A 55,566-nucleotide genomic window follows, 5' to 3' on the forward strand; every position below is an offset into this window, starting at 1 on the left:
CTTCCGTACCTTTCTGATCGAACCGATCCGTCGCCGGGCGGGTGTAAAGGATGTACTGACAGCATGACCGCGCGTGTTGCAAGTGGCACCTACATTGTAACAAATGGGAAGAGCTGACGCAACTAGGAACAGCTTTTCTCGGGACTCGCTCCTGGGGGCTCTCTCCTGGCCGGGCTGTGCCGCTGGACGGCGTGGCGGTCCCAATCAGAAGCATGGGTAGGGTCGATGGGGTGGGTGGACGCTCCCCCACGGGTCTGGTTCGCGCTCTGCGGACCGTTGCTCTCGCAGGCAGGGGGCGTTGTCCTCCCTTCCTGAGATGGGGTACAGAGAGAGGACTGGCCGGAGCGGGCAGGGCGGGCGAGGGGAGATGGCCGCCCTGTCGTCTTCTCCTCAGCCCTCACGCCCCAGACGCAGGGCCAACAGCAGAGCGAAGGAGACGGCTAAGACCAGCACCGAGAGGGCTACCGCAGCGTCAAGATTGGTTTCTGCCGCGATATAGATGGCGATCGGCATGGTCTGGGTGGTTCCTGGGAAGTTGCCCGCGAAGGTGATCGTGGCCCCGAACTCACCCAAGGCCCGCGCCCAGGTCAGGCCAATGCCGCTCAACAGGGCCGGACGGATCAGAGGCAGTACCACACGGCGAAAGGTGTAGAACGGCGAAGCCCGCAGCGTGTAGGCCGCCTGCTCGTAGCGCGAGTCGAGTTGTTCCAGGCCGGCGCGCGCGCTGTTGACGAAGAAGGGCGCCGAGACGAAGGTCTGGGCCATGACCACAGCTACCGTTGTAAAGGGTAGGCTGATCCCCAGGGCGCTCAAATAGCGACCCAGCAGGCCAAAGCGACCGAAGGTCAACAGCAGAGCCACGCCGGCCACTACCGGTGGTAGGACCGTCGGCATGGTTACCAGGGTCTCCAAGAGGCGGCGTCCTGGCAGCGGCTGGCGCGCCAGCACCCAGGCCACAGGCAGGCCAAAGAGCACGCTGAGGGCTGTGCTGGCCGTAGTGGTGACCAGGCTCAGCTGGAGGGCCGTAAAGGTGTCGGGCTGGGTCAAGGCGCTCCAGAGCTGCTGCGGTGGCTCGTGCAGCAGGAGGGCCGCCAGCGGGATACCCAGGAAGAGCAGGAAGCTGGCGGCCAGCAACCCGACAAGGAGCGCTAGCAAAGCGCGGCCCTGCCTGGGCGAAAGCAGAAAGCGCCGGCCTCGCGGCCTGGTCGTCCTGGGAGCCGGCGCCTGCTGAACATCAACCATTCTTCGCGATGAACTGATACTTCTCCAGAGTTGCCTGCCCCTGTGGTCCAAGCACGTAGTCGACGAAGCCCTGAGCCTCGGTGGCATGCGCCGAAGACTTGACCACCGCGATCGGGTACTGGGCAATGACGTTGAACTCGTCTGGAATAGGAATCACTTTGACCTTGCCCTGAGCGCTGGCGGCATCCGTCTGGTAGACGCAGCCAGCGTCGGCCTCGCCCAGCTCAACCTTCTGCAGAACCGCTGTCACATTGTCTTCTTGAGAAATGACGTTGCTCAACAGGGCCTTCTCAAACTGAGGACCATACGTTGAAGACCTGGCCATCTTATCAAAAGCCTGACGGCAGTATTTGCCCGCCGGCACCGTCGAGGCGGCGATGTCAAACTTCAGGCCCTTCTTAGCCAGGTCCTGCAGCGAATTGACACCGCCAGGATTGGATGAAGGCACAATAATCACCAGGCGATTTTTGGCGAAGACCTGCGGATTGCTGACCAGTCCGGCCTGGCTGGCTTTGTTCATGTTGTCCAGGTCGGCTGAGGCAAAGACATCTGCGGGGGCGCCGTTGGCGAGCTGCTGCTCGAGTACCTGGGAGCCGGCGAAGTTGAACTTGAAGCTGACGTTGGCGTGGGCCTTGTGATACTGGTTGGCGATGTCCTGAAAGGCGTTCTTGAGGGAGGCGGCGGCGAAGACGTTGAGGGTGACCGCCGGCGCACTGGCCCCGCTGGTCCCTCCACTGCTTCCGCTGCTGCCACAGGCGGCCAGCAGAAGCAACAAGCTCAGGGTCAGGACCAGGGCGGAGAGCCGCCGCGCCGAACGGCGCAGCCAAAAGGGAAAACAGGCTATCTGCGCGGGCACGCTGGGCATAGTTGGAGTCCTCCTTCTTCTTCTCCCTGCTCTCTAGCTATGAGCGCCATTGAAATAGGGTTGAAAACTCTATCTTTGAGTATTCACAAATTGAGTATAGAGAACGAATTGCCGAGATGTCAAGCCAGGAGAGGAGTCAGCCGAAACGGGGAAGAGAGAGAAAGAGGAACAGGGGCGGGTCGCCAGGCCAGAGCCACGAGCGAGAGCAACGGGGGCGCGTGCGACCCGCCTTCCCTGGAGTCTCGAATCAGCCCGTATAGAGCGGGCCTGTCAGCAAGGGCAGCGTGATGCCCAGAAAGGCGCAGACGCTCAGGACCGCAATCAGAGGGTCCAGCAGAGGTGCATTGAGCAAACTACCGCGCAGGTGGAGGCGGTAGAAGAAGGTGGGCAGGACCAGGCCCAGAACGGCGGCCAGCAAGAGCGTCAGGCCCAGACCCAGGCCCATTGCCAGCGCCAGCCAGGGGGAGCCGAAGAGGACCCAGCTCAGGGCGGCCACGCAGATACTGGCCAGTACCCCGCCAGCGGTGCCCAGCTGCAGCTCGCGGAAGAAGCCGCGCCAGAAGTCGCGCCCACGCTGTGAACGCAGCTGCCAGCCAGTCACTCCCAGGGCCTGTGAACCCACACTGCCGCTCGTGAGCAGGAGCATAGGCAGCAGGGAGACCATGCCGCTCAAAGTGGTCGGCGAATGCAGGGCGCGCCAGAGACCGCCGGAGGTTGCCGGATCCTGAGCCAGGTGGGCGCTGGCGCGCAGCACTGGCCCCAGCAGACCATTCAAGAGCAGGGCCAGCAGCAGCCCGGCAGCCACATTCACCGCCAGCCAGGTCACGCGCCCGAGCACGGCGCGCCAGGAGAGCGCTTCCTCTTCAGTGGTGAACTCCTCGACGCTTGTGCCGGCAATCTCCGAGAGATCCTCGGCCTGCTCCTCGCGGATCACGTCGATCACATCGTCCACCGTGATCAGGCCGACCAGCCGGCCATTCTCATCGAGAACGGGCAGGGCCAGCAAATCGTAGTGAGAGATCAGGCGGGCCACCTCTTCCTGATCGGTATCAGTGTGGACATGGATCACGTCGGGATTGAGCAGGTCCTTCAGGCGAGCCTGAGGATCGGCGGTCACCAGGCTTCGCAGCGACACCACGCCGACCAGGCGCTGCTCGTCATCGACCACATAGAGGTAGTAGATCGTTTCCAGATGGTCGGCATGACGGCGCAGATAGGCCAGCGTCTCCTCGACCGTCAGGTGCTGGGGCAGTCCCAGCACGCGAGTGGTCATGAGGCCGCCCGCGGTCTGTTTGCCGTAGTGCAGCAGATCGCGCACCTGGCGAGCGGCTTCTGCGGGCAGCAGATTCAGCAAGCGCTCGGCTTCCTCGCGAGGAAGCTCGGCCAGCACATCGGCCACGTCGTCGGGAGCCAGGGCCGCCAGCAAGCTGGCGGCACGTTGGGAATCGAGGCCGCTGATAATCTCGGCCTGTAGCGGCAGCTCGACCTCGCTCAAGGTATCGGCAGCCGTTTCGGTATCGAGACGCTCCAGCATGGCGCCGGCCTCTTGCGCATCGAGCTGCTCCAGGATGTCGGCGATATCTGCCGGGTGCAGATCCGCCAGCTTGGTGCGGCTGACGCTCAACTGGACCTGGGGAACAACGCCGCCCGCGCTCACCGTGCCAGCGCTGCCCACACCGGCCCCGGCCAGGACCGGAGCAAGCTGCTCGCTGGTGCTGCTATGAACCACCTGGATCGGCTCCACGTAGTTCCAGGTAATGGTCCGATCTGCCAGCTGCAGCGGCAGGACATGGCTCAGCAGCTCGATGGGAGCCAGCAGCCCAAGTCGGCGCAGCAAGCCACTGGCCCCAATATCTACGCCGATCAGGCGCGCCGTCCCTTTGATCTGGGCCAGCTTCAGATCGTTGACCTTCACCACGCGCACGCCCTGGGTATCGACGATCTGCTTATCCAGGATGTCGCGCTTGAGCAGCAACTCATCGGGCTGCGGCGTGTAGGGAGTAATTTCGGCCTGACGGACCTTTAGGGTAATAGGGGTCTCTTCAATGCTATGCACCTGAGACCAGGGAATCACCAGCGTATTGCTATTCAGCGGCGGGCGCACCACGAGCGCCGTCACGCAGGGAAAGGTCTCGCGCGGCGAGACGTAAAGGTCGAAAAGTGTTCCCAGGCGCCGTCCCTCGCTATCATGGACACTCTGACGCAGCAGCGTGCTCAAGTAGATCAAGGGTATCACCACCTTTCCTCGTCTGCTCGATAGACAATACAGGCCGGTCGCTCGGCCACAGCAGCGTGGTTGAGCGAGAGGAGATAGCAACTTATCTTGCTTGCTTGACAGACAGAGCGCGTGTGGCCTGATCGGATGCGAAGCCGGGCACTGGCGGCAGATCACAGTCCGGCCCGTGGGCGCCGTAAGCGTGCTGCCTGCGTGGAGCAGGCGAGCCGGGAGCGGCCAGAGGCAGACAGCGCCGGCATAGGGGTGTCAGCCCGATCAGAGCCGAAGTCTTGGCGGGAAACCCTGCTGGGGCACCCTTGAACAAAGGGCACGTAGGACAGACTGGCAGGCGGGAAGTGTTTACTCGATAGCGGCTGACCGCTGGCAGAGGATCACGCTCATCGAGTAAGGTGGTGATACAGAGGGGACGGTGACTGACAGACTACTTGCTCTTCGGAACCAGAGAATGAGCGATAAGACCGTGAGTCAGCATACGTCGCGTCGGGTGAAAGCTAGATCCCCCCTACTCGATGAGGCGACACACACTTACCCGCGAGCAGGCATGTAAGAAAAGCTACACGCCTACTACTACTTGGGCCAGCGTCCATGTCCCTCACCTCCTTGACCCGTTGAGCCGCGGTGCTCCAGGTGAGCGGCGTAGCGCTGCCAGCGCGGCGTCCGGCACTGGAGCTGGAGAATAAGCGCGGTCACGGGGATCACACAAACAGAACAAAGCATCATGTCTTGTCAGAGTATAGCACGCTGATGGCCGAATCGGCAAGCTGGGGCGGCGGAGATTGAAGAAAGCGCCGCCCAGCGATCACCCGTTTCTCCTAGCCAGGCCTTGACCTGGCCCCAGCGGAGCCAGAGGAGGGCGTGGTAGAGCTGCACCTCCCAGACGTGCCAGGAATGATAGCCCTTTTCGATATCGAGCGTATAGGGCACGTGCAGTTTCTTGAGGACCTGGGCGAATTGCAGCGTATCGCCATAGTAAGGCTGATCCTTGGTGGCCGCTCCCAGGAAGAAGGCCAGCCGCTGGCTATGGCGATTGCTCGCGATAGTGTAGAGTGGACTGTTCGCCCGTCGATAAGCGGGATTGCTCCCCCAGATTGAACCCTCGGCGCGGTAGTAGCCGCCCAGCGAGATGACGAAGCCAAAAACATCGGGATGGTGGATCGCAATATTGGCCGCGCCGAAGCCCCCCATCGAATTGCCGCCAATGGCGCGCTCTGCTGGCGAAGGAAGGGTTCGGTAGTGGCTGTCAATATAGTGAACCAGGTCGAAGGCCACGTAGTTTTCCAGTAGCTGTCGTCCATCGCCGCTGTTGCCCCATTCGCTGGTCGCCCCGGGACGACCGTTGCCATCAGGAAAAACCATGATCAGCTCAGGAATCTTCCCCAGATCGATCAGGGTATCGGCGGACTGCGCCGCCTTGCCACCAGTGACCCAGTCGACGATCTTGCCGGGGGAGCCATGCAGCAGGTACAGGACCGGATAGTGCCGCTGCTGGCCGGCAGGTGTGTTATAAGACGGTGGCAGGTAGACCAGGAACGAGCGGCGCTGGCCGTGCAGGGAGGGGCTGGCAAAGCTGTCCTTGACGATCGTGCCTTTGCTGGGTTCTCCGCCAGTGGTGTGGATGACCGGAGGCGTGTGGATGCCGGTATCGGGGGCAAAGAGAAAAAGGTCGCCCGAGCCGGCAGCCAAGACCAGCGAGGCGAGCAGCAGGAGGGCCAGAAGCCAGGACCCTGCCAGAGAGAGAGGCCGTGGCTGAGCGGCGAAGCATGGCCTCAGATCCGGCTGCGGCAGCGGGACGGTCTCCTCTAGAGCGGCCAGCCGCTGGCGAGAGCGCAGAAACTGCCAGAGCTGGACTACGGGGTCGAACAAGACCCGGGCCAGGGCTTCGCCGATAGCGCAGCCAGCAAAGGCCGCCAGCAGGGCCAGGGCCAGCAGCATCAGAACAGTGTGGATCAAGGCCCCCACGTTCAGCGGCTCCAGTTGGCCGCCGGGATCACGCACTGGCTGCAACTGGGTCCCGATGAAATCCTGCAGGTAGGCCGACCAAAAGAGCAAGAGGCTGGCGGGCAAGGCGCCCAGAAGGCGACGCCCAACCAGTCCCCCACAGAAACCAGCACCCGCACAACAGAAAAGGGCCGTCAGCATCTGGGAGCGCTGCATATCCAGGCCCAGGGCAATGAGCAACGCGCTCAGCCCTGACGTCAAGCCAATCGTAAGCAGCGCGCCGCCGAGCAGAGCCCCTACAAAGGAGAGCAGCGGCGGCACGAACGTCCACCGCGGGCGAGGCGGACGTTTTTCTGCGACAAGGCCCGTAGGCTGCCATCTATTCTTCATGGATGTAGCGTAAGCAGACTCTGATCTTGCTGGCCGGACGAGAGCCTCCCAGCCGCTGAGGGCTGCTGATGCGCATTGAGCAGAGCCAGGGCGATGCGTGGCAGGGCCAGCGTGTGGCTGGCTACCACGTAGCGGCTCTCCCAGCGCGGCTGAAACTTCTGCTTGAAGCGGAGGAGTGTGCGATGCTCCTCCAGCACGTGGACGTGCTCCAGCAGAAAGTTGGCAATGGCGCGCTGGCCGGCTGAAAGCTCCTGGTTCGTGTCACAGGCGGCGATAAGACCCAGGCTGACGAGCCAGGCACCGGCCTCACGAAAACGCTCGATGGCGCGCACCAGCAGCAGCTCCATGACGCCGTAGGGGGCATCGGGCGCCCGCCGCATCAAATCGAGAGCCCAACCCCACCCGCGGCGCTGACCATCCCTGGCGTCGTAGAGGCCGTAGATTGGAGTGAAAGAAACGAAAGCACAAAGCCTGTCCGCGCGATCGAAGGCCAGTCCAAGGACCAGGCGCGGCAAGGGCTGCTGACTGCCCTCAGCGCGCTCGCTCTCTTCGGCAGCCGCGGCGATCAGGTGCGCTCGCTGAGCCAAAGCCGGCAACTCGCTGAGGCGCCCCATGCTGAAACCCATCTCCGCCGTTTCGCGGGCCCCTTTCTGCCGCAGCCAGGCGCGCGAGAGCTGGACCATCTGCTCATACAGCTCGGGCGGAGGCGCCTCCTCGAGCCAACGCAGCCTCACCCCCTCGCGCTCGGCTCGGCGGCTGCTTGTTCGTACGTTAGCCATCGCCGAGCCACTCAGGCTAAAGGTGCGTGGGTCGATCAGGGCTTCCTCGCCAATTTTAAAGATGCTCAGGCCGCAGGCGCGATAGTACGGTAGGAAATCAGGGTGAGCCTGGTAGATAGCTACCTGCCAGCCATTACGCTGGCAGAGTTCCAGAAAGGCGCGGCTAACCTGCTCGCGCACCTCCGGTGGACAGATGGGATCGCCGGGAACCACAGCGACCGTGTTGACCAGCCGGTAGGCCACCAGTCCCTCGCCCCTGGGGGCCAGGTAGCGCAGGTTCCCAGGATCCAGGGCGAAGAAGGCCAGCGTCTCCTGTCCATAGCGCCAGAGCAAGTCGATGGCCTGACGCTCGACCTGGGCCAGGCGCTCCCGTTGCTGGGCGAGCCACCAGCGTGCGCTCACAGGACGAAGCAGGGCCACCATTCCGGTCAGCAGGGCGGTGGCCGCCAAGATGGGCAGCGAATCCAAAAACCAGCGGGCATGCCGGGTCAACGGCAGCAATTCCTGAGTGGGCAGATTGACCATCCGGCGCAGCAGAGCCAGTACCGTGCCGCTCGGGCCACTGATCGTCAGAAATTGCCCTTCGATCAGATAGTAACCACCGATACCATACAGGAGGAGCAAAGCGGCTCCGATGGCCAAGAGAACAAAACCCTGGCGAGCCCGCCAGGGATCGCTGGCGACCTGGAAGCACGGGCGAGCCAGGAGCAGCGCGCCCCAGAGGGCAAACGAGAGAAGGGCCTCTTCAAAGGCCAGACCTCGGATGACATGTAACAGAGCTGATAGCGGTAGGAGAAGCAGAGTTACCTGCCAGGCGCGCTCTTTGCCGCGAGCCAGGCCGAGCGCCAGCAGGATCAGGAAGAAGCCGATCAGGAGCGCGATAATGTGGCTGGTCTGAACAAAAGGCCAGAAAGCAGGCCCGAAAGGAGCCAGCACGTCAATAGTGGTCAAAAGATCGCGCAGCAGTTCCAGGCGTCCCGGGTGAGGTGGTGGAAGCAGGACCACCAGCCCGTTGATCCCGCCCAACAAGGCTACCGTCAGCGCCAGCAAGCCCCTGATCAAGCGGCGCGACGGGGAGGCGACCAGCCTCTGGCCTGGGCGCAGTGTTGCCACAAGGCGCGAAAAGAAGGCACTCATAGCCCATCCTCCCCAGCCTCCGGCCCTGGCCTGCTCTGCTGGCTGTAGCTTATCAGTATTCCGCGCGGCGCGGGCGAACCCGGGACGGCTCCAGCGCCGCGGAGTAACTCCGGCGGTGTCATACCCTTCTGCTTGTTCTGTGAGCAACCATCCTTTCAAGGCAAGAACTCGATCCTATTATGGATACACCTTTCAAGAGCTGTCAATAAATGCCCTGGTGCGTCCCAAGCCGCCCTCCCGAGCGCTCCGAGCCTGACTGGTGCCAGGGGGGGAGAGCAGGCTGTAACCCCGTCGAGGTTAGGCGTTGAAACCCCGCTCTCTAATCTCACGTGTTTCTACCAGGACCGTAACTTCACAAGGGTGCTCATGAAGGAAGCGGAGGCTTCTCCGCAGCAGAGCCAGCTATTACGGTTTCACAAGCAGAGAGAGTAACAGGCTACTCCGGTCGCTAACGGGTCAGCAGAGAAAGCGAGTGCATTATGGAAGATGTTCAACAATCTCGCTCAACGGCGCCAGGAGCAGGCCGGCCGGCAGAGCAGGCTGAGGCTCCGCGCGGGGAAGCCTCGCTCCCCGGGTCGGAAAGCGCGCGCGTGGTGCCGATGCCATCGGCGCCGAAGGCGGGTGTGCAGAGGCAGGAGACCGTTTCGGTACGAGAGCCGGCGCGCCTGCCCGAGCGGGGGACGCGCTATGCTCTCATCAGCGGCCTGATTATGGGCGTACTCGTCGCCCTGGTCACCATTGTGCTGGTTCTGGTCAATGCCGGCCTCTTCAACGAGGCCCATCGCCAGGTCGTACGTGATGCGCTCACCGTACGAGTAGCGTTGCTGCTAGCCGCCATCTACGGGATCACCTGGCTGGTGGCACTCATTGTCGCATTTATCGGTGGTCTCATCCTTGGGCGGATCGCTGTGCGACGACGCTTGGGCTTTCTGGCTGGTGCTGTGGGAGGCATCGTCTACTCGCTGCTTCTCTGGCCAACCAGCTTTATTCCAGCCTATCCGGGTAATCTGACCGGTACCGCCACGCTGGACGCCGGCAGCGCTGTTCTAGAGCTGCTCTGGTGCCTCCTGTGGGGCCTGGGGGGAGCGCTGGTCTGCCTCGCTGGCACCTGGGTGGCCTCAGCGCGCCACCCCCATTATCGGGATCGCTGAAGAGACGGCTGTGGCAACCAGGGCGCGCGCTCAGCTTCCAGGATGAGATCGATAAAGAAAGTAAGATAGGCAAGAAAGGAAGGAAACACTAGCATGAATAAAGACGAACTCGAGGGCAAGGCGAAAGAGGCTCAGGGCGGCCTGAAGGAGTCGCTCGGGAACCTGACTGGCAATGAGCAGCTGCAGGCTGAGGGCAAGGCCGATAAGGTTGAGGGCAAGGCTCAGGGCCTGCTCGGGAAAGCCGGAGAGAAACTTCACGAAGCGGCCGAGCACGTCAAAGAGGCCGCTCAGCAGGCCGGTGATAAAGCCAAGGAGGCCGCTCAGCAGGCCGGCGATAAAGCCAAGGAGGCCGCTCAGCAGGCCGGCGACAAGGCCAAAGAGGCCCGCGAAGAGCATCGGCCCTAACTCCACCAATCCTTTCCGATCGTCTTAGCCCCTGGCCCGTGAAGGGACCGTGGCTGAGTCAAGCGACTGTCAGCGAGGTTCGCCTTCCTCATCGCTTGTCAGAGGAGGGCGAACCTCGCCTTTTCTGCTCAAGCTCGGGTCGGGACCAGCTCCGCAGCCTGGCTCGTTCCGACCACCCTGCCGACCTCCCCTCTCATCCTGGTATTCTATCAGTTAACAGAGCTTTTAGCAGAGCATCATCGGCTATTTACAAATTCGTCCTATACTCCTGAAAATACAATTAGCTGGGATAATGATGCCAGCTCAGTATCGGGAAGTGAGGGACAAGCCATGCAAGTAATTCGCTGGAAAGGATCAAATCCTCCTGAAGAAGGAGAACTGCGTCAAAAGATGCAAGAACAAGGTCTCGCCCCTTACAGCTGGTCCAACGGCTCGGGCGACACCTATGCCGTGCACAGCCACAGCTACGACAAGGTCCTCTACTGTGTGCGCGGCTCCATTCGCTTTGTCCTGCCTGACACGCCTGGGCCGGAGGGGATCATTGACCTCGAGCCGGGGGACTGCATGGTTCTGCCAGCGGGCACGCGCCACAGCGCCTTTGTCGGTCCAAAGGGAGTAACCTGCCTGGAGGCCCAACGTGCGCCTGCCAGACGTCCTACAGGCCAGGGTCAGAATCAGGAGCAGGTTGGGCTCTAGCCAGAGCGGCTGGCCTGATGCGACCTGCGCGGCTGTCCCTCGCGGGGCCGAACCGGGAGAGAGCCGGCACCGGCGCAAAACCGGCGAAGAAAGCGAGCCGTCCCTTTGCGAAGCTGATCGCCAAAGATATACTATACTTAACGTAACCTGTACCAACGTCGCCTTCACCACATTGCCAAAAGGAGCATACGATGGGACGACTTGATGGACGAGTAGCCTTTGTGACCGGAGCCGGACGCGGCATCGGCGCAGCGACAGCCTTGCGCATGGCCGAGGAAGGGGCACGTGTCGCCCTGGTCGACATCGACGTAGAGGGCTGCCAGCAGGTCGCACAGGAGCTGGAGCGTCTGGGCGCCCAGAGTCTGGTGCTGCCTTGTGACGTCTCCAATAACGCTATGGTTGAGGAGGCCGTAGAAAAGACCGTCAGCCAGTTCGGGCGGCTCGATATCCTCGTCAATAACGCGGGGATCATTCGCGACAACCTCCTCTTCAAGATGAGCGAAGAGGACTGGGACGCCGTAATGGCCGTCCACCTGAAAGGGGCCTTTCTCTGCAGTCGGGCTGCCCAGAAGCACATGGTGCAGCAGCGGTACGGGCGTATTATTTCGCTCTCATCGACCTCGGCCCTCGGCAATCGCGGGCAGGCCAACTACTCGACGGCCAAAGCGGGCCTGCAGGGTTTCACGCGCACCCTGGCCATCGAACTGGGTCCCTTTGGGATCACGACCAACGCCGTCGCGCCTGGCTTCATCGACACCGAAATGACTCGTTCGTCTGCTCGTCGGCAGGGACTTGATCCCGAGGAGGTCATAGCCGAGGCTTCCAAGCGTATTCCCGTGCGGCGCGTTGGGCAGCCGCGCGATGTCGCCAACGTCATCTGTTTCCTCGCCTCAGAGGAAGCCGGTTTCGTCAACGGGCAGATCATCTACGTCTCAGGCGGACCGGCGCCGCGCTCCTGAGAGCCACTGCCTTCAAGAAAGCCGTTCGCGCGGCCAGTCAGGCCCAGTCAGCACTGAGCCGGCTCGCTTTTTCCTGACAGATAAGCAAGCAGTCAAATAGACAGACTGGCTGGCCGCGCTTGCAGGCCAGCGCCTTGCAGGAGGCTTCCGCCCGTTCATGCTCTGGTGAGCCTCTCCACCTCCACTCCACAGCTTTCCGCGTCTTGTCTCCTCTGCTGGAGCCGGCCCTCTCTGCCTGGCAGGCTGCCAGACAGGGAAGCCAGGGAGGGGGGATAGCGGGAACGTTGTGTGAAGGGGTAAAATAGAAACACGTATTACTTCATAAAGTGGGGAGAGTCTCATTGATTCAGGCCATGAAAGGGGAGGAAGGCAGCCTCGTGTCGAATCACGCGCGCCGTCAGGCCATCATCGTTCTTGACTTCGGCTCCCAGTACAGTCGCCTTATTGCGCGGCGCATTCGCGAGAACCAGGTCTACAGTGAGCTGGTTCCCGCCGAGACCACGCTGGAGGAGCTGCAGCGTGAGAAAGCCCACCTTGAAATCAAAGGGTTTATCCTCTCGGGTGGGCCAGCCAGCGTCTACGATGACCAGGCGCCGCGCTGCGATCCGGCTATTCTCAAGAGTGGTCTGCCCGTGCTGGGCATCTGCTACGGCATGCAGCTGCTAGCCCACCAGCTTGGCGGGCACGTCGCTCCAGCTCACGGGCGGCGCGAATACGGACCGGCCACCATCGATCTGTTGCCTGCGGCCAGCGAGCAGGGTCGGGCGGCTGAGATCTTTGCCGGCCTGGCGGGGGCCAGCGTGGCTACAGCGAGCGCCAGCCTCAAGGTATGGATGAGCCATGGTGACAGCGTCGACCAGTTACCACCCGGCTTCAGCGTACTTGCCCGCAGCGAAAGCAATCCCTGTGCGGCTATGGCTGGGCCAGGCGGTCTCATCGGCCTCCAGTTTCATCCCGAAGTGACACATACCCCCCAGGGACGGGAGATCCTGCGCAATTTTCTTTTCCGCGTCTGCGATTGCCGGGCAGACTGGACCCCCGGTTCGGTCATCGACGAGACCGTGGCCCAGATTCGCAGCCAGGTGGGCGAAGCGCGGGCCATCTGCGCCCTCTCCGGCGGCGTCGACTCCGCCGTAGCGGCCCTGCTTGTGCACCGGGCCATCGGCGAGCGCCTGACCTGCGTCTTCGTCGATACCGGCTGCATGCGAGCTGGAGAGCCTGAGCAGGTCGTGGAGACCTTTAGCCGCCATCTGCACATTCCCCTGATCGCCGTCGACGCACGCCGGCGCTTTCTGGCTCGCCTGGAAGGAGTCACCGATCCCGAGCAGAAGCGCAAGATCATCGGCGAAGAGTTTATCCGCGTCTTCGAAGAGGAGGCTCTGCGCCTGGCCGAGGAACAAGGGCCGATCAGCTTCCTGGTTCAGGGAACCCTCTACCCCGATGTGATCGAAAGCGCAGGGCGCGAGACCGCCAGTACCGCCACGCGCATCAAGACTCATCACAACGTCGGCGGCCTGCCGGAAGAAATGACTCTCCAGCTTGTGGAGCCGCTACGCTGGCTCTTCAAAGACGAGGTACGCGAGATTGGCCTGGCGCTTGGACTCCCCGAAGAGTGGGTCTGGCGGCATCCTTTCCCTGGTCCCGGCCTGGCCATCCGCATCATCGGGGCTGTCGACGAGCAACGTCTGCATACCCTACGTGCCGCTGACGCTATCTTTATCGAGGAGCTTCGCCGCGCCGGCCTCTATCGCCAGGTCAGCCAGGCTTTCGCCGTCCTCACTCCCGTGCGCAGCGTCGGAGTGATGGGCGATGGCCGCACCTACGCCCAGGTCGTGGCGCTGCGCGCTGTTACCAGCGAGGACTTCATGACGGCGGACTGGGCCCGCCTTCCCTACGATCTGCTGGCCCGCGTCGCCAATCGCATCGTCAACGAGGTGCCTGGCGTCAACCGCGTCGTCTACGACATCACCTCCAAGCCACCCGCGACTATCGAATGGGAGTAGTCACCTCGCTCTGCCGGGGACGCTCGGCCTGCACGGCCAGTCTGGACCAGCTCGCCCGCGGCCGATCAAATCGGCCAGGGGCCTGGGCCAGGCAAGGCTGCGGCCGGTGATGCCAGCGACGAAAGGAGTAGATCGTATGGGAGTTGACATCGCAGGATGGATCGAATGTCGTCAATCTTTTGTCCTGGAGGGTGAGGACACGCCCTGGCAGGCGGCTATTGATCTGCAACTCCTCTTTCCTGGCCGCAGCTACGATGCCTTTGCCTGCCTCTTTGGCATCCAGAACTACGCCAACTTCCGCCCAGTTGCTGCCGAGCGTGGCTTGCCGCCAGACGCCTCGCCTCAGGTGAGGGAAGAGTATCAGCGCTGGGGAGAGGCTTTTGGGACGAGCTGGATCAGCTGGGCCGAGATCAAAGCTATCGACTGGGAGGAGCCGGCGGAGCAGCCCGACGCGCGTATCCATTGGTATGAGCAAGCCGAAGATGGCAGCCTGGTCTATAAAGGGAAGGCCGCCTGGGATAGGGATTTTGCCGAGGCGGTCGGCCACTCCCTGATCGAGGGGGTTTTTGGTGCCCGCACCTGGCCAGAGGGGCAGGAGTGGAAAATCAAGGGCAAAATCTATCGCTCCGAGCGCCTGAGGCGCAAAGATGTTCTTTCCTCCTGGAAGGCAGCCTTTCAGGTTATGGAGGCACTGGCCTCTAACTACGGCGACGATGGTGTCAGAATGATCGTCTGGTTCTACTGGTGAAACTCGGTAGAGCAAGGCAAGGCAAAAGAGCAGGGCGAGCCATGCGTGAATTCCAGATTCTGGTGCGTGGCTGCTTCGACGCCGAGCGGCTCGTCGTCAGCTACGATGAGAGCCTGCGCATGCCACGCACCCCCTCGGATGAGGATTGCATTGAAGCATGTTGGCGTCAGAAAACCCAGGAGATGGAGCAGCGGAGAGCTGTCCTCTACGATAGCCCTCTCTACCGCCTGGCGGACTGGGAGGTACGCCTTGATGGGCGCCTCTACCTGACGCTGGGCCTGACCAGCTATAAGGAGTACGTAGCTAGCCGCGAGGCCAGCTTTGCCCAAGGGCGTGGGCGACGCGAGCTAAGCAATCCGCTGGCAGTTTGCTCTGTGATCGAGACCGCCGATGGTCAGCTCCTGCTGGACCGACGGCGCGGCGTCGATGTCTACGAAGGACGCTATCACGTCATCGGCGGCTTTTGTGAGAGCGAGCGCGACCGGGATAACGCGGGACGGCCCGACCTCTTTGGGGCCATCCGACGTGAGATCGGCGAGGAAACCGGCTTGCGTCGAGACGATATTGCCCGTCAGCTCTGTCTGGGTCTGGTCTACGATCTGGTCACGCCCCATCCCGAACTCTGCTTCCTCACCTGTCTGCACATTCCCCTGGCCGAGGTCAGGCAACGCCAGCCGGCGGACCGCGAGGTAGAGCGCCTGCTCTCGCTGCCGGCGCGCGCCGAGAGCCTGCGCTCCTTTCTCTTTACCCACCACGGCCAGATCTCGGCGACCGGTGAGCCGGCTCTCCTCTTCTACGGCGGCTGGCGCTTTGGAGAAGCCTGGTATGCCGAGACCCTCTGGCGGCTGACATGACAGGTTGACTGGTTGACTGACTGACGGTCAGTCGGGCTGCTTGTGGGGGATGAGCGAGCGAGGGAGCGGGCTGGCGGCCTCGCTGCTTGCGGTTCGCAGGCAGATAGGATATGATAGAGACAACAGATAGCACGTCCAGACAGAGAGCGCGGCCTCTCTGTGGGCAGCCTGGCCAGCGGAAAGCTGGTGCCGGGGCCTGTGCATGGAAGAAAGGCCGAGCCTGGGGGCGGCGCGGATAGCGTCGGCTGTGCCAGGACAGAGCTGGTTTGGAGGGAGGCAGCGCGCTTGAGCGATTGGTTTGGCACGTCATCACCGAATCCGTTGCACAATAGAGTTGGAAGCGCAGAGGCTCAGACCAGGAGCTGCTTCTACTCATGTCTGTATTATTCAGTCACTAGCGAGAACTGAACGAGATCACAAGGAGCGAACATGGGAGCGGTATTCAATCCCCGTGACCCCAAGTGGATTAAAGAGTCCAGGGAATTTCTAGAGCCGCGGGGGATTATCCCCGGCGTAGTCGAGTCGACCCCGCGCGGCGAACGCATGTGGGATATCTATTCGCGCCTGCTCAAGGAGCGCATCATTTTTGTTGGGACGCCCATTAACGACCAGGTGGCCAATGTCACGGTGGCCCAGTTGCTCTACCTGCAGAGTGAGGACGCGACCAAGGACATCTACCTTTATATCAACTCTCCGGGTGGCAGCATCTACGCTGGCCTGGCGATTTACGACACCATGCAGTGGGTCAAGCCGGATGTGTCGACGGTCTGCGTGGGGATGGCCATGAGCATGGGAGCGGTCTTGTTGGCCGCGGGAACCAAGGGTAAGCGCTTCTGCCTGCCCAATTCGACGGTGCTCATTCATCAGCCCCTGGGTGGTGCCGAAGGCCAGGCTGCCGATATCGAGATCACGGCCCGCGAGATCTTGCGCCTGCGCCGCATCATCTATGAGATCCTCTCGCGCCACACCGGTCAGACGGTGGAGCGCATCATGCAGGACTCCGACCGCAACTACTACCTCTCTGCCCAGCAGGCGGTAGAGTACGGTCTCGCTGATGATGTCCTCTCCAAAGCTGAAGAGAGCGAGCGCTAGCTGAGAGGGAGCCGCCAAGGGCGGGTCGTCCCCTTTTGCCCCTATCCGTTGATCGTTCCTATTCGTAGGTAGTCTTGGGCCTCTTGCTTGCTCTTCGAGTGTTTGCTAGCTAACACTCAGGGGTGGCGGGCCAGGCCGGGGAGGGTCAAGCCAGGGATTGCTCCTGGTGGGCAGCCGCCAACGTCAGGCCGGTGGCCATAAGAGAAAGGGGGACGGCCCATATCCTCGCTTAAGGGAAGGGCAACTTGCAGCGATTGCTGGTCGTGGACCCTACGGCCAAAGTCGGAAACGTGCGGGGAGGCGCGCCAGTCCGGCTTTGGCCCAGCCTCGCTGACCGGGCCGAAGCACGGGGCGAAGCAGCCGTCAGGTCGTCGGCAGACCAGACTGAAGACCCTCTTCGGCCTGCTCTCCCTGTCTCGGACCCTGGGTGCTCCCTCTGTTGCAGGCCACCGGTGAGGTTTGGGCGAAAGGGGCCTGGGCAGAGAGCCGGCGAGCAACATAGGCGAGGGGGGAGCGGTCTGGCGTCCGGGAATGTCCGCCTGGACCCGTCACCGACTCCGTCAAGGGGGCCGGAGAGGAAGAGAAGAATCAAGGTTTTTGCTGGACAGGAGAAAGAAGCCGCTCATGCCTTTTCTTGAAATCAAGGCGCTGGGTCGCGGACAGCGGTGCCGGATGAACGTGGAGGCCCGGGCTTTCCCGTGCGGATCCAGGATGCGCTCCACAGCCATGCGCGGATGGCGTACAGGGGATCTGCTGCTTGTGAAAGTCCCGCCGGGCACGCGTACCGAAGTCTCTGTTGGTCCTGTGGCCGTGCGCGCCTCCGGATCGTTCCGGGTGGGAAATACGGGTGGGATGGTAGGGGGAGGTTGTCGCCTGCTTCAGCGGGCAGATGGATACGGGTATACGAAAGGAGGGCGCGGCGCCTCTGCCCCAGGCTCGAAGGCTGGGGCTGCCGGCGCTGCATGATTTGGTGAAGGGACGCATCATACGCTGCGTGCTCTTTGATCTTGGCGATACGCTCTGGTACCGGAAGGACCAAGAGACCTGGCGTCGCCTGGAGTTCGCGGCTAATTGCCAGGCGATTGCCCTCCTGCGGACGCACCTGGAGTCGTGCCACCTCCCAGATCAGGATGATCTGACTCTGGGTCGCTCGCTGCGCGTCGCCTTTGACGCTCAGACGCGCGCTCGTATTCGGCATGATCCCAGCCATGAGCCAGATGGGGCTGAGGTGGCCATCGAGACCCTGGCCCGCTTGGGCTGGGGCCACATCGATCGGGAGCTTGGAGAGGCCCTCTTTGAGGCCCTGCGCGTGCGCATTATCGATTCGCGCCTGCTCTACGATGATGCCCTGTCGACGCTGGCAGAGCTGCGCCGACGCGGCTTCCTGCTTGGAGTGGTAACTAATCGCCTCTGGGGTGGCCCTCCGTTTCAGGAGGATCTACGGGCCTTTGGCCTCTTCGAGTACTTTGATCCCGCGACAATCGCTATTTCCGCCGATCTGGGTGTGCGTAAGCCTGATCCCGCGATCTTCTTGCATACGCTCCGCGCGCTCAAGGTCTCTCCCTCCGAGGCGGCAATGGTCGGCGATTCGCTGCGCTCCGATATCGTTGGGGCCAAACGTCTGGGCCTGCTGGCAATCTGGAAGCCGAAGCCGCGCGTGCTCGAGGCGCTGCAGGCTCGGCTGGTAGCGCCTGGCGCGGCCAGCGCCAGCCCCGCTTTCAACCTGCAAGAGCCTCTTTCTCCTCCTTCCATCCCCGGCACTGCCAGTGACCTCCCGCCCGATTTGCCTCCGGGACTGCATGTGACCGACGATGATTATGTGCTCTCGACAGTTCAGGAACCAGGTAGTGATCCGCTGGCCTTGCTGACGAGCGGGGTGGAGGAGTACAGGCCCGATCTGATGATCGAGCATTTAAGCGATCTGCTGGAGATTTTTCCAAAGGCAGGTGAGCCGTGAGGAGAGAGCGTCTGCGGCAACTGCTCTTTGAGACGCTCTATCGTAATCGTTATCTCTATCGTTTTGCCAGCACGGTGCCGTTTGCCGGACAGTGGCGCGTCTGGCAGCGGCTGGTCTTGCCGCGCGTGGTAGGGCATGATGTGCTGGAGCTGGGCTGTGGCCTGGGCGATCTGCTGGCCGATCTGTGTGAGCGTGGCTATCGCTGTGCGGCGGTTGAGCGCTCGCCTGAGATGGTGGCGGCGGCGCGCACTACTTTGCAGCGGCGCCGGGTTGGTCAGCCTGGTCAGGTGTTGCTCGGCGAGGCCCAGCATCTCCCTTTTGCCGATGCCTCCTTTGATACGGTGGTCAGTACCTTCCCCTCTGACTATATCTTTGACCCCGATACGATTGCCGAGGTGGCGCGCGTGCTGCGGCCTGGTGGGCGTCTCGTGGTGGTTGAGGGGGCCAATCTGCTCCCGGTTGGCCTCTTGCAGCCCGTGCTACTGCTGATTCATCTGCTGGTCTATGGTTTCTATCCCCGCCCTTCCGCCGATGACGGGCGGAGCCGCATTGTGCGGGTGGAGCGTGATGCGGCGACTGGGCTGACGACGGAAGAGCTGCCGGCGACACCTTTTGGACGACGTATTCCTCTGGAGCGCTATGGCTTGCGCCGCCGCTCGGAACGGGTGCGCAGTCGCCGTTGGGAGGCCTATCTGACGATCGGCGAGAAGCCAGCGGCCTGACCTGATCGGTAGCGGCAAGGTTCACCTGGCGTGGTGAACGGGTCGGTCCGCTTGAGGGCCAGGCGTCGCAGAGGTAGAGGTGTCTGGCCGGTTGTGGTCAAGAACGACCCTGCTCTGCCGCGACCCGCGCGGCGGTTGCTCTTCCTACTCGCCTGATGATCGCCATGCCAGTCTGGAATCCAGAAGATAGGTCAGGAGCCAGGGCATGCGCTCTGGAATTCCTCGGCGGCCTGGCCGGGCCGTGGGCGGTCAGTCAAGAGCATGCTCGATTTCGAGGCTGTCGCAATGAAGGTGGGTGCGCTGAGCAGGAGGACAGGCCGTGCCTGCTCCGGGCACTCGCGCTAGCCTGCCGACGGTCGCTGCCCAGCAGGAAGACCCTATCATGCCAGGCGTCGCCCCAGCCCCTTGAGCGCAGCCCGATTGTCCCTTGCCTGGACGTAGAAGAGCATCACTTCGACGGACGCACGCTGGTTCCTGCACAGGAAACTTGTGAGCGGCTGGCTGCGAGCTAGCCGACGATCGCTGGGCCAGCATGAAGCCTGGCCCTCAACGTGGTTAGGGGGCCATCGAAGGTCGCATCTCCAGTCTGCTGGCTCGAGAGGAGCCGGCTCCAGGCGGCAGTCCGCTCACCGATCGCGAGAGAGGGGTCAGAGAAGGGGCAGTGGGGCCAGCCGCTCGCCGTACCAGTCCAGAGCAGGGCTGGTGCGGCGAGCGGGGCGAGAGGAGAGGAGAAAGGAGAGAGAAGAAGAGCCTGGGATCAGGAGCCGGTACAGCTCAGCTCCTTCCTTTCTGCTCCCCGCTCAGAGCCTGGTCGTAGCAGACTGGTCAGGCGGCTGATTGGACTCAGCCTGGCTCTGGAGTTGGGTCTGACCGAGGTGCTGTCCTGGACGTGACCCGGCTGTCCTCTCGCCAGGTGTCCCTGGTCCTGAAGCGGACGACTCGAGCAAGGAGCGCACAAAGAGTAACAGCTCAGTGGGATACTCCTGCCAGGGAGCCTGACCGCTCTCGTACCTGCTGCGCAGCTCCTCGAGGTGCCGCAGGGCATCAGCCGCGCCTGGCTGGTGGCCGCTCATGAGCTGCAGGTTCCGGACCAGAAGGCTGCGCAACTGCTCGGCCTTCAGTACGGGCGTCCGGCTCTTTTTAAGCAGGGTTGCCAGACGCGGAAAACTCAGGCGGTGCAACTCCAGGCCGGTCAGCGAAGGTTTACCGTCGGCGGCGTCCAGGCTGTTCCTGCTGCCATAGCGTATGCCCATGTTCTCCTCGGCAACCAGGCCGCGGGGGCGCTCGAGCAGCTCATCCAGGCTGCGGCAATCCAGCGCGCGGCGAATGATGCGGGCCGTCAGCCCCAGCGCCTCTATGGCTCTCACGAAGCGCGGCGCTGCCTCATCGGGCAGCAGGGCGGCGTAGAGCGCCTCGAGCCGCTCCACGCGAGCAAAAAACGTCCGGTGCAGACCGTACCCCTGGAGCAGGCAATCGGCGGCCCGGCGGGCAAGGCCCTCAAGCTGCGCCCTCTCGCTGGCGGCCAGCAAGGTACTGACCTCGACACCATGACGAGCACAGAAATCCAGGGTCTCCTTAAGTGCCTGCTCTAGCTCCTGCACGAGCTGCCGCTTCTCTTGAATAGCGCCCGCCCCGGCGCCCGGCAATTCGGGCTGGTCCTGCCGCCGCAGGGTCCTCGACTGTGGGAGCAGGCGCTCCGCGGCCCGCCTGTAGCGTTGCTGCAGCGTAGAGAGCAGCGGCCAATGGCCGATATAGTCGACGACCAGCCCACAAATCTTGGCCTCGTCCTGTGGGCGATTGACGGAGGTCAGGGCTGCCAGCAGTGTAGGACCCTGCAATGGCCGATCGAGGTAGAGGGTTGCTAGCGCCGGGGTAGCCAGGCTCGCCATCCAGGGATCGCAGGTAAAGATCATACGGAGCGGGTCGTTGGCGGTGCAGAAGCGAGCAACCAGGTCCTCATTGCACAGGCGCTCGTGATGGGGACGGATCTCGACCGTCTCACAGTAGACGCGGCCCGGGGTATCATTAAAGGTGGCAAAACGACGATAATCGTCGGGCGACGGAGAGAAGAAGACCGCCATCTCCATGGGCCGGTAGTAGGCCAGGTGCTCATCGAGCGCGGCGCGGCGCCGCCAGTCGAAGGTTTCGTCGCGCTCCCGCTGCAGCCGGCGCAGCATGCGCTCCCACAAGGAGCGTACCCGATTATAGAGGCGTACAGCGGTGACCTTATCGATCGTCAATATCACGGCCTTCGAGCGGTAGCCCCGGGCAAACCAGTGCTCGACCAGATCGCGTGCCACCAGATCCAGGCGCTCGGGACGGGTCAGCAGGGCATAGGGAGTAGGCAGGCGCTGCGCCAGCTCCTCCTGATACTCGCTACAGGGACCAGCGACCTCGGCAAGCTGGCGCATGGCCTCAGCGAATCCCGGCGGGGCCTGCGCGCTCAAGAATGCGCTGCGGTCCTCGTAATAGACCGGCAGAATCGTGCCATCGGCCAGTCCCTGAGAGCAGGAATAGCAACTGAGATAGGGACCGAAGAGGCTGCGCAGAGCCGGCTCCTCATCCTCGCTGCAGGGTGTGGCCGTCAGTCCAAGGAAAGCCGCCGCTGGCAGGGCCTGGCGCATTCGCTGTAGTTGCTCCGGCCTGCAAGCCTGCAGCTCATCGACGAACACCAGCAGATCCGGGCGCAGCGAGAGCGGTTCTGCGCTCTCAAAGGCTGAGGGCAGAGCGAAATAGAGAGCAGGAATAGTCTGGCCCCGCTGCGGGCGCTCTAGCAGGCCCTGCAGCTCACCAGCCGTTGTCAGCGGCATCTGAAGCCCGGCGCCTGATCCTGAGCGTGCTCCCTCTGGAAGGAGACCCCAGTCTGTCAGCGAGCGCGCCAGCCCACGCCAGAGATCTTCATGACCGGTTACCAGCAGACATAGTGGCCGCTGCTCCTCAATCTGACGGAGGACCTTCTGCAGCAGAAAGGCCAGGGTGCAGCTTTTGCCGCTGCCATGCGTTTGCCAGAGCATTCCAAGCCGACCCCGCAAGGCTCCACTCTCGCGCAGGCGGGCGTAGACCGCATTGACCGCCAGGTACTGATGATTATGGGCGATGATCTTGCTGGGACGCGGCCTCGTGCCGAAAAGGATGAAGTGCTCAACAAGGTCAAGCAGGCGCTCGGGCTGGCAGGTAGCGTAGAGGGCCGTCTCCAGCGAGCAATCCGCTGGCTCATCTTCGCTCGAGGTACGCTGCCAGGGGGTCAGGTGGGGCCAGGGACTATCGAGGCCACCCACGCGGTTCAAGGGGCCGTTTGAGAGGAGGACAAGAGCGTTATACCACAAGAGCTGCGGCAGCTCGCCGCGGTAGCGACACACCTGGTCCCGATAGAGCTGCTCCAGCGGCTCGAGGCCGATGACGAAGAGCAGCAGCGGCAGGCCGTTGACGAAACCGACCAGCGGGAGGCAGTGGTAGCCGCAGCGTCCCTGAACCCAGTAATTCGAGATCAGCCGCCAGTCGTTGGCCTCGGGCTGTCGCCAATCGATCAGGCGCAGGACCGGCGTACTGCTCTCCCTCTTCGGCGCGGAGGCTCGGGTAGCGGAACTGGCGAGCCGCCGGCGGCCTGGAGTTGCTTTCGAGAGCGCTAGCGGCTCTCCTCCATTGCTCAGCGGTATCCCCTCGCGCAGCAGACGATAGATTTCTCGATTGGCCGCCATCGGGTGCAGGGCGCTCCGATCGCGCGTCAACTGCAGGCAGGCGTGAGCGATCTGCTCCGCGCTGGCCTCGGGATTCAGCCGCTGCAGGGCTGCGCGAAGCGTCTCAGGCAGCACCACCTCCTCCCCGCTGGCGCGTCCGGTAGTCTCATAATGGCCTTCTCCCTCACCCGAAGCATCTTGATAACGATATCCCATCTGCTCTAAGGCGTAAATAGCCCGAGAGACCACGAGATTTTTGATAGCTTGTGGAAACTCCATAGCACAACCTTCTTCCGCCAGCGCCTCCTCGCTCTGAGCGCCTCACTGGGAGCGAGGCCGCCGGTAGCCGACGGCTGCCAGCCAAATCCTCTCAGACCCTAAGCCGGCGCGAGCGAGAGATGGTCTATCAGCGTAATCAATGCAAAAAATTGCGTTCATAAACGAGATGACCCGGATCCGCCTGCGGAGGGAGACCAGGGAAAAGCATGAGCGCAGAACCTGGGGATGAACCAGACGCTGACCCTGGTTAAAGCCGTCTGCGCCGCCGTCTTGCCCCGGCCAGCTTGCAGCGGCCCATCATGACCTGTTAAACCGGAGTGCCAGGACCCTGGCCGGTCCTGGTATAGCGCAGGCCATCTCGGCAAGCATCAGGGGTCATTTCCCTCCGAGCCATATACCACATCCTTCCTTTCCCGCTGCCAGCGCCGTCGCTCCTTTCCACCTTTGCTCTGGTGGCAGGCAGGCCGCCCAGCGGCTCAGCGAGCGGCTCAGGCTGCGACCTTCGCCTCGCTCTCGGTCGATGCTGACCTTCTGTACAGAAGCAACAGGCGACCAGGTTGAGGCGGTTGCGGCAAGCAGGCACTTAGCAGAGGAAACGAGCCGCCCCAGCCTGGCCTGCCGCCATGTTGCTACTATATAGACGGACCTGGCAAGATCCTATCAAACAAAAGTAGGGTCTCTAGAAAACAAAAGGGCTGTTTCCCCGATCCTCTATCCAGCTTGTGTAAAGATACACAAGACAAGCAGCAGCACACTCGAATCAAGCCAGGCGGCAGAGGCACACAGCCAAAATAACAAACAGAACTGTTCGCCTGGCCAGTGTCGGCGGCCTGGCCCTATGCTATACTCCCTCACTACGGGTGTAGTAGCCTGTCCCGTCCCGTCCCGTCCCGCCCATCACCCGGCATTAGCAAGCGGCGACCTGGCTTATCCTATCCCAGGCGAGCGGCGGAGAAAGAAAAGAAAAAAGAACAGAGGAGCAGCGACAACGATGGCAGCCTACGGTCACGACATTGGCGGAAGACCAGGTACCTACCTGGAAGAGCAGCGGCGCAAGGGGCGCAAGACCGACCGGAGAACGCTCAGGAGGGTCATCGCGGCCTTTCGGCCCTATCGGGGGCGAGTCATTCTCATGCTTCTGGCCATCCTCCTGACGACCAGCCTTGGGCTGATCAACCCCCTGATGATCCGCTTCATCTTCGACGACGCCATTGGCAAGCGTGACCTGACACTGCTCATCATCTTTGTCAGCATCATGCTTATCACTCCAGTGATTAGCGGTGTCATCGGCGTTGGGCAGAGCTACCTCAGCAATCTGGTAGGGCAGCGAGTCATGCGCGACTTCCGCAACCGTCTTTACGCCCATCTGCAGCAAATGTCCCTGCGCTTCTTCACCGCCACCCGCACTGGAGAGATTCAGTCGCGGCTCGCCAACGACGTCGGGGGCATAGAAAACGTCGTCACGGGCACGGCTACCAGCATTGTGGCCAATATCTCCACTGCCCTTTCGACCATCATTGCAATGGCCATCATCAGTCCCTTGCTGACCCTCATCTCCCTTGGTCTCCTGCCGCTCTTCCTCTGGATCACCTACAAAGTAGGCAACGTACGCCGCCTGACGAGCCAGGAGACCCAGAAGAGCATGGCCTCCCTCTCCGCCCTCATGCAGGAGACCCTTTCCGTCAGCGGCATCCTCTTGATCAAGACCTTTGGGCGGCAGGCACTAGCTCAGCAACGTTTCGCTCAAGAGAATCAGCGCCTCTCTGACCTGGAGATCCGACAGCAGATGATCGGACGCTGGTTCTTCATGTTCGTCGGTACCTTTTTCTCCATCACCCCGGCGATCGTCTACCTTGTTGCGGGATTGCAGGCCATTTTCGACCCGCACCAGGCCATTACTCTGGGCGCCATCGTGGCCTTTACCACCCTGCAAAGCCGACTCTTCTTCCCTGTTGGGCAACTCCTCAACATCCAGGTCGACATCCAGGGCGCCCTGGCTCTCTTCGATCGAATATTCGAATATCTCGATATGCCGATCGAGATCGCAGACCGGCCTGGCGCCCTCCATCTCAGGCCCGAAGAGGTACGCGGAGCCATCAGCTTTGAGGACGTTTCCTTCAGCTATCGGCGCGATCCCGGCGGCGAAGGAGAGAAAAGCGGAGACAGCCACGCTGGCGAGGTTTCGCGCCTCGAAGCGGGGTCGTTAGCCGAGCAGGCGCCCGAAGAGCGTCCGGCCTTGAGCAATATCTCCTTCACTATCGAACCGGGCCAGCTTGTGGCTCTGGTCGGGCCGAGTGGGGCCGGCAAGACCACCATCACCTATCTACTCGCGCGCCTCTATGACGTTGACGAAGGCTGCATCCGCATCGACGGGCACGATATCCGTACCATTGCCCTGCAGTCTTTAAGCGAGCTGATTGGCATGGTGACCCAGGAAACCTACCTCTTCAACGCTACTATTCGTGAAAATCTCCTCTATGCGCGGCCTGAAGCCAGCGAGGAGGAGATGATTGCCGCCGCCAAGGCGGCAGCCATTCACGAGCGCATTCTCGAGCTAGAAGCCGGTTACGACACCCTGGTTGGAGAGCGGGGCTACAAGCTCTCCGGTGGTGAGAAGCAGCGCATCGCCATCGCCCGCGTTATTCTCAAAGACCCGCGCATTCTTATTCTGGACGAAGCCACCAGCGCCCTGGATACCCACTCTGAGCGCCTCATTCAGGCAGCTCTGGAGCCGCTCATTCAGAAGCGTACCACCCTGGCCATTGCCCATCGGCTCTCGACCATCCTGGCCGCGGACACCATTCTTGTCCTGGATCAGGGGAGGATTGTTGAGCGTGGGACCCATGAGGAGCTGCTGCGGCAGCGCGGCCTCTACGCCCGCCTCTACGCCGAGCAATTTCAGCGACCCGCCCTGGAACAGGCCAGTTGAGGCGGGCTGGGCTGCCGGCTGTCTGTTCCGCTGCCTCTGATCCGGCCCGGCCCGCGTCGGCCCGCTCTGGCTGTCAGGCCATAAAAATAAAAAAAGCGGGCTAGCAGTCAATGCTAGCCCGCCGCGGAGAACTTCGGCGCCTCTGTCTGCCGAAGCAAGGAGACGAAGAGCAAGAGGCTTGTTAGACCGTAGGGCGCTTCCCACCGATTCCCCGTCCGCCAGTCACGGCCTTCACGATTACCAGCAGGATAATAGCGCCAAGCAGGGCGGTCACAAAGGTCCAGAAGATGCCGCTGACCGTGATACCGAGGGCGCCCAAGATAGCGCCACCCAGAAGGCCGCCAATGATGCCGACAATGATATTCCCCAGGATGCCAAGCTGGTCGCCCTGCACCAGGCGGTCAGCGATCGCTCCGGCCAGGCCGCCGATAATGATCCAGACAATCCAGGCCCACAGAGTGCCCAGCACGCTTGCAAGAACAAAACCCGTTACCATATGGACTTTCTCCTCCTCTCGCTAGAGCTATCTCGTAGACAGTAGCGCTGATGCTTACCTATGTTGTCGTGAGATACTCCGGTCGCTGTTGGGTCGCTATCGATGTCATTTCCTACACGGATCAGACCCCCGGAGAGTGTCAATCTCATTCAGGGGGGAGGCCCAGCGAGAGCAGAGGCCGCGCGCGGCCTGGCAAGCGGATTCTCGCCCTCTGAGCGTGAGACAGCTACAGAGCGCGAGGAGGTGGACAGAGAGTGGCTTCAGTAGAAATACTGGTCTCCCAGAGAGCACTGGGCCATCGTCCTGACCGCCCCGTGTGCTGCTCCTTCGCAGGCGAAGCCTGCGAAGGAAGAGGACGTGTGGGCGACTCGGTCTCGGGAAGCCCTGTCTGGGAGACCAGATCACCGACCAGCCGTCTCACGGACCAGAGCAGCTAGAGAGTTAACGGCTCGACGATCAAGAGGCCAGTCTCTGGCTCACGACTGGAGACAGCCGGGACCAGCGTGCTCCGGTCGATCTCCATACAGAAGGGTGGATCATCCACCAGGCCGGCCTGCAGCACAGTCAGGGAGGACTCGCTGTACTCCAGCACGCGCGGTGGCTTATATGCCTCATAGATCGCCATCGCTGCCAGAGCACTCTCGTGGGGGATCAAGGCCGACGAGCGAGGATCTGCCTCGTGAGAGCTGGACAGGCGGAGCAGCTCGGCCGCCAGGTAGCCGGCGCAGACCGTATCATCCAGGGCGAAATAACGAAACTCGCCCGCGCAGACCAGCGCAATATCGCGTTCGCGCTCATGCGCCAGCCTCAGAGCCGCCGAGACCACAGCATGCGCGTTGCGAAAGCAGCCGGCCAGGCGCGTCGTCTCCGGCGGGCAGGCGTGGAAGGCGCGAGTGCCGTTTGTCGTCGTTAAAATCAGCTCTCGGCCCTGCAGGTCCAACTGGGCGAACTCGCGCGGAGAATTCCCGTAATCGAAGCCGGGGATGCGGCGCACGTTGCGTTCGCCGCAGAGGGCGCGCCCGGGATGAGAGGCGGCGCCGGCTCGCGCCTGCTCGATCGACTCAGCCACCAGGACGCGCCTGGCCCCGCGCTCCAGCATCACCGTCATCGTCGTCGTCGCGCGGATCAGATCGATCACGATATAGACATCGCCTGCCTGGGCCCGCTCGGGCAAAATCGACTCAGGAGTAAAAAAGACGTACAGTCGCAAAGTGCCTCCTGGTTAGGACTACTAACTGATGAGCCAGATTGCTGGACCGAGAGAGCGCGGTCCAAACACGAAAGATCAGGTTTTCATTATATCCTCTCGCCAGGCTTATGGTATCATAGGGAAAGAGAGCCCAGGCATAAGAAGCAGATAGCCGGTAGCCCACACCTCTGACAGTGCCGTCAGAGGGGCGCTCTACAGCACAAAGGAGGCTTCACAATGACCGTCTCGCGAACCCCCAATATGGTCGACTACGAAGTCGAGCGGCGCACCTTCCACATCGATGTCCCCGAGTATTTCAACTTCGCCGTCGACATCATCGGCAAATGGGCGCAAGACCCCAAGAAAATCGCCGTTCACTGGCTCGGGCAGCAGGGAGAAGAGCGGCAGATCACCTTTGCCGAATTCGCCGAACGCTCCAGCCGGGCTGCCAACGCCTTTGCCGCCCTTGGCCTCAAGAAAGGCGATCGCGTGCTGGTCATGCTGCCGCGCCTTCCCGAATGGTGGGAAAGCGTGCTCGGCCTGATGAAGCTGGGCGTCATCTTTATTCCCTGTACCACCCTGCTCACCAGCAAAGACCTGCAATATCGCGCCGAAGTAGCCGAGGCCCAGGGCCTGATTACCGATCGCGAAGGGGCAGAAAAATTTGACCAGGTGCGTGAGCAGTGTCCCACCGTCAAGCAGGCCATTCTGGTCGACGGGGAGGCCCGCCCAGGCTGGACCAGCTACCACGAGATCCTGGCGGCGGCCTCCCCCGACTTCACTGGTCCCAAGACGCGCAGCGATGACCCCTGTCTGGTCTACTTCACCTCGGGCACCGTCGGCTACCCCAAGATGGTACTCCACACTCAGGCCAGCTATCCCCTGGGGCACACCATCACCGGCAAATACTGGCTCGACCTGCACGAGGACGACCTGCTCTGGAATCTCAGTGAAACCGGCTGGGCCAAGTGGGCCTGGAGCAACTTCTTTGGTCCCTGGGTCATGGGCACCGCTATCTTTGTCCAGGACGCCCGCGGCAAATTCAACCCCCTGGAGACGCTGGAACTGCTCCACCGCTATCCCATCACCGTCCTCTGCGCCCCGCCCACGGCCTACCGCATGCTCGTCCTGGAGGAGCCGCTCACCTATCTCAAGGAGCACCCACCGCGCGCCCTGCGGCACTGTGTTGGCGCCGGCGAGCCGCTGAACCCCGAAGTCATTCGTCAATGGCAGGAGGCGACCGGCATGACCATCCGCGACGGCTACGGACAGACCGAGACTGTGCTGCTCTGTGGCAACTTCCCGCCCCTGGAGGTCAAGCCTGGCTCGATGGGCAAGCCCTCGCCAGGTTTCGAGGTAGCCGTCATCGATCACGAAGGGAAGGAACTGCCGCCTGGCGCTGAGGGTGACATAGCCGTGCGCATCAAGCCTGAGCGCCCACGCTGGCTCTTCCAGGAGTACTGGCGCAACCCCGAAGCGAGCGCGGCCTGTATCCGCGGCGACTGGTACATCACCGGCGACCGCGCCTATCGCGACGAAGACGGCTATCTCTGGTTTGTCGGCAGAGCGGACGACGTCATCATCAGCGCCGGATATCGTATTGGTCCCTTCGAAGTCGAAAGCGCCCTCAAGGAGCATCCCGCCGTCGCCGAGTCGGCGGTCGTTGGCAGTCCCGACGAGGTTCGCGGCCAGATCGTCAAAGCCTTCGTGATTCTCGCTCCTGGCTATAGCCCCTCGCCCGAGCTGGCCAGAGAACTCCAGGAGCATGTCCGCCGGGTCACCGCCCCCTACAAGTACCCGCGCGAGATCGAGTTTGTCGAGACCCTGCCCAAGACCATTTCGGGCAAGATCCGCCGTGTCGAGCTGAGAGAGCTAGAGCGTCGGCGCAAGCTCGGCCAAAGCGGCCAGGCAGGGGCATAGCCAGAGCAGAGAGCTGTTGCCGCGCCCAAGATGATCGACCGAACGGGCCAGCGCTGAGCAGCCAGCCAAAAAGGGGTCGGGCGCAGTTGGCTAAACCGGCTGACCCGACCCCTTGTACGTGCTGACTGAGAGCAGCACCATGAGACAGGAAAGGAGCTAGAGCGTACCAGACTTAAAGTGGCGGTTGACCAGGCGTGTGATCACCGCCGGGTGCTTCTGCAGGTACTGCTTGATCGCGCTATCCTGCTGCTGTGTAATAGCCCCGGCCTGAGCGGCGCGGTCCACCTCATGCTCAATGGCCGTCAGCACGATCGTGTGAAGCTGGCTGGCCGAAATGTGCTGGGCGTCGGCGATCTGCTTGAGCGTCTTGCCAGCCTGCAACTGGGCCTTGAGCTGATCAATGCTCAAATGCAGGCCCTGAGCGATCTGGCTCTCCAGGTCGGGCAGGTAGGGCTTGAGCTGCTGGCGAATCGCCACCCGCTGAGCCCCCCGGAGCAGGGCGCTGCAGCCCGGGTGAGCCGCCAGACGCTGCTTAATAACGTTGGCCTCGCTCTGAGTCAGCTTCCCGTCCTTGACCATCTGCGCCAGCACGTCGCTGAGCGCTGCGTTGCTATCCTGACGCAGGGTAGCAACCGAGACATGCAGGCGATTCGCCAGGTCCTGAAGCCACTGCTGACAATAGGCGCCAGCCTTGTTGCCCGTGCCCGGCGTCGCCGTCGCCTGCGGGCTGCCGCTCTGGCTCATGGCGCTCGCCAGCAGGGGCTGAACGAAAAAGGCTCCAAGGGCAACACATAGCAGCAAGAGCAGTGCGCCGCCGCCGATCAAGAACACTTTTTTCATATTTTTCATAGAGACATCGCTCCTTCTTTTTCTAACTCTTTCAATAGCAGATCCTTGAGCATAGCTCTTGTCATACCAAGCAAGGCGAACGTCCCAGGTTCTGGGAGGGAGCGACGGCCATCCACCTGGCTCCGGCCTTTTCTCTCCCTGGCCTTGAGTATCATAGCGTCCAGAGATAAAGAAGTCCTCAATGGGAAGCTCAAGATTTGCTCAAGATTGACGGCCAGGGAGAGCGGGGGGCGGCCAGCCGGCGATCTCTGTGATAGTATTATCTAACGGACAGGAGGTCGCGCGTTCCGGAGCGTCGTCGACCCGGGCGCTCTCACTCTCTGCCCTTTTGGTGCAGAATGGAACAAGCCAGATAGATGGGAGCGAGACGGCGCAGCCAGGGACGCGCAGCAGCTAGCAATGGCCCAGAAAATCCTCATCATTGAAGACGAAGAGGGCATCATCCACTTGCTGAACCTCTACCTCAAAGACGCGGGCTACAGCGTCGTTGCGGCCCACGATGCAGCAGATGGGCTGGCCCTTCACGCGCGAGAAAAGCCCGACCTGGTCATACTCGACATCATGTTGCCGGGCCTGGACGGCTTCGAGGTCTGCCGCCGTATTCGTTCCTGGTCATCGACGCCCATTCTCATCTTGACGGCCCGTGGTGATGAGGACGATCGCATTCGTGGGCTTGACCTCGGAGCCGACGACTACCTGGTCAAGCCTTTCAGCCCGCGCGAGCTAGTCAGTCGCGTGCGCGCCATTCTGCGCAGAGCCGGTGGGAGCGGCGGCGAGAGCAATGGCGGCCAGGGAAAGCACGAAAGTGAGGTATTGCGCTTCCCCGGTCTGACTATCGACCTGCCCGCGCGACGTGTCGAAGTGGACGGGCGCGAAGTTGCTCTCACCCCTACCGAATTCGACCTGCTTGCTCTCCTGGCGCGCTCGCCCGACCGCGTCTTTACGCGCGAGATGCTCATGAACAAGGTCTGGGGGTACGACTACCTGGGAGACGGCCACATCATCGATGTTCACATCAGCGCCCTGCGCAAGAAGATCGAGACCAATGCCGAGCGGCGCTACATCAAGACTGTCTGGCGCGTTGGCTACAAATTTGATCCCGCGGGGGCCATCAAAGGGACCCGCTGAAGCGTAGGACTCGAGCGCCGGGCCCTGGTTCGTTCGTCACAGGCTCCCGTCCGGTGAGAGAGATGAAGGAAGCGAGAACAATGCAGATGCACTGGTGGCAGAGCATTCGCTGGAGGCTGGCCCTCGGCTCGATGCTTGTCGCCCTCCTCGCAACGGCCCTGCTGGCCCTCATCATCTTGCTGTCCGTGGCCTACTTCTATGGACTCGACCAGCGCCAGCAACTGACCGAGCTGGCCAGCAACAGCGCCCGGCGCATTGGCAGCGACATGCAGGCCCATCAGCGTACTCTGGCTGGGGCCGCCAGCGACGTCCTGGCACCCATCGTGCGCGGAGCTCAAGGGCAAGACTCGCTCGTCATCGTCTATGCCTATCTCCCACGGGCCACAACCCATCTGCAGCCGGTCTATCCGGCCCTCATCCGCGGACGGCCCACCCTGGCCACCGTTCTCCTGGCTTCAACCGACCCCGACCTCAAGATCAACTATGCTCGCGTGCGCGTTGCCCTCGCCCAGGGCACCCATGGCCAACAGACCGTGGCCGACATCGCCGACGGTGGGCCGCCAGGCTCCGCCCGGCCCTTCGTCGTCACCCCGATCGTCTACGGCGGTGACTCCCAAAGCGGACCGGTTGTCGGCGTCCTCTTTGTCACCTCACGCTACGCTCTCGAGGGGACCATGCCCCCGCTCGTGGCAACCCTGAGCCGCTCCGTCCTCATTGCCTCTATCGCCGTAGCCCTCATCGCAGCCCTGGCCGCCGTCCTCTTCTCGCGCACCATCACCCGCCCCCTGGCCCGGCTCACCCGCGCCACCCGCCAGCTTGCAAGTGGCCAGTACGACGTACGGGTCGAGACCGCGGCTAAAGGCGAGCTGGGGGAGCTGGCCCGCAACTTCAACGAAATGGCCGCTCAGCTCCAGCGCGACGTCGAAGAGCTGCGCAAACAGGAGCTATGGCGGCGCGAGCTGATCATGAACATCACCCACGACCTGGCAACGCCCCTGACAGCGATCGCTGGCCTCGGTGAATCGCTCATCGATGGGGTTAACCGCAGCCGTGAAGACTATGAAGCCACCGGACGCATCATTGTGCGCGAAACCCTGCGCCTACGCCGCCTGGTCAAAGACCTGCACATGATGGCCAAAATGGAGGCTGGCGCTCTGCAACTCCAGCGCCGGCCCGTGCGCCTGGCCGTGCTGGTGGACGAGGTCCTGGCCGTCCTCGCCCCCGAATTTGAGCGCGCCAACGTTGAGCCGTGCAACACCATCGACTATAACCTGCCCCCGGTCCAGGCCGATCCCGACATGCTGACGCGCGTCTTCTCTAACCTCTGCGACAACGCTCTGCGTCACACGCCAGCGGGTGGCATGGTCGTCATCGACGCGGTCCAGCAGGGGCAACACCTGATCGTGGCCGTCACCGATACCGGCAGCGGCATTCCCCCCCAGGCCCTGCCACGAATCTTTGAGCGCTTCTATCGTGCCGACGAGGCCCGTCGTGGCGACACCGGAGGCAGCGGTCTGGGCCTGGCCATCGTCCGTGCCATCGTCGAAGCCCACGGAGGCAAAATCTGGGCCGAGAATGTAGCAGGAGCCGGTGCCCGTATCCTCTTCACCCTGCCTCTGCTATAATAGCGACAACAGCCCCGGCCCGCGAGCGCCCGCTGAGAGCCTGGCAGGGCAGACCCCGAGGGCGGGCGAGCGGCGCGCGCCTTTCCTTCGTTTCCTTCGTTGACCGCCGATACCCGGCCAGGACGCGAGAGACAGGGGTGATCTAAGAGCAGTAGGCCTCTTCAGCGAGAGAGGCGGAATCAACAACAAGAGGAGAGGGCGAGCTGACCATGAACCAGGAGCCAGAGAAAGCATCTCATGACACCCTGGCCAGCGACCAGCGGGGAGGCCAGCCTTACCACGGTCAGGAAACCGCCGAAAGTGGCAGGCTGGCACTAAGCCAGCTTCCCCTGGCCCTGATTGCCCACGAACTGCGGGCCCCCCTGAACCGCATCAATGGCTTTCTCGACCTGCTTCTCACCGAAGAGGGTCCAGCCGAAGCCGAAGAGGAGGGGCGATCGCAAGAGCAGCGCCACTATCTGCAGCGCGCACGAGCCAGCGGCGAGCAGCTCTACATACTGCTAGAAAACCTGCTCTGCCTGTTGAGAGCGACCGGCGGCCAACTGCGCCTGAGCAGCCAGCGTGTACTTCTGGAGGAGCTAATCGATAGCGCGATAGAGGAGCTGGAGCACACTGCGCGGCTGCGCCGACTGCAGGTCGAGAAGCGCTTACCGCCGGATCTGCCGGAGGAGTGCCGGAGGCTACGGACCGACGGTCAGCGCGCGCGCCAGGTTGTGCGCAACCTGCTGGCCAATGCCCTGGCTTACACGCCCCCCGGAGGGCAGGTCACGGTAGAGGTAGCAGAGACCAGGCTGAGTGCGGGCCGGCCGGGGGTCGTGCTCAGCATCTGCGACAGCGGGGTTGGCATTCGTCCCGAAGCCCTGCCGCACATCTTCGAGCCATTCTATCGAGCCGAACCGCCGCCAGGTAGCGAGCAACTCCTGGAAGGCGGCGCCAGCGGGCTGGGCCTCGGGCTGAGCGTCGCGCGCCTCCTGGTCGACCAGCTTGGCGGAACCATCCTCGTCCAGTCTACCCCTGGGTCCGGCACTACCGTCAGCGTCACACTCCCCACGCTGACATGAAAAAGTACAGTCATGCAGCCCTTGACTCAGGTTGGTAAAGCGTGCTATCCTGATTCTAACCTGTATCAGGCTCTCTCTCCTTTGCCTCGGGGTCAGAGCGGGGCGGGGGCAGCGCGCTGGAAAAGGACGATGCCAGGGAGAAGGAAAGCAAGCGAGGGAAGGAAGGAGTGCCGGTGCGGGTAAGCTCGGTTCGTTTAGTGTGCTTGCTTGTCTGTCTGTCAAAGAGAGAAGGAGTATAGCTTTGGGAATGCTACGGGTCATGTCCCGTCGCGGCGACGATCGGATCTCCTGGGATCTGCAGAAGGTTGAGGCCAGCGATCCCGAAGCTCTGGCCGCTGTGCGCGAGGCCGAACGTATCTTTCGCGAGGAGCGCATGCGTGGTGCCACGGCCTTTAAGGTCGAGCCAGGCAAGCCAGCTCAGCGCATCGATGAGTTTGATCGAACAGCCGAGCAGATTGTGATGGTGCCGCGCGTCGTAGGAGGCTAACCGGCGCAACTGGCGAGGAGCGTAAGCAGCTATGTTGGAAACTCTCACGCTCTTCCTGGGTATCTGGCTGCTCTTTCTGCTGCTGGCTATTTATTACCTCTCGCGCTCCCTCGACGGGAACAGCGTCGGGCCGCGCCTGTCGCGCAACGAACGGCTCTCCGCCGAGAGCCGGGCCAAGGCTCTGCTGCGTGAGATGTTGACAGAGAGCCAGTATCAGCAGCTGATCAAGTACGGATACCTGGAGGTAGCTAGCCCCTCGATCAGTCATCGTGTCTACCGCATTCCTGGCTCCGGTGGCCTGGTCAAGGTCTATGAACGTGGTTGTCCCATCATGGAGCTGTGCCTGCAGCCCGCCGAGCCTTTGCCCGACGGCGATGTGGTGGTCATGCATAAGCTGATGATCGAGGGAAACGAAGAGGAATATCTTAAAAAAGCAAACCACTTCGCTCCCGGGATCATCTCCTTGCGCTGTCAGCACCTCTAAGCATCCTGGTTGCTGCATACCGCAGTACCTGCCTTTGCTCCCGTCTCAGCCGCGTGCAGGTGGGTCAGCCTGACTGAGCGCAGATGAACGCAGGCCGATCGAGGCGAACGCAGGCGGCCGCTTTGAGAGAGTTGAGCGGGACCGGCCAGGCGCCTGCCCGCTCCTCTGCCTGGCGCATCGTCCCGATCCAGGCCGACTCCCTGCCCGTGGCCCGGGTAGCTCCTCCTCTTCTTCTTCCGCCTCTCTCCCCCTCTCGCCTGCCCGCTTCCAGCTGGCCAAGTGCGCACCGCCTCCCGCTTTTCCCCTTGCTTGTTAATTTCGCCCCGGCATAAACGTATTTCTTATTAGAGGGGATATATGCCTGTTCTGGACACGAGAGACAGGCAAGCCAATCTATATGTGTGATTGAAGCGGAAAGGGGAATTGCGTGAAGAGAAGATTGAAGATCAGGTAGGCGCTTTCTTCTTTAATCTCTGCCCAGCAAGAAGATATGGGCAAGGAAGGCAGGTACACGAACCATGCAATGTCCTCACTGCGGGGCAATGACTCGCCCTGGGGCCGGCTTCTGTGCCCACTGCTTTGGCCCTCTACAAAGAGAAGCCGCCACCGATGTGGCCAGCGCCGTTGCTGGTTTTCTGGCGCCAGGTAGCTTTCTCCACGGTGGGCGCTACTACGTCTCGCGCGTGCTCGGCTGGGGGGGAGCCGGGGCTGCTGTGCTGGCCATCGATCAGCAGATCAGCGGCAGGCGTGTGGTCATCAAAGAGCTGCTCTCTGAGGCCAGCGACTCCTGGCAGCGTGAGCAAGATTTCAAGCAGCTCAGGCTGGAAGCTTCCCTCCTGTCGCGCCTCGACCATCCTTTCCTGCCGAGGGTTCTCGATCATTTTCTGGATGGAGAGCGCTATTTCCTCGTGCAGGAATACATCGAAGGAGAGCAGGCGGAGAAGCGGCTCGCTCAGCTTGGCCAACCTCTCGATGAGCGTACCGTCCTCATCTACGCATCTGAAATCCTCGATCTACTGGACTATCTTGAGGGCCATGCTCCCGCTATTTTTCATGGAGACATCAAGCCGGCCAACATCGTGATTGGCCAGAGCGATGGCGATGCCCACCTGGTGAACCTGATACCTCCCACGGCGCAGCGGGCCCGCAACCGTCTGCGCCAGCGTCCGACCCTGCTGGGAACGCCGGGCTACGCGGCCCCCGAGCAGTATCAGGGTCAGGCTGATCAGCGCTCGGACCTCTACGCTTTGGCCGCCAGCCTGTATCAGCTTTTGACCGCCTATGATCCCCGGCACCAGCCTCCCTTTAGCTTCCCTCCCATTCGTGCCCTCAATCCCAGCCTTTCCCCAGAGACCGAGCGCGTGCTGATGGTGGCTCTGCAACGCGATCCCAGCCAGCGCTACCAGCATGCCGCCCTCATGAAGCGCGAGATCGATGCCATTTTACTGAACCGCTTTGGGGTGCCTTTCAGTATTTCCGGCGCGGCGACCGAGCAGAGCATACCCCCTTTCTTGAGGGGGGGCAGGTCTCCCTCTTCTGGTTTGCTTAGCCAGCCCCATACTCCCCCTCCGGCTGCCGCCGCCCAACCAGAGAGCCATTCATCGCCGCTGCCACCGCTATCGTCCTCCGCTCAACCCTGGGTACGGCGCCTGAGCAGGCGATCGTTTCTCCTCTCTAAACCGCTTACCTTGGGAAACAGGCAAGTTCCTCTGTCGCACCTGCTGGTGGCCATCGGTCTGCTGGTGATCATCTTGGGAGCGACCGTCCTTTTGGCTCTGCCGCGCGTCATGGGGCCAGGTGGATCGGGGTCGACCGTCGCCACTCGTCCTGGAGCCTCGCCTTCGCCACCGGTGGCCCCTGTGCCGCCAGCCTTGAAGAATGGCCTGGGGGGCTATACGGTGGTCGATCCCGCTACCGGGCAGAGGGACTACATTGGTATCAGCGATGGTCGAGCGGCCTTTGATACTGAGCGTCCTGATGGCAGGCTGAAGCAGCAGGCTGCCCAGCGCCTGCAGATGGGAGATGTCGGCGGAGCCGCCGCGCTCTGGCAGTCGGCCCTGAGCGTCGATGAGAATGATGCTGAGGCCCTCATCTATCTCGAAGATCAGCGCGTTCTCTCCTCGGGTAGCCCCTATATTACTCTGGTTGTGGCTACCATGCTCAGCGGTCCCGATCCTGCCGCCGTGGGGGCTGGCCGTGGAGATTTGCAGGGGGCCTATCTGGCTCAGAGGGAGTACAACAGCAACGCCAGGCTTGGGGCCGGCCTGCAGGTGCGTTTGCTGATCGCTAACTCGGGCGGCAGCAGCCTGTTTGCCATTACGGTTGCCCAGCAAATCGTTCAGGCCGCCCAGGCCGATAGAACGATTGTAGGGGTGATGGGTTGGCCGTACAGCTCGCGGGCCCTCAATGCGCTCCCTATTCTGGCACAGGCCCACCTGCCGATGGTCTCGGAGACAGCTTCCAGCGACCTGCTCACGGGCCGCTCGCCCTATTTTTTCCGGGTCTGTCCCTCTGATCAGCAGCAGGGACAGATCGGAGCCGACTATAGCTATCAGCGTCTTCAGGCCAGGCGAGTAGCTCTCTTCTTTGACCCTGCCGATGCCTACAGCCAGAGTCTGGCCACGGCCTTCCGCAATCGTTATCGCAGCGATGGTGGCAGCATCATCGTCACTGAACAGTACACGGTTGGCAAACCGGCGAATCTGCCGGCCCTGCTGCGAGACGCCCTCTTGCATCAGCCCGACCTGCTCTACTTTGCTGGCTTCTCTGCTGACATCGCCACGCTCCTCAGCAATCTGCCAACCTCTGGCCCCTTTGCCCACCTGCAAGTCATGGGGGGCGATGGCCTTTACTTGTTGCAGGGCTACCCGAAGAATTCCCGGGCTGGTTTCCTGCGCCTCCACTTCACGGCCTTCGCCTATCCCGATGAGTGGGGCTATCTGGCCCTTCCCCAGCCGACCTTTTTTACAACCTACGCCCAGGTTTTCGGCGCTAGTGGGCAGCACAGCGGCTACGGCTATACCCGGCCTTTCACCGATACTATGCTGGCTTACGATGCCACGCTGGTCCTCCTGGAAGCCAGTCGCTTGCTTGTCAACGGAGGCAAGGCGACCTTCACGGGCCAGGACCTGCAGCGGGCGCTGACTCTGCTGAACGGCCCGCGGAGCGTTCAGGGCATCAGCGGAGTTATCTCCTTCGGCAGCGATGGTAACCCTCAGAACAAGGCCGTGGTAGTGCTGATGGTCGACGAGGTCGGCCACATTAAGCTGGAGTCTATTCAAGGTCACTTTCTGAAGTAGTCCCCGGCCGCCCACAAAAGGGCACCGGCTCAGGTGCTCTTTCGTGGGCGGTGATCTCTCCCGGCAGTGATCTCTCCCGCAGGAGCGGCTCAGCAACACGGACTATCGCCTGCCTGTCTGTCTGCCTGCCTGGGCTGCCGAGCCGCGCCACCTCTCCTGACATCCTCTCGCTCTCTACGCGCTCGTGTTGCCGCTGGCTGGCTCTGGCCACGGTCAGCCAGCCTTATCTCTGCTGTCCCCTTTAACTTTCATCTCTGGTATGCGTATTCTATCTGGTAGAAGAAGAGAAGATCTCTTGGCTTAACGCTGGGCGCTGGAGAGCCGGGAAGCTGGCCAGCAGAGGTCAGAGAGCTACCTGATCTGGCCGGGCCTTCTCTCCTCTTCAGCTTGTGCCCGTGGCTAGTTCCTTTCCTGCTCTCCCTCACTTTCGCCGGGCAAAGAGGCGGGCGAGTATCAGATGGACCATCGACCAGGACGGGGGAGCGCGTTGCCTGAGAACCATGCGGTCCGCCCGGTCCATCGGCGCAGGCAGCAAGCAGTAGCGATCGGTACACATAAACAGGCTTTGCCATTGGGCAGAGGAGGCAGGCGCGAAGCTATGGATTGTCCTCATTGTGGCGCAGCCAATCGCCCCGAGGCCCGCTTTTGCAGCTCGTGTGGCCGCCCCGTGCTCGCTGACAGTAGCTCGCCTGCTGGCGGCCAGGCTGCTCGTGGCCCCTTGATGCCCGGTACGCGCCTCCAGGGAGGGCGCTATGAGATCATCCGCCTCCTGGGACAGGGCGGCAGCGGGGCCGCCCTCCTGGCGCTCGATCACCGACTTGATGGCAAGCGAGTAGTGATCAAGGAGCTGCTTTCCGAGACGAGCGATCCCCGGCAGCGCCAGGAAGCGATCAGGCAGTTCAAGCGCGAGGTAGCGCTCCTGGCCCACCTGGATCATCCCCTCATTCCCTCCGTCACCGACCATTTCCAGGAGGGCGAGCGCTACTTCATGGTCGAGGAATATATCGAGGGCGATAACCTGGAAGAGCTTCTGAGGCGCCGCCCTGGTCCCCTGGGCGAGAGAGAAGCGCTGATCTATGCCATCGATATCATCGATATTTTGGAATATCTGGAATTGAGGACGCCGCCGGTAGTCCACCGCGACATCAAGCCGGCCAACATCGTGATCAGCGCCAGCGATGGGAGGGCCTACCTCGTAGACTTCGGTGTTGCGCGTGCCGAGGCCGCGCGCAACGCTCTGCGCAGGCAGACAAGCGTGCTTGGCACTCCTGGCTATGCGCCGCCGGAGCAGTACCAGGGCAATGCCGACCCGCGCTCGGACCTCTACGCGCTGGCGGCCACTCTCCATCACCTGCTGACTGGGCGTGACCCGCGCAATTATCCACCTTTTGACTACCCGCCGGCGCGCAGCCTTAACCCGCAGCTCTCGCCCGAGATCGAGCGCATCCTGATCTACGCCTTGCAGGCCGATCCAGATCAGCGCTACCAGAGCGCCGCCATCCTGAAGCGCGACATAGAGACGTTGCTCTTCCAGCGCTTTGGCTACGGCCCTGGCAGCCGCCCTGGCGGGTCGGCGTGGCAGACACCGACAACGGGAGCGGTTGGGGGAGGGCCGACAGTAAAGAGCAGAGACGCCCTCGCAGCCGCTGGGCCTGGTCTGGCCGCGACGACCTCTGGTGGTGTTTTGAGCGGTGGGCATGGTGCTGCCCCCCTCACCACGCCATTCTTTGGGGCAGCGAACGCAACCGGAAGGCGCCCTTTCTCTCAGCGGGTGCTCTACCTGGTCCTGTTGCTGCTCTTAATCGTGGCTGTCATTGTGGGTGGTCTGCTCATTGTCCTGGTGCCGCATCTGATCAGCTCGAGGGGGCCGGCCACCTCGGTGGCTCAGAGCAAAACGATCACGCCCCCGCCGACGCTCAAGAAGGGCCTGGGAGCCTACAGTGTTGTCAATCCCGACACGGGCCAGAGAGACTACATTGGTCTCAGCGACGGCAGCGTGGCCTTTGATGTTGCGCGCCCTGACGGTGATCTCAAGCGGCAGGCGGCCAAACGTCTGCAGCAAGGCGACATCAGCGGGGCCGAAGCCCTCTGGCAAGAAGCTCTTGACGTCGAGAGTAACGACGCCGAAGCCCTTATTTACCTCGAAGATCAGCGCGTGCTGGCCTCTGGCAATCCCTATATTACGCTGGTGGTTGCCACCGTTCTCAGTGGAAACGACAGCGGCGCTATTGGGACCGGGCGAGACAATCTCCAGGGGGCCTACGTTGCTCAGAAGGAGTATAACAGTGGCTACAAGCTTGGCTCGGGGGTTCTGGTGCGTTTGCTGATTGCCAACGCTGGGAGCAGCAGCCTCTTTGCCGCCACCATAGCGCAGCAGATTGTTCAGGCGGCCAGGGCGGATAAAACCATTGTAGGCGTCATGGGTTGGCCATACAGCTCGCGCGTCCTGAGCGCCCTGCCCATCTTGAGCCAGGCTCAGCTACCGCTGGTCTCACCCAGCGCCTCCAGCGACCTCTTGAGTGGCCGATCGACCTACTTTTTCCGCGTCTGCCCCTCGGATCTGCGGCAAGGGAGCGTGGGGGCCGACTACGCCTATCAGCATCTGGGGGCCAGGCGGGTGGCCCTCTTCGTCGACCCTGCCGATGCCTATAGTCAGAGCCTGGCGGAGGCTTTCAGCCGGCGCTACACGGCGGACGGAGGAACTATCGTTGTCCAGGAGCGTTATCGCGTCGGAAAGCCGGCTAACCTGCCAGCGCTGCTGCAAGAGGCCCTGACCCACCGTCCCGACCTACTCTACTTCTCCGGGTATGCCAGCGATGTGGCCACTCTGCTCACAAACCTGCCGACCACTGGCCCTCTGGCCTCTCTCCAGGTCATGGGAGGCGATGCCCTCTATCAGCTGCAGGGCTATCCGAGCAGCGCGCGGGCCGGTTTCCTGCGCCTCCACTTCACGGCCTTCGCCTATCCCGACGAGTGGAGCTATCTCGCTCTGCCCCAGCCGGCCTTCTTTACGGTCTACCCACAGACCTTTAACGCCAATAGCCGTCACACCGGCTATGGCTACACGCGTCCAGACAACGATGCGATCCTCTCCTACGATGCCACGCTGGTGCTGCTGGAAGCCAGCCGCCAGGTCCTCAGCGGCGGTGGAGGATCGACCGCTCTGAGCGGTCCAAGGCTGCGGCAAGCGTTGGCGGCGATCAAGGGCGATCGGGCTGTCCAGGGCATCAGCGGCGTCATCTCCTTCGGGTCCGACGGAAATGCTGACAACAAGGCCGTCGTGGTGCTGATGGTCGATAACAGCGGCCACATTAAACTAGAGTCCGTTCAGGGCCGCTTTCTCAAATAGCGAGCGGCTTGTCTGGCAAGAAGCCAGCAAGGTCAAGAGTTTGTAGATAATAAGGTAGGCTGAGCATGAGATGCCCTTACTGTGGTGCTGACAACCGTCCGGGCGGGCGCTTTTGTAACCAGTGCGGCAGGCGTCTGGTCGCCGGAACGGACCCTTTAAGCAGCGCTGGCCAGGCGCCAGTAACGCCAGGTGGGCAGGATGCCCTGGACCTGGGACTGAAGGTCTCAACCTCTCTGCGGCCCGGTGACCGGCTCCAGAACGATCGCTATGTGATCAAGCAAATCCTGGGCGAGGGAGGAATGGGGGCGGTGCTCCTGGCCGAAGACACGCGCCTCAATAACAAGCTCGTCGTCATCAAGGAGCTGATTTCTGAGAGCAGCGACCTCTCTCAACTGCAGGAGGACGTCCGCAACTTCAAGCGCGAGGTAGCGACATTAGCCAGCGTCGATCACTTTCTCGTTCCGGCGGTGACCGACCACTTTCAGGAAGGCTCGCATTACTTCATGGTGCAGGAGTATGTCGCTGGTGAGAACCTCGAAGAGCGCCTGGAGCGCCTGGGGCGGCCTCTTCCCGAGGGGGAAGTGCTGACCTACGCCTCCGATATCCTCCTGGTCCTGGAATATCTGGCCAGCCGCAAGCCGCCCATTGTCCATCGCGATGTCAAGCCGGCCAACATTATCATCAGCAACAACGATGGCCGCGCCCACCTCGTTGACTTCGGCATTGCCCGCCCCGATCTGGCCATGGGTGCGGCGCGCAAGCAAACAAGCGCTTTGGGGACGCCCGGCTACGCGCCGCCGGAGCAGTATCAGGGGAAGGCAGACCCGCGCTCGGATCTCTATGCGCTGGCCGCCACCATGCACCATCTGCTGACCAACCGTGACCCACGTGAGCACCCGCCATTTGTCTATCCGCCGGTGCGTAGTCTCAATCCGCGGCTCTCGCCCGAAGTTGAGCAGTTACTGAGCCGTGCCCTACAGAACGACATCAGCAGGCGCTACCAGAGCGCGAGCGAGATGAAGCAGGAAGTGGACCAGATCCTGGAGGAGCGCTTTGGCTTTCTGGGGGCTACCCTGACCACCGGAGCGCATCCCATTACCAGGACGCGCCCACAGAGCGGTAGCATTAATCGCAGCCGGGCTATTCCGCCGACCGCGACTCCCCCGGCGAGCACAGTCGGAGGTGATCCCGTTACGCCGCTTCCGCCGACTGTGCTGCCGACACGTCCCAGTGGACTGGGGCCGGTCACCAGCCCGACCACAAGCCAGCACCAGCGCCAGATCTGGCAGGCCAGTCAGCCTCAGCGAGCCATTCAGCCTGGCTTGCCCGGCAAGCGGAGTTTCAATGGCCAGATGCTCGCCAGTTTTCTTGTGCTGTTGCTTGTGCTGGTACTCATCGCCGCGATCGCCCTTGGAGCCTTCAGTGGCTTCCGCCAGCGCCTGCAAGGAACGCAGACGCAGAGCACTCCCACAGCGGCGAGCACGGCCCTGCCGGCCAACATCAACGGCATAGGGGCCTTCACCATCAAGAACTCACAGGGCCAGTCAGAACTACTCGGCCTCAGCGATGGGAGCGTTGTCTTCGACACGACGCGTCCCAGCGGAGATGCCGGCCTCAAGCAGCAAGCGGCCCAAAGCTTCAAAGCCGACGATTACGCCACCGCGCAGTCCTATCTCGCGCAGGCCATCGCCGATGATTCCAACGATGCCGAAGCCCTCATCTATCAGGAGAACCTGCGCGTCATCGCTTCCGGCTCGCCGTACCTGACGCTCGTCATTGGCACCATGCTGAGCGGGCCTGACACCGATGTCGGACGCGAGATTCTGCAGGGCGCCTACGTGGCCCAGCGTGAGTTCAACGACGCCGGCGGCCTCAATGGTCTCAAACTGCGTCTGCTCATTGCCAACTCGGGCAGCGAAAGCGACTATGCCGGCACCGTGGCCCAGCAGATTGTTCAGGCGGCTCGCAAAGATGGCAGCATTGTGGGAGTCATGGGCTGGCCCTTCAGCTCGCAGACCATCAATGCTGTCGGGGTCCTGGCCCGGGCTCAGATCCCGATGGTCTCGGGGACGGCCTCCAGCGACCAACTCACCGGCCTCTCGCCCTACTTTTTCCGCGTGGCCCCATCGAATCAGAGCGAGGCCAGCGCCGCGGCTCGCTATGCTCTGGAGACCCTGCATGCCCGCCGCGTAGCCGCTTTCTATGATCAGGGCGACAGCTACAGCAGTAGTCTCTTCCGCGACTTCCGCGCGGCCTTTGTCCAGGGCGGAGGAGAGGTCGTCGTAGAGGAACATTATCAGCGCAGCCAAACCGACCGGCTTCCGGTGCTGCTCTCGGATGCCTTGGGCAAGAATCCCGATCTCATCTACTTCGCAGGCTACGCCAGCGATATTACGCCGCTGCTCAAGTATCTGCCAACCAGCGGCCCCTTCGCTCAGCTCCCTGTCCTCGGAGGAGATGCTCTCTACCAGCCCCAGGGCTACAGCGACGTCAGGCAGGTCTTTTCACGTCTGCACTTTACTTCCTTTGCCTACCCAGATGAATGGAGCTATCTGGGACGTTCCCTGCCGGCCTTCTTCAGCGACTACGCCCGCCTCTATAGCGGCAACGGCCAACACAGCGGCTACGGCTACACGCGGGCCGACTTCAATACGATCCTGGCCTATGATGCCACCGAAACCCTGCTGGAAGGGTGCCGGCGAGTCCTGACGGGAGGCAGCAACCAGCAAGGCCTGACAGGCAGTCTGCTGCGCCAGGCCCTCGCCACCATCAGCGGCAGTAAGGCCATCCAGGGCATTAGTGGCCAGATCTCCTTCGCCAGCACCGGCGACCCCGTAGACAAGGCGGTCGTTGTCCTCTACGTGGATACCCAGGGCCACATCAAGATTGCTACCATCGAAGGCAAGTTCTTCAAGTAGCCACAGCGAAGAAGAGGCGGAGGCCGCCCCTTCTTCGCTGTGGCTGGCATGGCAAGCGAGCCGCTCATAGCCACCCCCCCGCTGAGCCAGGGTTGCCCGTCCTACCAGCCTCTACTGATCAGCAAGCAGGACGGGCAACCCTGCCAGGTTTCTCTCTCCTCCCCAAGAAATTTCCCCACTAATTTGGCATTATTTGGCATTCAGATATTGATTTTCTTTCATGGTTGTGATAAAATTCCATAAGAACTGGCGCTAATAGCCATAGAGATGAAGAATTATAGACTCCGCGGCAGGCCGCGTGCGAGGCGGAGCAGGTTCCTCCTCGCGGGCAGTCGGGCGGAAGGTCGAGAGACAAAGATAGAAGGAAAGGAAAGAGAGGAAGAAAGGCTATGGTACAGCAACAATTGTTTCCTGCTGGTCGGCATCCGCGTGTGAGTGTCGAGGACCTGGCGGGGAGCCTCGAGGTCAGAGCCTGGGAAGAGAGCAGCATCGCCGTTGAGGCGGCTGGGGAGCTGCCCGAGATCAGCCAGGAGCATGGCCTTCTCAAGATCCGCGGTGGTGTGGGGGACCTGACATTGCGCATTCCCCTGGGCAGCCGTTTCTTGGGGAGGCCGAGGGCCATCACCGATCTCTATGTGAGGCGCCTGAGCGGTCATCTTAGCCTTGAGCAGGCGCGCAATGTGGTTCTGAGCGAGATCAGTGGTGGGGTCCGGCTCAGGGACTGCGAAGGCGATCTTGTTCTCGAAGCTATTCAAGAGCCGGTAGAGGTTCTGGCCTGTGGCGCCGATCTGCAGGCCCGTAACCTGGGAAGGTTGCGGGTGCGCCACGGTATTGGAGGCAGTGCCCGGCTGAGCGTGCTGGAGGAGGCCGATATCGATCACGTTGGGGGCGACCTGGAGGCGCAGCAGGTGCGGCGTCGCTGTGAGGCTGGCAATGTTGGCGGCGATTGTCGCCTCGAGGAGAACGCCGAAGCCGAGCTGGTCCTGGGAAATATTGGCGGTGACCTGCGCGTCGTCCAGGCGCTGCGCCTGAAGGCCGGCAACGTTGGCGGCGATGTCATCTTGCAGGCGCTGGTCGCCGAGAGCGAGCTGGGCAACGTCGGTGGCGATGTCAGTGGCATAGCACTGGCTGGTTCGCTGCGGCTGGGGCATGTCGGGGGCGACGTTGACCTGCGCGAAGTCAGCGGCGCCGTTGATGCCGGTGCCATTGGTGGCGATCTCTCCCTGGCTGGCACTTTCTCGCCGGGCAGCTATACGCGCTTGCGCGTCGGGGGGGATGCACGCATCATCGTGCCCGAGCAGGCCAACCTTAGAATTGAGGCGGCGGTCTGTGGCTCTGTCAGTGGTGTGAGTGCCCCAGTGCCGGATGGCAGCACCGTCACGCTCACCTACGGTGAGGGAGCCGCCACGTTGCTGCTGCAGGTCGGAGGCGACCTGAGCCTGCGCGGAGCGGGCGCGCCAACGGTCTGGGAACTCAAAAGCCCGGCCTGGCCCTGGTTGTGGGGACCGGCCTGGAGTCAGGTGGGTCAGCAGTTGGGGCGCGAGCTGGCCGCTGTGGGAGAAGAGGTCGGACGTCTGGGCCGCGAGGTGGGACGCGAGGTCGCCGAGGTCGTCCGCGAGATCAAGAGGCAGCAGCGTTATAGCTGGCGTGCAGGCGCCAGTGCCTTTGGCGGGCGGTATGAGCGCAGCGGCGAGGTGGCCGAGGCCCGCGCCGCCGTGCTGCGCATGGTGGCCGAGGGGCGGCTCTCGCCTGAAGAGGCCGACCAGATCTTGCGGGGCCTTGAAACCGAGCACTTCTGAGGCGGGTGCCTTCCTCTGAGGGGAGGAAATCCTCTGTCCGCCTCCGGCGCTCGCTCGCCGTCCGGGCAGGGAGCGTTTCCTCCCCCATTCAGCCAGCCAGCTTGCCTGTCTGGACCTCAGCCATGACGAGCAAGTGAGCGGCTCGCGGCGCTGTCGGTCAGGATCCGAGTCGCTCAGCTAGTGCGATCTAAGCGACGCTGGAACTCCTCTCGGGTGAGGCCCTCCAGGGCCAGGAGCTTTTCACGCGCTGCGACGCCGTGCACGATGCTCACCTGCTGCCGTCTGATCCCCAGAGAGCGCGCCACCAAGGCGATCAGCGCCGCGTTGGCCTTGCCCTCGTGTGGCGCCGCCCGCACCCAGGCTCGCAGTGACGAGCCGTCCCACTCCAGTGCCTCCCGCCGGCTACCCGGCGTCACACGAACCTGGATCCGTAAGGTCTTGCTCTCACCGTGCTCCGCTGCTACCATGTTGGGGGCAGTGCCTGCAAAAGCAGCAACATGATCGTATAGAGAACAAAGAATGCCACCATCATCGAGAAGTTGACAAACATGACTGGTGGCACGATGTTGCGCACCGGTTTAATGAAAGGCTCGGTATAGCTTGCCAGAAAGCGGACGACGGGGTAGCGTTCATCGAGGCCGATCCAGGAGATGATCACCCGTAAGACCAGCGTAAAGAGGATGAGGCCAATGCCATACTGAATGATCCAGTGGAGGATTGGGATCGGCAGACCGAACATAGCATCACTCCTGAGCAGTACGGACCTCAATCACCTGTAGGCCGAGAAGCTTGCGGCGTCTGATGTCGGTCACGCGCACGCCGCGCAGGTCTGGCAAAGTGGTAACATACTTCTGTACCAGCTCTCCCAGGGGGCGTGCGGCCAGCAGCCCGGCCAGGGAAGAAAGAACCGTTGACGTGACCCGCGTACGGGTTCGCGAAGAGGCGAAGCCGAGCATTGTCCCGATGGTCACCAGAGAGATTCCCACGGCCAGGTTGGTGCCGCAATTAGGGTGAATGGCCAGCTCGGCCTCGCCGGCCTGCAAGCGCTGGAGAGCCTCCTCGGTGGCGCGGCGTAGGACCTCCAGGTCAACGTCGCTGCCGAACATCAGAAAGCCGTCGGTGGTCGCGCGGGCGGAGACCCGCAGATCGGGGACCATCCGGCTCAGGATAGTCACAGTAGCATGCTCCAGCGCATGGTTTTGCCGCATGCGGCGGCTAAAGAGAAAATCGCCAGGTTTCATCATCCTATCCTTCACTGTCGCGGACGCTCGCCGAAAATCGCCCGTCCGAGGCGCACGATAGTAGCGCCTTCCTCGATGGCGACCCAGTAATCGTCGGTCATGCCCATAGAGAGGTGCTGCCAGGAACACTGCGGCAGCAGCGTGCGCAGGTGATCACGCAACTGGCGCAGGGTCCGGAAAACGGGGCGTACCTCCTCGGCATCGCTCACCAGGGGAGCCACGGTCATCAGGCCCTCGATCTCCAACTGGGGGAGGGAAGCCACCTGGCGGGCGAACGCGGGCAGCTCCTCGGGACTGACTCCGCCCTTGCTCGTCTCGCCGGCCACGTTTACCTCCAGCAAGACGGGGAGGCGTCGTCCCAGAGAGCCGGCGTGACGATTGAGGGCCTGAGCGCTGTGCCAGCTCTCGACGCTTTCCACCCAGTCAAAAGCCTCGGCCACTTTTTTCGCCTTATTGCTTTGCAGGCGGCCGACCATATGCCAACGCAAGGTCGGCGGATGGAAAGCCGCGATTTTGGGCAGCGCTTCCTGCACCCGGTTCTCGCCGAAATCGGTCACGCCAAGATTATACGCGATCTTGACAAATTCGACAGGGAATGTTTTTGAGACCGCCACGAGGGTGATTTCCTCGGGGCGCCGGCCCGCCCGCGCAGCGGCCTCGGCGATGCGGCTGCGCACGTGTGCCAGATTGGTCGCCAGCCGTTCTTGTAACTGCTCGGCTAGCTGCTCTTGTGCACCATAGGCATACGACTCTGCCATTGACAAACCCTCCTGCCCTCTGCTCCAGGCTGCCCCTGTGATAGCCGCTGTCGCGCAGCGAGCCGGCTGCTCGCTACCCGGCCATCCGGCCAGATCAAGCCAGACTCCTACCTTCAAGCTCCGTCTGGGCGCAAAGCCAGCAGGACCGGGAAGCGGCCCGTACGTCCCCGCTCGGCGCGGTAGGAAAAGAAGTCCTCCTGGTGGCAGGCCGTGCACAGACCCGCGATGGCGATATGCTCGGCCCTGACCCCCGCCAGCAAAAGCTGACGGCGGTTTGTCTCCCATAGATCGAGATGGAGTTGTAGCTCATCAGAAGCGGTGAGCGCCTCCTGCGAGGCGGGTACCAGAGAGAATACGGCGGACTCCGCCACCAGGTTACGCAGATCTGGGCGGACAGGCAGCTCGGCGAACTCGCTCCGGCCATAGAAAAGATCGCGCACCGGCTCATCAACCGCATAGCAGCAGACGCCGATGCCTGGTCCGATGCCGACCTGCAGGTCGGTGGGCTGGCAGCCGAAATGCTGCTGGAGGGCCTCAACCGTTGTCAGGGCGATCCCGCGCGCCGTGCCGCGCCAGCCCGCGTGGGCCAAAGCGATCACCTGCCGCCGCGGGTCATAGAAGAGCAGCGGCAGGCAGTCTGCAAAGGACATGGCCAGCAACACGGAGCGCTCGGCTGTGAGAATGGCGTCGGCCTTGCGGCGAGGGCGTGGAGTCCAGACTAGCTCACGACCAGCCACCTGCAAAGCCCGATAGGGCCAGTCCGCAAGCCAGTCCTCCCAGCGATCTCCCTCGAGCAGGGCCACCTCGGCACTGTGAATCTGCCAGACCGTCGCGCAGGGCCAGCTCTCCAGACCAAGAGCCTGCAGCGCGAGCAGGCGATTGGTGGCCACCGCCTCCGGACTGCTGTCCTCCTTGGCGGAGACATTCAAGCCGGCACAGGGCGGCTGACTACAGCCGCCGTGGCGAGTAAAAATAGCGTGCACCAGATTTGGGAACTGGAGCAGATGCTCAAACTGCAAATAGCGGACGGGGTCAGACGAAATGCCGCCTGCGGGTGCGGCTTGCTGCTCAATCACGAAGGCTCCTTGGGCTGAGAGTTTCTCTGGAGCCTATTGTAGCACATCGCCGCTGCTGGTGGTGGTGGGCGAGCGCCGTGCCCTGGCCAGCTCGCCCAGCGACCGTTGTGGGTGCTCAGGCGAGGGCGGCACGACGCTCGGACGGACGGTAGGGGTGCCGTGCCGGGCAACTATCGGCCTCTGAGCGCGCGAGAGGGGCGCAGCTCAGCCGCCGGAGACGTGGCAGCTCTCGGCGTCGCCAAGGCCGAAAATGCTGTTAATCAACGGCTGAATGTTGGCGCAAATGGGCAGAACCACCGACTGATTGCTGCCGGTGGAAGGATCGTAGACCGTGCTGATCGTCCCGTAGTTCTGGTTGCCAGGTCCGGGACCGAGCGTCACCTGGTGGATAGAGCCAGAGGAGAGCGTCCGGCCATAGTTGGCGAAGCCGATCATTTCCCCCTCGCTGATGTCCGTGTAGACCTTGCCCTGCAGATCAGCGATGAGCGATGAAAGATGCTCAATGACGTTAGCTACGTCCAGCTTCTTCTTCAACGCCTCCAGTACCTGCTGCTGGCGCTGCGTCCGCCCGATATCGCCGACCAGGTCGGCATGGCGCGAGCGAACGTATTCCAGAGCTTGTTCGCCTGTCAGGTGCTGGGGGCCTGCCGGCAGATAGAGGCGTCGATAGCCATAGGGATCAGTGGCGCCGCTCCCTACATCGTCGGGATAGGTATCGTCGACGATGGGGTGGGTGAGATCGATATCGATACCGCCCAACGTATCGATCACCTTAGCAAAGCCATCCAGCCCTACCCAGGCATAGCGATCGATGGTGATACCGTAGTCCTTCTCGACGGTCAGGCGCGCCAGGCGTACCCCATCGTCAAAGCTATTGTGCTGAATAGCCCCCAGAAAAAAAGCCTGATCGATCTTATGCATGCCTCCCACCTGGGGAATAAAGACCCAGGAGTCGCGTGGGATGGAGACCAGGAAGACCTGGTTCTGCTGAGGGTCGATGTGGACGACCATCATGACCTGGGTCAGAACGGCAGGAAAAGTATATTTGCCGTCGTTATCGCTGCCCAGCAAGAGAATGTTCCAGGCATGACCGGTAATATCGGTACCGCTGGCTGGCTGCGCGCTGGATGGCTCCTCGCTGCTGCGGCTCACCGGATGAACAAAGTGCGAAATCGGCTCCTGGATGGCCGTCTGAAAATAGTAGTAGCCGTAGGCAAACCCTCCCCCCAGCAGCAGAACCACTAGCAGCAAAGCAACCAGCAGCACGCGCCCCACCCGGCGCCTCCTCCTGGGCGCCTGTAGTCTGAGCGTCGGTTGCTGCTCAAGGGCGGAGGCCGGAGTCGCCGACTCTACCTCCAGTTGCTGAGTGGCTTGCTCTTCCAACGGCGGCTGAACCTGGGCAGATGACTGATCGCTGCCCACGCGTGGATCTGACTGCTCCTGGCTTGTCATATTGGAACCCCGCCGAGACACTAGTAGAAAACTTTCTGCTCTGCGACGCGACCCCCTACGAAGGTTCCCGCTCCTGATCTCCCTGTAACATTCATATATAACGATGTATCGACCCTCGAATACTCGCTGAGGTTGGAGGAGCAGGGTTTAGTCTGCGGCGACGCGCTGGAGCAGCCGCCTGCTCCAGCGCAAAGCCAGGGTGTTCTCGGGCGAGAGAAAAGAAAGAAAGAAGGAGGTTTCAATAGGGGGAGGCGACGAGAGTGGCCAGTGATACAATAAGCCTGGCACCTCACCCTATCCAGGCCACACTGAGCCAGGGGAGCAGCCTGGGAAGGCCGATCAGAGCAAAAGGAGCAAGGTCCATGCCCATGAACCTAGAGCGTATTCAGCAGGCTCTGCAAGAGGAAGGCTTGCAGGGCTGGCTCTTCTACGATTTCCGGCGTTCCAATCCCATTGCTCACCGCATTCTGGAACTGCCGCGTGAGCGCATGTTTACCCGGCGCTGGTTCTACTGGGTACCAGCGCAGGGAAGGCCGGTTGCGCTCGTAAGTGCCGTTGAGCCGCACGTTCTCAACAACCTGCCGGGAGAGCAACGTATTTTCCGCTCCTGGCAGGAGCTGCATGCGCAGCTTCGTAGCCTTCTGCAGCCGGGCTGGCGGGTCGCTATGGAATACTCGCCCTACAACGCCATTCCCTATCTTGCCGCCGTTGATGCGGGAACAATCGAGCTGGTGCGCAGCTATGGAGTCGAGATAGTCAGCTCAGCCGATCTTGCTCAGTACTTCGTTGCCCGTCTCACTGCGCGGCAGATCGCCAGTCACCGTGAGGCGGGGCGGCGCCTCATAGCGGCCAAAGACAGGCTCCTGGAAGAGCTAACCAGTGATTTACAAGCGGGCAGAACCCTCGATGAGTACAGTGTGCAGCAGCGCTTCCTGGTCCTTATGCGGAACCAGGGGCTGCTTGTCGAGGAGCCGCCGCTGATCGCCGTCAACGCCAATGCCGGCAATCCGCATTATACGCCTACCGCGGATCAGCACAGTCCTATTCAGCGCGGCGATCTGCTGCTCATTGACTTCTGGGCGCGTCTGCCCGAACCGGAGGCCATCTACGCCGACTACACCTGGATGGCCTTCGTTGGAGGCCGTGAGGAGATCCCCTCACGGCAACAGGAGATCTTCGCCCTCGTCTGTCAGGCGCGCGATGCAGGACTGGAATTCATCCGTCAGCGTCTAGCGACAGGGCAGCCTCTGCGAGCCTACGAGGTCGACGATGTCGTCCGCGACGTCATCGCGCGAGCCGGCTACGGTCATGCCTTTGTCCATCGCAGCGGTCATAGCATCACCACCGCCGAACACGGCGAGGGGGCCCATCTCGACAACCTTGAAACCCACGATGAACGTCGTCTTTTACCAGATACCTGCTGTTCGTTGGAGCCGGGCATCTACCTGCCCGACTTTGGCGTTCGCAGCGAGATCAACCTGCTCATCCACGAACGGGAAGTAGAAGTCACCGGCATTCCCATGCAGCGCGAGATCGTCCCTCTGCTCTAGCCTGTCTCCTGCGCTCTCGCTCAGCCGGGAGGGAGCCGGCGCGGCAACCAGGCGTTCTGCGTGTGAGCGAGTTGCCCCTGTCTGGTGGCCGTCAGATCTGGTCAATCGTAAAAAGACTGACCAGATAAACCGGGCGTTGGCTCAGCTCCATTGGTTCCCGAACGACGGGGGCAAGCCAGGAAGGCGAGATCTCAATCAGGTCTTGCACCGCCCGGGCGATTCGGCTACAACGTAGCAACGGCCTAGAGCGTATAAGTGGTAATCAGAGATAGAGCGATGAGAGCGAGGGCGCAGCCCAGCCAGCTTGCAAGCAAGTGAGAAGCCAGTTATAGTCGAGCTGATCAGCCCGCACGCTGCCGGTGGGCAGCCAGAGATTGCTCGGCGAGCTGTGCCCAGCCAGAGCCGGGAGGCAAAAGACATGAGCAACGAATGGGAACAGGGTACCAACACACCGGGTGGCTTGCCCGGTCCGAACGATATAGATAAGCGTCTTGAAGAGCTGGGGCGGGCTTTAACCCAAGGTGTCAACGAAGTTCAGCAGCAGCTCAGGCGAGTAGTTGATCGGGCCAGCACCTACTGGCAGCAATCGCAGACGGTGCCGAGGCCGGTGCCCCCCAGCGACACCGAGGAGCAAAGAATTCGCCAGCTCGTCAACAACTGGTCCGCGGGCAACTGGCGTGTGGCGCGTGACCTGGGCACCTACATGGATATCGTTGCCATGAGCCGCGACGAAGTCTGGGAGATCACCGTGCAAACGCGCTGGGAACACCGCGCGCTTGAGATCGTCAGTGAGCCGTACACGGGCCAGCTCCCCAGCAAGCCGCAGCCCTTGCTGCCTGTCTGGGACTACGAGCTGCCAGAGGTCAGCGACCTGCGTCCTCCCACGACGCGCACACGGCTGGCGGGCCTCGACGAGCTGCTGGCCTGTACAGCCTGCAATGGCACCGGCCATGCGCTCTGCACCGAATGCACGGGCCGGGGGTGGATTACCTGCCCCGACTGCCGTGGACGAACCCGCAAGCGCTGTGCGACCTGCCGCGGGCGTGGCTACGTGGCCGATTGGGCTGAGCAGAAGAAGCGGCCTTTCTTGCAGAGGCGTGTCGAAAAACTAACCAACGCTCTTGGCGAGCGCGTCTCTACCGTTTTTGAGGGGATCCGCCAGCAGGGGCTGCCGGTTCCCAATCCCCTCGACAGCGACCCGGCCAATAAAGGGCGCACCATCCCCTGTCCCGATTGTATCAATGGCGAAGTTGACTGCGACTGTGTGACCGGCAAGCGTGTCTGCCCGGCCTGTCAAGGGGCCAGGTCTGTGCTCTGTCCTGCCTGCAATGGAACCGGCAAGATTGTGCGCCACCGAGAGATCGTGCGCAGCTTCGAACTGCGGACACGACGGCGCTTCGTTGGTACCGAGGCCCTGCCCCAGCAGCAGTTGCTCAAGGCCGAGGGAGAGCTGGCCTACAGCGCTGAGGTCGACGAGAACCTGCATCCCGAAGCGCCGCCCGATGGGGTTCCGCTCGATGTCTGGCAGGCCGCCGTTGAAGAAGTACGCACGGCCGCGGCGGTCTCGGGACGTGCCAGCGCTGAGGCGGTTCAGTCAAGCCTACGGCCAACCCTGCAGGTGCTGGAGCTGGTGCGCATCCCTTATATCAAGGTCGATTACCGCTACATTGATCGGGACTACACCCTCTACATCTACGACGGCGAAGGACATGAGAAGTTCTATGCCGCCTCTTTCCCACCGCGCTGGGATCGCATTGAGCGCCTGGTACGTGCCATCACCAGCGATCTGGCGACGCCAACCCAGCAGCCTCAGCCCATTGGTACTGGTGAAGGCTCACAGGCTCCTCGCGGCTATCGCGTGCCCGTCGAGAGGCCGCCCTATACCATTAGCGAAAGCGACGAAGAAGAGTCGCTGTGAGCGAGCGCGCGACGTCGGCGCCGTGCACCGGATCCTCCGCTGCGTGGCGCCGACGCCCTTGCCTCTCTTTGGATCGCTTCACCAGGCTCGCCTGCCCTTCCTCCTCCTCCTCCTTTCTAGACCACCTCTCCCTCCGGCCAGATTGCCTGCAGTTCGCCTGTCTTGCCTTCCTCCCCGATCAGACAAAAGGAGGCCAACACCGACTTTACCAATCTTGGCCCCAATTTGAAAAATTCCCCCCTATCCCCCTTGACAAGGTCTCAGCCCTATGGCATAATTAAGTCCGCGCCGGACGGAAAGACGGTCGGCAAATCTCTCGCAGAAATTCTCCACAGAGATTTCAGAACCGCGGTACGGTGTCCTCAGTGTCGTATCCTTGAAAGAAGTGCGGTCGCAAGGGCCGCTCTGTCTGGATGCGACGTAGATTGATCCTGAGAGCAACTTGACTCGCGGCTGATCTCTGTCTGTCTTTCCGACGGGGCGAGAGCGACAGATAGAGCGTGCACCTTGACAATTGAAGAGTGGAAAACAGCAGAGGCGGATGTGCTGTGTTCGCCTGCGGTCGCGCTGTTTGCTGGCTCTCACGCCCAGGCACAGGTAGCTGTGCCGGCAGGATTGGCTCGCAGACAGTCACATTCAGGTGGGACAGCGCTGATGACCTTCGCTTATCCAGAGCTGAAAAGCTTAGCGGCGGCTTGCTCAGCGGAGGCTGGGGAGTCAGCCGCTGAAGATAGAGCCTTGGTCTCGATGAGAGGCTGAGGTTGAGCAGAACTGGATGGCGAGTTTGATCCTGGCTCAGGACGAACGCTGGCGGCGTGCCTAACACATGCAAGTCGAACGCCCTTTCCGCGAGGGGAGGGAGTGGCGGACGGGTGAGGAACACGTGGGTAACCTGCCCTGCAGTGGGG

The 55,566-nt window shown here is 62.3% G+C and carries 38 protein-coding genes and 1 rRNA gene; 24 read left to right on the top strand and 15 right to left on the bottom strand.

Annotation, left to right across the window (positions count from 1 at the left end):
• Positions 1-390: 390 nt before the first annotated feature.
• The 5 genes from ACFMO7_RS00230 to ACFMO7_RS00250 all read right to left on the bottom strand — a co-directional run bounded on the left by ACFMO7_RS00230 (position 391) and on the right by ACFMO7_RS00250 (position 8,587).
• On the bottom strand, positions 391-1,155 hold the full coding sequence (locus tag ACFMO7_RS00230) for an ABC transporter permease (protein ID WP_376793529.1): 765 nt from the start codon (positions 1,153-1,155) through the stop codon (positions 391-393).
• 79 nt (positions 1,156-1,234) lie between these two features.
• On the bottom strand, positions 1,235-2,107 hold the full coding sequence (gene modA, locus ACFMO7_RS00235) for a molybdate ABC transporter substrate-binding protein (protein WP_376793530.1): 873 nt from the start codon (positions 2,105-2,107) through the stop codon (positions 1,235-1,237).
• 247 nt (positions 2,108-2,354) lie between these two features.
• The gene (gene mgtE, locus ACFMO7_RS00240) at positions 2,355-4,334 is read right to left on the bottom strand and encodes a magnesium transporter (RefSeq protein ID WP_376793531.1); all 1,980 of its coding nucleotides are present in this window, start codon (positions 4,332-4,334) and stop codon (positions 2,355-2,357) included.
• Positions 4,335-5,069: 735 nt separating this feature from the next.
• Positions 5,070-6,602 (bottom strand): alpha/beta hydrolase, encoded by a 1,533-nt coding sequence (locus ACFMO7_RS00245; RefSeq protein WP_376793532.1) that lies wholly within the window; start codon positions 6,600-6,602, stop codon positions 5,070-5,072.
• A gap of 65 nt (positions 6,603-6,667) precedes the next feature.
• Positions 6,668-8,587: a bifunctional lysylphosphatidylglycerol flippase/synthetase MprF gene (locus tag ACFMO7_RS00250; RefSeq protein ID WP_376793533.1), complete on the bottom strand. Its 1,920-nt coding sequence runs from the start codon at positions 8,585-8,587 to the stop codon at positions 6,668-6,670.
• 479 nt (positions 8,588-9,066) lie between these two features.
• Here ACFMO7_RS00250 and ACFMO7_RS00255 point away from each other — a divergent pair, with 479 nt between their 5' ends.
• From ACFMO7_RS00255 to ACFMO7_RS00300, 10 genes are all read left to right on the top strand, one after another.
• Entirely contained in the window at positions 9,067-9,738 is a 672-nt protein-coding gene (locus ACFMO7_RS00255; protein WP_376793534.1) for a hypothetical protein, read from the top strand.
• 93 nt (positions 9,739-9,831) lie between these two features.
• Positions 9,832-10,143, top strand: a complete 312-nt coding sequence (locus tag ACFMO7_RS00260) for a CsbD family protein (RefSeq protein WP_376793535.1) — start codon at positions 9,832-9,834, stop codon at positions 10,141-10,143.
• Between the two features lie 390 nt (positions 10,144-10,533).
• Positions 10,534-10,839 (top strand): cupin domain-containing protein, encoded by a 306-nt coding sequence (locus tag ACFMO7_RS00265; protein WP_376793536.1) that lies wholly within the window; start codon positions 10,534-10,536, stop codon positions 10,837-10,839.
• Positions 10,840-11,030: 191 nt separating this feature from the next.
• Entirely contained in the window at positions 11,031-11,798 is a 768-nt protein-coding gene (locus tag ACFMO7_RS00270) for an SDR family oxidoreductase (RefSeq protein ID WP_376793537.1), read from the top strand.
• 353 nt (positions 11,799-12,151) lie between these two features.
• On the top strand, positions 12,152-13,801 hold the full coding sequence (gene guaA / locus ACFMO7_RS00275) for a glutamine-hydrolyzing GMP synthase (protein ID WP_376793564.1): 1,650 nt from the start codon (positions 12,152-12,154) through the stop codon (positions 13,799-13,801).
• Positions 13,802-13,937: 136 nt separating this feature from the next.
• Positions 13,938-14,549 carry a hypothetical protein gene (locus ACFMO7_RS00280; protein WP_376793538.1) on the top strand — a complete coding sequence of 204 codons (612 nt, stop codon included), beginning with the start codon at positions 13,938-13,940 and terminating at the stop codon, positions 14,547-14,549.
• Between the two features lie 41 nt (positions 14,550-14,590).
• On the top strand, positions 14,591-15,403 hold the full coding sequence (locus tag ACFMO7_RS00285) for an NUDIX hydrolase (protein ID WP_376793539.1): 813 nt from the start codon (positions 14,591-14,593) through the stop codon (positions 15,401-15,403).
• A 429-nt stretch (positions 15,404-15,832) separates the two neighbouring features.
• On the top strand, positions 15,833-16,495 hold the full coding sequence (gene clpP / locus ACFMO7_RS00290) for an ATP-dependent Clp endopeptidase proteolytic subunit ClpP (protein WP_376793540.1): 663 nt from the start codon (positions 15,833-15,835) through the stop codon (positions 16,493-16,495).
• 994 nt (positions 16,496-17,489) lie between these two features.
• Positions 17,490-18,452: an HAD family hydrolase gene (locus tag ACFMO7_RS00295; protein ID WP_376793541.1), complete on the top strand. Its 963-nt coding sequence runs from the start codon at positions 17,490-17,492 to the stop codon at positions 18,450-18,452.
• The gene (locus tag ACFMO7_RS00300; RefSeq protein WP_376793542.1) at positions 18,449-19,174 is read left to right on the top strand and encodes a class I SAM-dependent methyltransferase; all 726 of its coding nucleotides are present in this window, start codon (positions 18,449-18,451) and stop codon (positions 19,172-19,174) included. Before ACFMO7_RS00295 ends, ACFMO7_RS00300 begins: the two co-directional genes overlap by 4 nt.
• Positions 19,175-19,974: 800 nt before the next feature.
• Here the strand turns inward: ACFMO7_RS00300 and ACFMO7_RS00305 are convergent.
• Positions 19,975-23,130 carry a type I restriction endonuclease gene (locus ACFMO7_RS00305; RefSeq protein WP_376793543.1) on the bottom strand — a complete coding sequence of 1,052 codons (3,156 nt, stop codon included), beginning with the start codon at positions 23,128-23,130 and terminating at the stop codon, positions 19,975-19,977.
• A 991-nt stretch (positions 23,131-24,121) separates the two neighbouring features.
• On the opposite strand from ACFMO7_RS00305, the gene ACFMO7_RS00310 reads away from it, so the two are divergent.
• The gene (locus ACFMO7_RS00310) at positions 24,122-26,059 is read left to right on the top strand and encodes an ABC transporter ATP-binding protein (protein WP_376793544.1); all 1,938 of its coding nucleotides are present in this window, start codon (positions 24,122-24,124) and stop codon (positions 26,057-26,059) included.
• Between the two features lie 181 nt (positions 26,060-26,240).
• Here ACFMO7_RS00310 and ACFMO7_RS00315 read toward each other — a convergent pair whose 3' ends face one another.
• Together ACFMO7_RS00315 and ACFMO7_RS00320 are read right to left on the bottom strand one after the other, a co-directional pair.
• Complete coding sequence (locus ACFMO7_RS00315) at positions 26,241-26,555, bottom strand: GlsB/YeaQ/YmgE family stress response membrane protein (protein ID WP_297165853.1); 315 nt, start codon at positions 26,553-26,555, stop codon at positions 26,241-26,243.
• Between the two features lie 433 nt (positions 26,556-26,988).
• On the bottom strand, positions 26,989-27,765 hold the full coding sequence (locus ACFMO7_RS00320) for a 2-phosphosulfolactate phosphatase (RefSeq protein WP_376793545.1): 777 nt from the start codon (positions 27,763-27,765) through the stop codon (positions 26,989-26,991).
• Between the two features lie 216 nt (positions 27,766-27,981).
• Here ACFMO7_RS00320 and ACFMO7_RS00325 point away from each other — a divergent pair, with 216 nt between their 5' ends.
• Positions 27,982-29,664: an acyl-CoA synthetase gene (locus tag ACFMO7_RS00325; RefSeq protein WP_376793546.1), complete on the top strand. Its 1,683-nt coding sequence runs from the start codon at positions 27,982-27,984 to the stop codon at positions 29,662-29,664.
• Positions 29,665-29,820: 156 nt separating this feature from the next.
• Here ACFMO7_RS00325 and ACFMO7_RS00330 read toward each other — a convergent pair whose 3' ends face one another.
• Positions 29,821-30,513, bottom strand: coding sequence for a hypothetical protein (locus ACFMO7_RS00330; RefSeq protein ID WP_376793547.1), 693 nt, complete (start codon positions 30,511-30,513; stop codon positions 29,821-29,823).
• Positions 30,514-30,912: 399 nt separating this feature from the next.
• Here ACFMO7_RS00330 and ACFMO7_RS00335 point away from each other — a divergent pair, with 399 nt between their 5' ends.
• The 9 genes from ACFMO7_RS00335 (at position 30,913) to ACFMO7_RS00375 (ending at position 46,663) form a co-directional block, all read left to right on the top strand.
• Positions 30,913-31,641: a response regulator transcription factor gene (locus tag ACFMO7_RS00335; RefSeq protein WP_376793548.1), complete on the top strand. Its 729-nt coding sequence runs from the start codon at positions 30,913-30,915 to the stop codon at positions 31,639-31,641.
• Positions 31,642-32,315: 674 nt separating this feature from the next.
• Entirely contained in the window at positions 32,316-33,266 is a 951-nt protein-coding gene (locus ACFMO7_RS00340; RefSeq protein ID WP_376793565.1) for a sensor histidine kinase, read from the top strand.
• A 209-nt stretch (positions 33,267-33,475) separates the two neighbouring features.
• Positions 33,476-34,327, top strand: coding sequence for a sensor histidine kinase (locus ACFMO7_RS00345; protein WP_376793549.1), 852 nt, complete (start codon positions 33,476-33,478; stop codon positions 34,325-34,327).
• Between the two features lie 247 nt (positions 34,328-34,574).
• Entirely contained in the window at positions 34,575-34,814 is a 240-nt protein-coding gene (locus ACFMO7_RS00350) for a hypothetical protein (RefSeq protein ID WP_376793550.1), read from the top strand.
• A gap of 31 nt (positions 34,815-34,845) precedes the next feature.
• Positions 34,846-35,298, top strand: a complete 453-nt coding sequence (locus ACFMO7_RS00355; RefSeq protein WP_376793551.1) for a hypothetical protein — start codon at positions 34,846-34,848, stop codon at positions 35,296-35,298.
• 518 nt (positions 35,299-35,816) lie between these two features.
• Positions 35,817-38,597 carry an ABC transporter substrate-binding protein gene (locus ACFMO7_RS00360; protein ID WP_376793552.1) on the top strand — a complete coding sequence of 927 codons (2,781 nt, stop codon included), beginning with the start codon at positions 35,817-35,819 and terminating at the stop codon, positions 38,595-38,597.
• A gap of 598 nt (positions 38,598-39,195) precedes the next feature.
• Positions 39,196-41,946: an ABC transporter substrate-binding protein gene (locus ACFMO7_RS00365; RefSeq protein ID WP_376793553.1), complete on the top strand. Its 2,751-nt coding sequence runs from the start codon at positions 39,196-39,198 to the stop codon at positions 41,944-41,946.
• Between the two features lie 65 nt (positions 41,947-42,011).
• Positions 42,012-44,864 carry an ABC transporter substrate-binding protein gene (locus ACFMO7_RS00370; protein WP_376793554.1) on the top strand — a complete coding sequence of 951 codons (2,853 nt, stop codon included), beginning with the start codon at positions 42,012-42,014 and terminating at the stop codon, positions 44,862-44,864.
• Between the two features lie 389 nt (positions 44,865-45,253).
• Positions 45,254-46,663 carry a hypothetical protein gene (locus tag ACFMO7_RS00375; RefSeq protein ID WP_376793555.1) on the top strand — a complete coding sequence of 470 codons (1,410 nt, stop codon included), beginning with the start codon at positions 45,254-45,256 and terminating at the stop codon, positions 46,661-46,663.
• A 173-nt stretch (positions 46,664-46,836) separates the two neighbouring features.
• On the opposite strand, the gene ACFMO7_RS00380 is transcribed toward ACFMO7_RS00375, so the two are convergent.
• From ACFMO7_RS00380 to ACFMO7_RS00405, 6 genes are all read right to left on the bottom strand, one after another.
• A complete protein-coding gene (locus tag ACFMO7_RS00380) occupies positions 46,837-47,130 on the bottom strand; it encodes a DUF167 domain-containing protein (protein WP_376793556.1) in 294 nt (97 codons plus the stop codon).
• Entirely contained in the window at positions 47,124-47,402 is a 279-nt protein-coding gene (locus ACFMO7_RS00385; protein WP_376793557.1) for a YggT family protein, read from the bottom strand. Before ACFMO7_RS00385 ends, ACFMO7_RS00380 begins: the two co-directional genes overlap by 7 nt.
• Before the next feature lie 4 nt (positions 47,403-47,406).
• Entirely contained in the window at positions 47,407-47,907 is a 501-nt protein-coding gene (locus ACFMO7_RS00390; protein WP_376793558.1) for a DUF6391 domain-containing protein, read from the bottom strand.
• An 8-nt stretch (positions 47,908-47,915) separates the two neighbouring features.
• The gene (locus ACFMO7_RS00395) at positions 47,916-48,662 is read right to left on the bottom strand and encodes a YggS family pyridoxal phosphate-dependent enzyme (RefSeq protein ID WP_376793559.1); all 747 of its coding nucleotides are present in this window, start codon (positions 48,660-48,662) and stop codon (positions 47,916-47,918) included.
• A 113-nt stretch (positions 48,663-48,775) separates the two neighbouring features.
• Complete coding sequence (gene pgeF, locus ACFMO7_RS00400) at positions 48,776-49,738, bottom strand: peptidoglycan editing factor PgeF (RefSeq protein ID WP_376793560.1); 963 nt, start codon at positions 49,736-49,738, stop codon at positions 48,776-48,778.
• Positions 49,739-49,942: 204 nt separating this feature from the next.
• The gene (locus ACFMO7_RS00405) at positions 49,943-51,190 is read right to left on the bottom strand and encodes an LCP family protein (RefSeq protein ID WP_376793561.1); all 1,248 of its coding nucleotides are present in this window, start codon (positions 51,188-51,190) and stop codon (positions 49,943-49,945) included.
• Between the two features lie 368 nt (positions 51,191-51,558).
• Between ACFMO7_RS00405 and ACFMO7_RS00410 the strand changes: the two genes are divergently transcribed.
• The 3 genes from ACFMO7_RS00410 to ACFMO7_RS00420 all read left to right on the top strand — a co-directional run.
• On the top strand, positions 51,559-52,740 hold the full coding sequence (locus ACFMO7_RS00410; RefSeq protein ID WP_376793562.1) for a M24 family metallopeptidase: 1,182 nt from the start codon (positions 51,559-51,561) through the stop codon (positions 52,738-52,740).
• 418 nt (positions 52,741-53,158) lie between these two features.
• Positions 53,159-54,658 carry a hypothetical protein gene (locus tag ACFMO7_RS00415; RefSeq protein ID WP_376793563.1) on the top strand — a complete coding sequence of 500 codons (1,500 nt, stop codon included), beginning with the start codon at positions 53,159-53,161 and terminating at the stop codon, positions 54,656-54,658.
• 772 nt (positions 54,659-55,430) lie between these two features.
• Positions 55,431-55,566 (top strand): 16S ribosomal RNA (locus ACFMO7_RS00420); the annotation flags it as partial.

The organism is Thermogemmatispora sp., assembly GCF_042408735.1.
Taxonomy (GTDB): domain Bacteria; phylum Chloroflexota; class Ktedonobacteria; order Ktedonobacterales; family Ktedonobacteraceae; genus Thermogemmatispora.

Bases quoted from the DNA above. Each gene is read 5' to 3' on its own strand.
- ACFMO7_RS00305 (WP_376793543.1), bottom strand. From the start codon at position 23,130: ATGGAGTTTCCACAAGCTATCAAAAATCTCGTGGTCTCTCGGGCTATT.
- ACFMO7_RS00390 (WP_376793558.1), bottom strand. From the start codon at position 47,907: ATGATGAAACCTGGCGATTTTCTCTTTAGCCGCCGCATGCGGCAAAAC.
- ACFMO7_RS00360 (WP_376793552.1), top strand. From the start codon at position 35,817: ATGCAATGTCCTCACTGCGGGGCAATGACTCGCCCTGGGGCCGGCTTC.
- ACFMO7_RS00315 (WP_297165853.1), bottom strand. From the start codon at position 26,555: ATGGTAACGGGTTTTGTTCTTGCAAGCGTGCTGGGCACTCTGTGGGCC.
- ACFMO7_RS00270 (WP_376793537.1), top strand. From the start codon at position 11,031: ATGGGACGACTTGATGGACGAGTAGCCTTTGTGACCGGAGCCGGACGC.
- ACFMO7_RS00395 (WP_376793559.1), bottom strand. From the start codon at position 48,662: ATGGCAGAGTCGTATGCCTATGGTGCACAAGAGCAGCTAGCCGAGCAG.
- ACFMO7_RS00365 (WP_376793553.1), top strand. From the start codon at position 39,196: ATGGATTGTCCTCATTGTGGCGCAGCCAATCGCCCCGAGGCCCGCTTT.
- ACFMO7_RS00260 (WP_376793535.1), top strand. From the start codon at position 9,832: ATGAATAAAGACGAACTCGAGGGCAAGGCGAAAGAGGCTCAGGGCGGC.
- modA (WP_376793530.1), bottom strand. From the start codon at position 2,107: ATGCCCAGCGTGCCCGCGCAGATAGCCTGTTTTCCCTTTTGGCTGCGC.
- ACFMO7_RS00250 (WP_376793533.1), bottom strand. From the start codon at position 8,587: ATGAGTGCCTTCTTTTCGCGCCTTGTGGCAACACTGCGCCCAGGCCAG.
- ACFMO7_RS00285 (WP_376793539.1), top strand. From the start codon at position 14,591: ATGCGTGAATTCCAGATTCTGGTGCGTGGCTGCTTCGACGCCGAGCGG.
- clpP (WP_376793540.1), top strand. From the start codon at position 15,833: ATGGGAGCGGTATTCAATCCCCGTGACCCCAAGTGGATTAAAGAGTCC.
- ACFMO7_RS00335 (WP_376793548.1), top strand. From the start codon at position 30,913: ATGGCCCAGAAAATCCTCATCATTGAAGACGAAGAGGGCATCATCCAC.
- ACFMO7_RS00345 (WP_376793549.1), top strand. From the start codon at position 33,476: ATGAACCAGGAGCCAGAGAAAGCATCTCATGACACCCTGGCCAGCGAC.
- ACFMO7_RS00280 (WP_376793538.1), top strand. From the start codon at position 13,938: ATGGGAGTTGACATCGCAGGATGGATCGAATGTCGTCAATCTTTTGTC.
- ACFMO7_RS00340 (WP_376793565.1), top strand. From the start codon at position 32,316: ATGCCCCCGCTCGTGGCAACCCTGAGCCGCTCCGTCCTCATTGCCTCT.
- ACFMO7_RS00405 (WP_376793561.1), bottom strand. From the start codon at position 51,190: ATGACAAGCCAGGAGCAGTCAGATCCACGCGTGGGCAGCGATCAGTCA.
- guaA (WP_376793564.1), top strand. From the start codon at position 12,152: ATGAAAGGGGAGGAAGGCAGCCTCGTGTCGAATCACGCGCGCCGTCAG.
- ACFMO7_RS00355 (WP_376793551.1), top strand. From the start codon at position 34,846: ATGTTGGAAACTCTCACGCTCTTCCTGGGTATCTGGCTGCTCTTTCTG.
- ACFMO7_RS00370 (WP_376793554.1), top strand. From the start codon at position 42,012: ATGAGATGCCCTTACTGTGGTGCTGACAACCGTCCGGGCGGGCGCTTT.
- ACFMO7_RS00310 (WP_376793544.1), top strand. From the start codon at position 24,122: ATGGCAGCCTACGGTCACGACATTGGCGGAAGACCAGGTACCTACCTG.
- ACFMO7_RS00350 (WP_376793550.1), top strand. From the start codon at position 34,575: ATGCTACGGGTCATGTCCCGTCGCGGCGACGATCGGATCTCCTGGGAT.
- ACFMO7_RS00325 (WP_376793546.1), top strand. From the start codon at position 27,982: ATGACCGTCTCGCGAACCCCCAATATGGTCGACTACGAAGTCGAGCGG.
- ACFMO7_RS00410 (WP_376793562.1), top strand. From the start codon at position 51,559: ATGAACCTAGAGCGTATTCAGCAGGCTCTGCAAGAGGAAGGCTTGCAG.
- ACFMO7_RS00380 (WP_376793556.1), bottom strand. From the start codon at position 47,130: ATGGTAGCAGCGGAGCACGGTGAGAGCAAGACCTTACGGATCCAGGTT.
- ACFMO7_RS00385 (WP_376793557.1), bottom strand. From the start codon at position 47,402: ATGTTCGGTCTGCCGATCCCAATCCTCCACTGGATCATTCAGTATGGC.
- ACFMO7_RS00255 (WP_376793534.1), top strand. From the start codon at position 9,067: ATGGAAGATGTTCAACAATCTCGCTCAACGGCGCCAGGAGCAGGCCGG.
- ACFMO7_RS00375 (WP_376793555.1), top strand. From the start codon at position 45,254: ATGGTACAGCAACAATTGTTTCCTGCTGGTCGGCATCCGCGTGTGAGT.
- ACFMO7_RS00415 (WP_376793563.1), top strand. From the start codon at position 53,159: ATGAGCAACGAATGGGAACAGGGTACCAACACACCGGGTGGCTTGCCC.
- ACFMO7_RS00265 (WP_376793536.1), top strand. From the start codon at position 10,534: ATGCAAGAACAAGGTCTCGCCCCTTACAGCTGGTCCAACGGCTCGGGC.
- ACFMO7_RS00330 (WP_376793547.1), bottom strand. From the start codon at position 30,513: ATGAAAAATATGAAAAAAGTGTTCTTGATCGGCGGCGGCGCACTGCTC.